This window comes from Lysobacter defluvii IMMIB APB-9 = DSM 18482 (assembly GCF_000423325.1).
GTDB classification, from domain to species: Bacteria; Pseudomonadota; Gammaproteobacteria; order Xanthomonadales; family Xanthomonadaceae; genus Novilysobacter; species Novilysobacter defluvii.
This window is the reverse complement of sequence record NZ_AUHT01000004.1, coordinates 1-57,671: the sequence shown is the minus strand read 5'-3', so window position 1 is coordinate 57,671 and position 57,671 is coordinate 1. Positions and strand designations below refer to the sequence as shown.

General features: G+C 71.1%; 47 protein-coding genes and 1 tRNA gene (1 of these 48 running past the window's edge). 23 read left to right on the top strand and 25 right to left on the bottom strand.

Annotated elements, in window-relative coordinates:
* On the bottom strand, positions 1-2,648 hold the 5' portion of the coding sequence (locus tag G545_RS0100330) for a methylmalonyl-CoA mutase family protein (protein WP_027068663.1). The gene continues 1,003 nt to the left of window position 1, outside the view; the window shows 2,648 of its 3,651 coding nt (coding positions 1-2,648); it begins with the start codon at positions 2,646-2,648; its stop codon lies beyond the left edge, outside the window.
* Between the two features lie 309 nt (positions 2,649-2,957).
* On the opposite strand from G545_RS0100330, the gene G545_RS0100320 reads away from it, so the two are divergent.
* From G545_RS0100320 to G545_RS0100305, 4 genes are all read left to right on the top strand, one after another.
* On the top strand, positions 2,958-3,194 hold the full coding sequence (locus G545_RS0100320; protein ID WP_027068662.1) for a hypothetical protein: 237 nt from the start codon (positions 2,958-2,960) through the stop codon (positions 3,192-3,194).
* Between the two features lie 17 nt (positions 3,195-3,211).
* Positions 3,212-3,715, top strand: coding sequence for a histidine phosphatase family protein (locus tag G545_RS14805; protein ID WP_052106792.1), 504 nt, complete (start codon positions 3,212-3,214; stop codon positions 3,713-3,715).
* 176 nt (positions 3,716-3,891) lie between these two features.
* Positions 3,892-4,995, top strand: coding sequence for a Glu/Leu/Phe/Val dehydrogenase dimerization domain-containing protein (locus tag G545_RS0100310; protein WP_027068661.1), 1,104 nt, complete (start codon positions 3,892-3,894; stop codon positions 4,993-4,995).
* Positions 4,996-5,060: 65 nt separating this feature from the next.
* Positions 5,061-6,215: an isovaleryl-CoA dehydrogenase gene (locus G545_RS0100305; RefSeq protein WP_027068660.1), complete on the top strand. Its 1,155-nt coding sequence runs from the start codon at positions 5,061-5,063 to the stop codon at positions 6,213-6,215.
* 182 nt (positions 6,216-6,397) lie between these two features.
* Here the strand turns inward: G545_RS0100305 and G545_RS12925 are convergent, their stop codons facing one another.
* On the bottom strand, positions 6,398-9,214 hold the full coding sequence (locus G545_RS12925) for a S8 family serine peptidase (protein WP_052106793.1): 2,817 nt from the start codon (positions 9,212-9,214) through the stop codon (positions 6,398-6,400).
* Positions 9,215-9,420: 206 nt separating this feature from the next.
* On the opposite strand from G545_RS12925, the gene G545_RS0100295 reads away from it, so the two are divergent.
* From G545_RS0100295 to G545_RS0100280, 4 genes are all read left to right on the top strand, one after another.
* Complete coding sequence (locus tag G545_RS0100295) at positions 9,421-10,596, top strand: thiolase family protein (protein ID WP_027068659.1); 1,176 nt, start codon at positions 9,421-9,423, stop codon at positions 10,594-10,596.
* 143 nt (positions 10,597-10,739) lie between these two features.
* Complete coding sequence (locus G545_RS0100290) at positions 10,740-11,117, top strand: hypothetical protein (RefSeq protein WP_027068658.1); 378 nt, start codon at positions 10,740-10,742, stop codon at positions 11,115-11,117.
* A gap of 340 nt (positions 11,118-11,457) precedes the next feature.
* Positions 11,458-11,835, top strand: coding sequence for a hypothetical protein (locus G545_RS14800; RefSeq protein ID WP_052347235.1), 378 nt, complete (start codon positions 11,458-11,460; stop codon positions 11,833-11,835).
* Positions 11,836-12,052: 217 nt separating this feature from the next.
* A complete protein-coding gene (locus G545_RS0100280) occupies positions 12,053-13,663 on the top strand; it encodes a carboxyl transferase domain-containing protein (protein ID WP_027068657.1) in 1,611 nt (536 codons plus the stop codon).
* Here the strand turns inward: G545_RS0100280 and G545_RS12915 are convergent.
* Positions 13,614-15,566, bottom strand: a complete 1,953-nt coding sequence (locus G545_RS12915; protein ID WP_043711189.1) for a cytochrome c/FTR1 family iron permease — start codon at positions 15,564-15,566, stop codon at positions 13,614-13,616. The two genes, G545_RS0100280 and G545_RS12915, sit on opposite strands and share 50 nt — an antisense overlap.
* Positions 15,567-15,666: 100 nt before the next feature.
* Here G545_RS12915 and G545_RS0100270 point away from each other — a divergent pair, with 100 nt between their 5' ends.
* Positions 15,667-16,449 (top strand): enoyl-CoA hydratase-related protein, encoded by a 783-nt coding sequence (locus tag G545_RS0100270; RefSeq protein ID WP_027068656.1) that lies wholly within the window; start codon positions 15,667-15,669, stop codon positions 16,447-16,449.
* A gap of 181 nt (positions 16,450-16,630) precedes the next feature.
* On the opposite strand, the gene G545_RS0100265 is transcribed toward G545_RS0100270, so the two are convergent.
* Positions 16,631-19,669: a TonB-dependent receptor gene (locus tag G545_RS0100265; RefSeq protein WP_027068655.1), complete on the bottom strand. Its 3,039-nt coding sequence runs from the start codon at positions 19,667-19,669 to the stop codon at positions 16,631-16,633.
* A 32-nt stretch (positions 19,670-19,701) separates the two neighbouring features.
* Positions 19,702-21,246, bottom strand: a complete 1,545-nt coding sequence (locus G545_RS12910) for a transglutaminase-like domain-containing protein (RefSeq protein ID WP_081677642.1) — start codon at positions 21,244-21,246, stop codon at positions 19,702-19,704.
* A gap of 168 nt (positions 21,247-21,414) precedes the next feature.
* Between G545_RS12910 and G545_RS0100255 the strand changes: the two genes are divergently transcribed.
* The 8 genes from G545_RS0100255 (at position 21,415) to yeiP (ending at position 31,388) form a co-directional block, all read left to right on the top strand.
* The gene (locus G545_RS0100255) at positions 21,415-22,809 is read left to right on the top strand and encodes a C40 family peptidase (protein WP_027068654.1); all 1,395 of its coding nucleotides are present in this window, start codon (positions 21,415-21,417) and stop codon (positions 22,807-22,809) included.
* A gap of 26 nt (positions 22,810-22,835) precedes the next feature.
* Entirely contained in the window at positions 22,836-23,939 is a 1,104-nt protein-coding gene (locus tag G545_RS0100250) for a dipeptide epimerase (protein ID WP_027068653.1), read from the top strand.
* A gap of 3 nt (positions 23,940-23,942) precedes the next feature.
* Positions 23,943-24,779 carry a MurR/RpiR family transcriptional regulator gene (locus G545_RS0100245; protein WP_027068652.1) on the top strand — a complete coding sequence of 279 codons (837 nt, stop codon included), beginning with the start codon at positions 23,943-23,945 and terminating at the stop codon, positions 24,777-24,779.
* Between the two features lie 68 nt (positions 24,780-24,847).
* On the top strand, positions 24,848-26,905 hold the full coding sequence (locus G545_RS0100240) for an ATP-binding protein (RefSeq protein WP_027068651.1): 2,058 nt from the start codon (positions 24,848-24,850) through the stop codon (positions 26,903-26,905).
* Positions 26,902-27,795: a hydroxymethylglutaryl-CoA lyase gene (locus G545_RS0100235; RefSeq protein ID WP_027068650.1), complete on the top strand. Its 894-nt coding sequence runs from the start codon at positions 26,902-26,904 to the stop codon at positions 27,793-27,795. The genes G545_RS0100240 and G545_RS0100235 overlap by 4 nt, the downstream gene beginning before the upstream one ends.
* Positions 27,792-30,008 (top strand): putative bifunctional diguanylate cyclase/phosphodiesterase, encoded by a 2,217-nt coding sequence (locus tag G545_RS12905; protein ID WP_052347233.1) that lies wholly within the window; start codon positions 27,792-27,794, stop codon positions 30,006-30,008. The genes G545_RS0100235 and G545_RS12905 overlap by 4 nt, the downstream gene beginning before the upstream one ends.
* 32 nt (positions 30,009-30,040) lie before the next feature.
* The gene (locus G545_RS0100225) at positions 30,041-30,811 is read left to right on the top strand and encodes an SDR family NAD(P)-dependent oxidoreductase (protein ID WP_027068649.1); all 771 of its coding nucleotides are present in this window, start codon (positions 30,041-30,043) and stop codon (positions 30,809-30,811) included.
* A 10-nt stretch (positions 30,812-30,821) separates the two neighbouring features.
* Positions 30,822-31,388 (top strand): elongation factor P-like protein YeiP, encoded by a 567-nt coding sequence (gene yeiP / locus G545_RS0100220; protein ID WP_027068648.1) that lies wholly within the window; start codon positions 30,822-30,824, stop codon positions 31,386-31,388.
* A gap of 36 nt (positions 31,389-31,424) precedes the next feature.
* Here the strand turns inward: yeiP and G545_RS12900 are convergent, their stop codons facing one another.
* From G545_RS12900 to G545_RS0100205, 3 genes are all read right to left on the bottom strand, one after another.
* Positions 31,425-32,021 carry an NUDIX hydrolase gene (locus G545_RS12900; protein ID WP_052106615.1) on the bottom strand — a complete coding sequence of 199 codons (597 nt, stop codon included), beginning with the start codon at positions 32,019-32,021 and terminating at the stop codon, positions 31,425-31,427.
* The gene (locus G545_RS0100210) at positions 32,018-33,841 is read right to left on the bottom strand and encodes a DUF7844 domain-containing protein (RefSeq protein WP_231553176.1); all 1,824 of its coding nucleotides are present in this window, start codon (positions 33,839-33,841) and stop codon (positions 32,018-32,020) included. The genes G545_RS12900 and G545_RS0100210 overlap by 4 nt, the downstream gene beginning before the upstream one ends.
* Before the next feature lie 109 nt (positions 33,842-33,950).
* Positions 33,951-34,289, bottom strand: a complete 339-nt coding sequence (locus G545_RS0100205) for a DUF2388 domain-containing protein (RefSeq protein WP_036136472.1) — start codon at positions 34,287-34,289, stop codon at positions 33,951-33,953.
* Positions 34,290-34,591: 302 nt separating this feature from the next.
* Between G545_RS0100205 and nhaC the strand changes: the two genes are divergently transcribed.
* The 6 genes from nhaC (at position 34,592) to mtnC (ending at position 39,752) form a co-directional block, all read left to right on the top strand.
* Positions 34,592-36,097, top strand: a complete 1,506-nt coding sequence (nhaC, locus tag G545_RS0100200; protein WP_027068645.1) for a Na+/H+ antiporter NhaC — start codon at positions 34,592-34,594, stop codon at positions 36,095-36,097.
* 32 nt (positions 36,098-36,129) lie between these two features.
* Positions 36,130-37,479, top strand: a complete 1,350-nt coding sequence (locus tag G545_RS0100195; RefSeq protein WP_027068644.1) for a sodium-dependent transporter — start codon at positions 36,130-36,132, stop codon at positions 37,477-37,479.
* 46 nt (positions 37,480-37,525) lie between these two features.
* On the top strand, positions 37,526-37,774 hold the full coding sequence (locus G545_RS15745; RefSeq protein WP_027068643.1) for a hypothetical protein: 249 nt from the start codon (positions 37,526-37,528) through the stop codon (positions 37,772-37,774).
* A 99-nt stretch (positions 37,775-37,873) separates the two neighbouring features.
* A complete protein-coding gene (locus G545_RS0100185) occupies positions 37,874-38,509 on the top strand; it encodes a methylthioribulose 1-phosphate dehydratase (RefSeq protein WP_027068642.1) in 636 nt (211 codons plus the stop codon).
* Positions 38,506-39,057, top strand: coding sequence for a 1,2-dihydroxy-3-keto-5-methylthiopentene dioxygenase (locus G545_RS0100180; RefSeq protein WP_027068641.1), 552 nt, complete (start codon positions 38,506-38,508; stop codon positions 39,055-39,057). Before G545_RS0100185 ends, G545_RS0100180 begins: the two co-directional genes overlap by 4 nt.
* Entirely contained in the window at positions 39,054-39,752 is a 699-nt protein-coding gene (gene mtnC, locus G545_RS0100175; RefSeq protein WP_027068640.1) for an acireductone synthase, read from the top strand. The genes G545_RS0100180 and mtnC overlap by 4 nt, the downstream gene beginning before the upstream one ends.
* Positions 39,753-39,793: 41 nt before the next feature.
* On the opposite strand, the gene G545_RS0100170 is transcribed toward mtnC, so the two are convergent.
* The 17 genes from G545_RS0100170 to argC form a co-directional block, all read right to left on the bottom strand.
* Positions 39,794-41,404, bottom strand: a complete 1,611-nt coding sequence (locus G545_RS0100170; protein WP_036136477.1) for a calcineurin-like phosphoesterase C-terminal domain-containing protein — start codon at positions 41,402-41,404, stop codon at positions 39,794-39,796.
* Between the two features lie 57 nt (positions 41,405-41,461).
* The gene (gene hisIE / locus G545_RS0100165; RefSeq protein ID WP_027068638.1) at positions 41,462-42,061 is read right to left on the bottom strand and encodes a bifunctional phosphoribosyl-AMP cyclohydrolase/phosphoribosyl-ATP diphosphatase HisIE; all 600 of its coding nucleotides are present in this window, start codon (positions 42,059-42,061) and stop codon (positions 41,462-41,464) included.
* Entirely contained in the window at positions 42,048-42,827 is a 780-nt protein-coding gene (gene hisF / locus G545_RS0100160) for an imidazole glycerol phosphate synthase subunit HisF (RefSeq protein ID WP_027068637.1), read from the bottom strand. The genes hisIE and hisF overlap by 14 nt, the downstream gene beginning before the upstream one ends.
* Positions 42,821-43,597, bottom strand: a complete 777-nt coding sequence (locus G545_RS0100155) for a 1-(5-phosphoribosyl)-5-[(5-phosphoribosylamino)methylideneamino]imidazole-4-carboxamide isomerase (RefSeq protein ID WP_052106617.1) — start codon at positions 43,595-43,597, stop codon at positions 42,821-42,823. Before G545_RS0100155 ends, hisF begins: the two co-directional genes overlap by 7 nt.
* Positions 43,594-44,211, bottom strand: coding sequence for an imidazole glycerol phosphate synthase subunit HisH (gene hisH, locus G545_RS0100150; RefSeq protein ID WP_231553177.1), 618 nt, complete (start codon positions 44,209-44,211; stop codon positions 43,594-43,596). The genes G545_RS0100155 and hisH overlap by 4 nt, the downstream gene beginning before the upstream one ends.
* On the bottom strand, positions 44,208-45,290 hold the full coding sequence (gene hisB / locus G545_RS0100145) for a bifunctional histidinol-phosphatase/imidazoleglycerol-phosphate dehydratase HisB (protein WP_027068634.1): 1,083 nt from the start codon (positions 45,288-45,290) through the stop codon (positions 44,208-44,210). The genes hisH and hisB overlap by 4 nt, the downstream gene beginning before the upstream one ends.
* The gene (hisC, locus tag G545_RS0100140) at positions 45,287-46,390 is read right to left on the bottom strand and encodes a histidinol-phosphate transaminase (protein ID WP_027068633.1); all 1,104 of its coding nucleotides are present in this window, start codon (positions 46,388-46,390) and stop codon (positions 45,287-45,289) included. The genes hisB and hisC overlap by 4 nt, the downstream gene beginning before the upstream one ends.
* A complete protein-coding gene (gene hisD, locus G545_RS0100135) occupies positions 46,387-47,685 on the bottom strand; it encodes a histidinol dehydrogenase (RefSeq protein WP_027068632.1) in 1,299 nt (432 codons plus the stop codon). The genes hisC and hisD overlap by 4 nt, the downstream gene beginning before the upstream one ends.
* Positions 47,682-48,593, bottom strand: coding sequence for an ATP phosphoribosyltransferase (gene hisG / locus G545_RS0100130; protein ID WP_027068631.1), 912 nt, complete (start codon positions 48,591-48,593; stop codon positions 47,682-47,684). The genes hisD and hisG overlap by 4 nt, the downstream gene beginning before the upstream one ends.
* 83 nt (positions 48,594-48,676) lie before the next feature.
* Positions 48,677-48,994, bottom strand: coding sequence for a YerC/YecD family TrpR-related protein (locus G545_RS0100125; RefSeq protein ID WP_027068630.1), 318 nt, complete (start codon positions 48,992-48,994; stop codon positions 48,677-48,679).
* A gap of 126 nt (positions 48,995-49,120) precedes the next feature.
* Positions 49,121-51,016: an HAL/PAL/TAL family ammonia-lyase gene (locus tag G545_RS0100120; RefSeq protein WP_027068629.1), complete on the bottom strand. Its 1,896-nt coding sequence runs from the start codon at positions 51,014-51,016 to the stop codon at positions 49,121-49,123.
* Positions 51,013-52,383 carry a histidine--tRNA ligase gene (gene hisS, locus G545_RS0100115; protein WP_027068628.1) on the bottom strand — a complete coding sequence of 457 codons (1,371 nt, stop codon included), beginning with the start codon at positions 52,381-52,383 and terminating at the stop codon, positions 51,013-51,015. Before hisS ends, G545_RS0100120 begins: the two co-directional genes overlap by 4 nt.
* A gap of 269 nt (positions 52,384-52,652) precedes the next feature.
* Positions 52,653-52,729, bottom strand: a tRNA-Pro gene (locus tag G545_RS0100110).
* A 109-nt stretch (positions 52,730-52,838) separates the two neighbouring features.
* A complete protein-coding gene (locus G545_RS0100105; RefSeq protein ID WP_027068627.1) occupies positions 52,839-54,119 on the bottom strand; it encodes a glutamate-5-semialdehyde dehydrogenase in 1,281 nt (426 codons plus the stop codon).
* On the bottom strand, positions 54,119-55,327 hold the full coding sequence (proB, locus tag G545_RS12895) for a glutamate 5-kinase (RefSeq protein WP_081677641.1): 1,209 nt from the start codon (positions 55,325-55,327) through the stop codon (positions 54,119-54,121). Before proB ends, G545_RS0100105 begins: the two co-directional genes overlap by 1 nt.
* Before the next feature lie 352 nt (positions 55,328-55,679).
* Complete coding sequence (gene argH, locus G545_RS0100095; RefSeq protein WP_027068626.1) at positions 55,680-56,960, bottom strand: argininosuccinate lyase; 1,281 nt, start codon at positions 56,958-56,960, stop codon at positions 55,680-55,682.
* Between the two features lie 56 nt (positions 56,961-57,016).
* A partial coding sequence (gene argC, locus G545_RS0100090) for an N-acetyl-gamma-glutamyl-phosphate reductase (protein WP_027068625.1) occupies positions 57,017-57,671 on the bottom strand: 655 nt, incomplete at its 5' end.

Genomic DNA, 57,671 nt, shown 5'->3' with positions numbered 1-57,671 from the left:
ATGTCGCCCATCATCCGCAGCGCGAACTCGGTGCTGAAGATGCAGGTGTTCTGGGCCTGGTCCTCCTTGAGGATGTCGGCCTGCACGGTGCCGCGGACGGTCTTGAGGGTCTCGGCCTTGATGCGGGCGTAGGTCTCCGCGTCCACCAGCTGGTCGCCGGTGACGCCCAGCAGCGCCAGGCCCAGGCCGTCGTTGCCCTCGGGCAGGCCGCCGCTGTACTCGGGGCGCTTCTTGCCTTCGAATAGCTTGTCGATCTTGGCCTGCGCGGCGGTCCAGCGGGACTCGTCCTCGCGCAGGTACTTCTCCACCTGCTGGTCGATGGCGGTGTTCATGAACATCGCCAGGATCATCGGCGCCGGGCCATTGATGGTCATCGACACGGACGTGGTCGGCGCGCACAGGTCGAAGCCGGAGTACAGCTTCTTCATGTCGTCCAGGGTCGCGATGTTGACCCCGGAGTTGCCGATCTTGCCGTAGATGTCCGGGCGCTCGGCCGGGTCCTCGCCGTACAGGGTCACGCTGTCGAACGCGGTCGACAGGCGCGCCGCCGGCTGGCCCAGGCTGAGGTAGTGGAAGCGCCGGTTGGTCCGCTCGGGCGTGCCCTCACCGGCGAACATCCGGATCGGGTCCTCCCCGGTGCGGCGGTACGGGTACACGCCCCCGGTGTAGGGGTAATGGCCGGGCAGGTTCTCCTTCTGCAGGAACACCAGCAGCTCGCCCCAGGACCGGTAGGTCGGCGCGGCGATCTTGGGGATCTGCAGGTGGGACAGGGATTCGCGGTAGTTCTCGACCCGGATCGTCTTTCCGCGGACCTGGTACTCGTTGACCTCGTCGGTGATGGACTTGAGGCGGTCCGGCCACTCGCGCAAAAGGCGGAGGGCGTCGGAGGAGAGGGACTGGATGGCGTCGTTGTAGCGCTGGCGGAGCGTCAGGAGGGTGCGATCCACCCCGTCATTCCCGCGAACGCGGGAATCCACCCCCTCTCCCGCTTGCGGGAGAGGGCTGGGGTGAGGGGCTTCTGCCTCTGCATTCGCATCAGGCGAAGAGCTGCCCTCATCCGCCCTTCGGGCACCTTCTCCCGCAGGCGGGAGAAGGGAAGACGACGGGTACAGCGCCAGCTGCTCCGGCAGCGCGGGGTCTTCGAGATCCCGCAGGCTCTGCCAATAACTCTGCGCCCGATCCGCCACCTCGGACTCGCTCTCGATCTTCTTGTTGATCGCCCTGCCCTGCTCGGCAATCTCCGCCAGGTAGCGCACGCGGCTCCCCGGGATCAGCACGGTCGCCCGCGGCTCCTTGAGCGAAGTATCAATTTCCGGCGCCCAATCACACCCCGGCGTCCCCCACGTTCCCTGTTCCCCGTTCCCCGTTCCCGCCTTTTCCCTCATCAAGCGACACAGGTTGGCAAACATCCAGCTGATGCCAGGATCGTTGAACTGACTGGCGATGGTCGGGTAGACCGGAACCTCTTCGTCCTTCATCTGGAACGCCACCCGATTCCGCTTCCACTGCTTGCGGATGTCGCGCAGTGCGTCCTCGGCGCCGCGCTTGTCGTACTTGTTCAGCACGACCAGCTCGGCGAAGTCGAGCATGTCGATCTTCTCCAGCTGGCTGGGGGCGCCGAAGTCGCTGGTCATGACGTACATCGGGAAGTCGACCAGGTCGACGATCTCCGAGTCGCTCTGGCCGATGCCGGCGGTCTCGACGATCACCAGGTCGAAGCCCAGGCCCTTAAGGAAGGCGATGGAGTCCTGCAGCACCACGTTGGTGGCCGAGTGCTGGCGGCGGGTGGCCATCGAGCGCATGTAGACGCGGTGGCTGCGCAGCGAGTTCATGCGGATGCGGTCGCCCAGCAGCGCGCCGCCGGTGCGGCGGCGGGTCGGGTCGACCGAGATCACCGCGATCCGCATCTCCGGGAAGCTGGCCAGGAAGCGGTTGAGCAGCTCGTCGGTGACCGAGGACTTGCCGGCGCCGCCGGTGCCGGTGATGCCGATGACTGGGGTGGAGCGGGAACGGGGAACAGGGAACGGGGAACGGGAGGACGCGGCGGCCCACTGCTTGCGGGCTTGCTCCAGCTCCGCCTCGGAGAACACGCCGTCCTCCAGCGCACTGAGCACGCGCCCGATCCCGATCTCATCGTCAAGCGACGGCACACCCGTCGTTCCCTGTTCCCTGTTCCCTGTTCCCGCCTTTCGGGCTTCCTCAGCCCTCGCCACCACATCCTCGATCATCTCCACCAGCCCCATCTTCATCCCGTCATTCGGGTGGTAGATGCGCTCGACGCCGTACTCCTGCAGCTCGGCGATCTCCTCCGGGGTGATGGTCCCGCCGCCGCCGGCGAAGATGCGGATATGGCTGGCGTCGTGCTCGCGCAGCATGTCGACCATGTACTTCATGTACTCGACGTGCCCGCCCTGGTAGGACGACAGCGCGATGGCGTCCGCATCCTCCTGCAGCGCCGCGCGCACCACGTCCTCCACCGAGCGGTTGTGCCCCAGGTGGATCACCTCCGCGCCCTGCGACTGGATCAGCCGGCGCATGATGTTGATGGCCGCGTCATGGCCGTCGAACAGGCTGGCGGCAGTGACGAAACGCAGCGGAGTGCGGGAGTCGGCCTGGGGCTCGGGGATCTGGGTCGCGGGGGTGCTCATGGGCGCACTCTTGATGCAGAAAACGGAATCGCCCGATTGTACCGCCCCCGCCTCGCCCTTCTCCCGTGCCGTTGTTCCCTTCTCCCGCCTGCGGGAGAAGGTGCCCGAAGGGCGGATGAGGGCCGCCTTTCGCTTCACCTGAACAGCGTTACCTCCGGCACGGGAACCCCTTCCACCCCAGGCGTAGAACTGACTCCAAACCCCAACCCGCCGAGGTGCCGCCATGATCTGCCTGCTCAAATCGCTGGTCAGGACAGTCCTCGCGGCGCCGCTCTACCTGGCGGCCTGGGTCCTGCAGGCGGTCTGCCCGTGACCGGGGCCACGGACCGCGCCGGCGCCCCCGCGAGGCACGCCTCCAGCACCCCCGGAACCGGCAACACGGTCACCTGGCTCGTCCTGACGACCACGGTCGGCTTCCTGCTCGTCATCGGCAGCCTGTCGGTGGACCCTTGGCAATTGCGCGTGGCGGTGGCGGGCATGGGCATGCTTTCGCTGCTGGCCGGCCTGCTGCTGGTGTTGGTGCGTACACCGCGGGGCCGGCTTTGAGGGCGGCACGGTGGGGCGTGGCCGTTGCTGCCACGTTGCTGGTGGCGTGGGCCCTGGCGGTCGGAATCCCCCCGGTCATGGCGGCGGATACCTCCGAGATGCGGACCACGGTCTGGCTCTTGCGTCATGCCGAGGCTGGCGAGGGTTCGGATCCCTCACTCTCCGGCGCTGGACGCGTCCGCGCCGGCGCCTGGCACCGGGAGCTTGGCGCACCGGCGCTGCGGCGGGTCTACGCGACCGACACCCGTCGATCCCGGGAGACCGCGGCCGCCATCGCTGCGGACGCCGGCGCCGAAGTGGAGCTGTACGACCCGGCTGAACCGGGCGCGTTGATCCGGCTGGTCGTGGAGCGGAACGAGCCCGCGGTGGTGGTCGCGCATTCCAACACCCTGAATCCGCTGGCCGAGGCGCTGGGGGCGGGTCCGGACCTGGAGGAGATCGGCCACGACGAGCATGGGCGGGTGTACCGGGTCGATCTCCCTTCTCCCGCTTGCGGGAGAAGGTGCCCGAAGGGCGGATGAGGGCCGCTTTTGGGCTGGTTTCTGAAGAGCAAAGGCAAAAGCTGCCCTCACCCCAACCCTCTCCCGCGAGCGGGAGAGGGGGCGCAGCATGGCGGGGAGAGGGGGTACAATCGCGGGTTCGTTAACCCCACAAAGCCGGCACAGGCCCTTGCGCCCCGGCGCCCGCGGAGCAGCTGATGATCTTCGAAACCCTGGATACCTTCGGCCACGAGCAGGTCGTGTTCTGCCACAACAAGGACGCGGGCCTGAAGGCCATCATCGCGATCCACAACACCGTGCTGGGCCCGGCGCTGGGCGGTACCCGCATGTGGCCGTACAAGAGCGAGCAGGAAGCGCTGAACGACGTGCTGCGCCTGTCGCGCGGCATGACCTACAAGAACGCGGTCGCCGGCCTCGACATCGGCGGCGGCAAGGCCGTGATCATCGGCAACCCGGCCACCGACAAGTCCGAGGCGCTGTTCCGCGCGTTCGGCAAGGCCGTGCAGTCGCTGGGCGGCCGCTACATCACCGCAGAGGACGTTGGCATCGACGTCAACGACATGGAGCACGTCTACAAGGAGACCGAGTTCGTCACCGGCGTGCACCAGGTCCACGGTGGTTCGGGCGACCCCTCGCCGTTCACCGCCTACGGCACCCTGCAGGGCCTGATGGCCGCGCTGAACGCCAAGTTCGGCGACGAGGAAGTCGGCAAGTACAGCCACGCCGTACAGGGCCTGGGCCACGTCGGCATGGAGTACGTGAAGCTGCTCAAGGAGCGCGGCGCGAAGATCTTCGTCACCGACATCAACCAGGCGCTGGTCGACAAGGCCGTCAACGAGTACGGCGCCGAGGCCGTGGGCCTGGACGAGATCTACGACGTCGACGCCGACGTGTACTCGCCGTGCGCGCTGGGCGGCACCGTCAACGAGGAGACCCTGCCCCGCCTGAAGGCCAAGGTCATCTGCGGCTCGGCCAACAACCAGCTGGCCACCAACGCCATCGGCGACGAGCTCGAGAAGCGCGGCATCCTCTACGCCCCGGACTACGCGGTCAACGCCGGCGGCGTGATGAACGTCGCGCTGGAGATGACCGGCTACAACCGCGAGCGCGCGATGCGCCAGATGCGCTCGATCTACCACAACGTGGCGCGCATCTTCGAGATCGCCCAGCGCGACGGCATCCCGACCTACAAGGCCGCCGACCGCATGGCCGAGGAGCGCATCGAGGTGATGGGCAAGCTCAAGCTGCCGCTGGGCCGCAGCGCCCCGCGCTTCGAGGGCCGCATCCGCGGCGGTGCCTGAGCCGTAGTGATGTAAACCGACGACGGGGCTTAGTGCCCCGTCGTTGTTTCTGACTGGAGAACGTGATGCGCCCCTTCCCGCTTGGTGAGGAAATCGATTCCCTGCGCGAAGCCGTCCGCCGCTTCGCCGAAGCCGAGATCGCCCCGCTGGCGGAGAAGGTGGACCACGAGAACGCCTTCCCGCAGGAGCTGTGGCCCAAGCTCGGCGAAATGGGCCTGCTCGGCCTGACCGTGCCGGGCGAGTACGGCGGCAGCGAAATGGGCTACCTGGCCCACGTGGTCGCGATGGAGGAGATCTCGCGCTGCTCCGGCTCGATCGGCCTGAGCTACGGCGCGCACTCCAACCTGTGCGTGAACAACGTCTACGCCAACGGCACCGAGGAGCAGCGGCGCAAGTTCCTGCCCGGCCTGTGCAGCGGCGAGCTCAAGGGCGCGCTGGCGATGAGCGAGCCCGGCGCCGGCTCCGACGTGGTCGGCTCGATGTCCTGCCGCGCCGAAAAGCGCGGCGACGTCTGGGTCGCGAACGGCAACAAGATGTGGATCACCAACGGCCCGGAGGCCGACGTCCTCATCGTCTACATGCGCACCGCGGGCAAGGACGCCGGCAGCCGCTGCATGACCGCCTTCCTCGTCGAGAAGGGCATGAAGGGCTTCTCCACCGCGCAGAAGCTCGACAAGCTCGGCATGCGCGGCTCCAACACCTGCGAGCTGGTGTTCGAGGACTGCGAGATCCCGGCCGAAAACGTGCTGGGCGAGGTCAACGAGGGCGTCCGCGTGCTGATGAGCGGCCTCAACACCGAGCGCCTGGTCCTGTCCGGCGGCCCGCTGGGCCTGATGCAGGCCGCGCTCGACATCGCCCTGCCCTACGTCCGCGAGCGCCGCCAGTTCGACCAGCCCATCGGCTGCTTCCAGCTGATGCAGGCCAAGATGGCCGAGATGTACACCGCGCTGCAGTCCAGCCGGGCCTTCGCCTACCAGGTCGCCCGCGACTACGACGCCGGCCACGACAGCCGCGTCGACGCCGCCAGCTGCCTGCTCCACGCCAGCCGCAACGCCGTGCAGGTCGCCCTGGAGGCGATCCAGGCCCTCGGCGGCAACGGCTACATCAACGAGTACCCGACCGGGCGGATCCTGCGGGATGCGAAGTTGTATGAGATTGGGGCGGGGACGAATGAGATTCGGCTGATGTTGGTGGGGCGGGAGTTGGTGGGAGTGAAGTAAGAGCGGGAACCGGGAACGAAAGGTCTGCCGGGGCTGGGAGGGCGTTGCCCTTCGGTGCCTTTCAAAGCACTCCGCTACGCCCGCCCGCTTACCAGGAGTGATCTCCAACGAAGGCCGGCGCACGACCCGCCGCGCCGACCTCCCGTTCCCGGTTCCCGGTTCCCGCTTCTACCCCTCCCCCCTCAGAACCCGACGACCCAACTGGCGCTCGCCCCCGCCCACGTCTCCCCAAACTCCCGCCTCGCATCCACGTCGAAGCCGAGCCGGCCGAGCGGCAGCGCCATGCCCACGCCGAAGCCCAGCACGCCGACCTCGTCATCCAGGCCGGCGCCGGCGATCGGCGACCAGGCGTCCAGGCCGGTGAAGCGGGCGGCGACGGCCTGGCCCGACTGGGACAGGGTGTGTTGCCACTCGATGCGGCCGGTCAGTTCGACGCGGGTGTCGCCCCACCACAGGCCGCGGTCCAGGCGGACGCCCGCCAGGGCCTGGTCGGCGCTGTAGCTCGAGCCGGTGGTGCTGAGGCCGAAGCCGGCGGCGCCGGACTCGCTGAAGCCGTCGCGGTCCAGCTCCAGGCTCTGCGCGCCCACGTACGGGGTCACGGTGCCGCCGCCGATGCGGAAGCGGTGGCCGGCCTGCAGGCCCAGGGTGGTGTGGGTGGTGGCGTAGTCGGCGCGGACGCCGAAGCGCTCGCCGCCCAGCAGCACGTCGCGGTGCACGTCGCGGTCCATGCGGCCGTGCGCCAGGCTGCCCATCAGGTAGGTGCCACCCAGGCTGTCCCAGGAGGCGTAGACCCGGGTGTCGAGCTGGCGGTTGCGCTCGCGGTCGCGGCGCAGTTCGTGGCGGCCGGAGCCGTCCACCTGGCCTACCGCGGCGCCGACGGTCAGGCCCGGCGCCAGCCGGAGGTCGTGGCCCATCATCCAGCCACGCGAGTCCAGCAGGCCGGCGTTGGACCACAGGCCGCGCTCGCCGTCCAGGCGCTCGGCCCAGGAGCCGGCGAAACCGCCCTGCCCCAGCCGGTCAAGACGGCTCTCCAGCGCATGGCGGCCGCCCTCGACGGCCATCATGGTGAAGGCGGTTTCCGCACCGTGCATTTCGCCCGACAGGCTCGACAGCGAGGTCTCCGCGGCCGCGGCGGTGGCACTGCGCTGCAGCGCGCCGGCTGCCTCGAGGAAGCCCGCCGTGCCCGGTCCGTCGCCCATGCCGGGCAGCGCGCCGCGGTCGATCATGCGGAACGCCTGCTCCACGCGCTCGGCGGCGGAGAGGGCCGCGGTCGGCATGCCCAGCGACTGCGCCGTGGCGCTGACGTCCAGGCGCTCGATGTCCAGCCACACGGTGGTGTCGCCGTATCCAAGGCTGGCATCCAGGAACACGCCATCGGCGGCGTACAGGCCGTCGAAGCGGCCCTCCACGCCCTCGGTGGCGTGCAGGAAGGTCTCGCGGCTGGAGTGGACGTAGCCTTCGGTCAGGCCGGTCACCAGCGCATCGCCGTCGAGCGTGGCGGTGCCGATCACGTCCAGGCGCTCGCCGATGTCGAAGGCCAGGGTGCCGCCGTCGGCCTGGGTGTAGTTGCCGCCGATGACGTGGTCGGTGCCTTCCGGGTTGGTGCCGATCAGGGCGAGCGTGCCGCTGTTGCTCACCGCGCCGCCTACGCCGATGTCGTCCAGCAGCACCAGGCCGTTGCTGCCGATGCGCAGCTCGCCGGGGATGTCGTGCAGCGAGGACAGCACGCCGCCGTTGACGATGGTCGGGCCGTCGTAGCTGTTCTCGCCGGTCAGGTCAAGGTGGCCGCTGCCGGTCTTGGTGATGCCGCCGGCGCCGGTCAGGTCGTTGCCCCAGGTCGACATGCCGCCGTTGAAGTCCGCGCGCGCCTGACCCCAGTCGAGCCGGCCCGGGCCCTTCACCGCCGCGCCGACGTCCAGCAGGCCGTGGCCGAAGGTGCGGTCCACGCCCACCTCGCCCAGGTCGAGCGCGGTGCCCAGGATCGACTGGCGCACCATGTCGGCGTCGAAGTACGGGAAGGCCTCCCACACCAGCGCCGCGGCACCGGACACCTGCGGGGCGGCGAAGGATGTGCCCCGGTAGATCCAGTAGCTCGGGTCGCCGGCGGGGTCGTCGACGTCGCTGACGATCACCCCGCCCGGCGCGACCAGGCAGTAGGCGGCGGCCTTGCCGCAGGCGTTGGAGTAGTCGGCCAGCTCGTTGACGTCGTGGCTCTTGACCGCGGCCACCGCCAGCCAGCCCTTCTCCAGCACCTCCGCGCCGGCGCCCATGCTGGGCAGCGCGGCGGTGTCGGAGGGCTCGTCCAGCCCGTCGTTGCCCGCCGCGAACACCACCAGCCCGCCCCACTCCACGTACGGGCGCATGCCCTCGATGAAGGTGCGGGTGACGGAATCTCCGCCGGTCCAGTACAGGCCGCCCCAGGAGTTGTTGGAGATCCGGGCCCCGCTGCGCATCAGGTCCTCGTGCGGGATCGCGAGCCAGGAGCCGTCGGTGACCTCGTTGCCGCGCCCGGAGCCGTCGTCGTCCGGCGGGGCGTCGGAGATGATGCGCGCCGAGACGAAGTCGGCGCCCTGCGCGATGCCACCGGGCAGCTCGCCGAACGGGTTGCCGCCGGCGATCTGCGCGACGGCGGTGCCGTGGCCGAGCACGTCGTCGGTGCCGAGGTCGTTGCGGGCCGGGTCCAGGTAGGTGTAGCTGCCGGTGACCCGGCCCTGCATCATCGGGTGGTCGCGACGGATGCCGCTGTCGAGGAAGCCGATGGTCACGCCCTCCCCGGTGAACCCGGCGTCCTGCGCCTCGTAGGCGTTGGTCAGCGCCAGGTGCACGTCGACCGCCGGCTGCGGGTCGTTGCTGGTCGGCGGCGGGTCCGGCGGCGGAGGGGGTTCGACGCGGACGTTGGAGCCGCCACCGCCTCCACCACAGGCGCTCAATGCCACCAGCGCGGCGACGGCAAGGGCCAGGCGCCCGCGGCGCAGGCGGACCGGTTGCTGCAGATTCATTGCTTCCCCTCCGTGAGGCACGACTGCCCGACCCCCGAGACTGCCGCGCCCCCACCGGGTGCGCAATAGGCGCTGCCCCGGATGGACGGGCCGCCGTTCCCGTTTTGCCAACCGCTTCAGGTTTGCCCCGTTTCCGGCCCCCGCCGATAATCGCGGGCCACGAGCCGCATTTCCGCGCCGTACTTCCGCAACCCCCCGGAGTCCCCATGAGCGACGTCGTCATCGTCGGTGCCAAGCGCACCGCCATCGGTTCCTTCCTCGGCCAGTTCACCGGCGTCCCCACCCCCGAGCTGGGCACCGCCGCGATCAAGGGCGCGCTGGAGCAGGCCGGGCTGGCCGCCGATCAGGTCGACGAGGTCATCCTCGGCTGCGTGCTGCCGGCCGGCCTCGGCCAGGCCCCGGCACGCCAGGCCGCGCTGGGTGCCGGTCTGCCGCCGTCCGCCGGCTGCACCACCATCAACAAGGTCTGCGGCTCGGGCATGAAGGCGGTGATGTTCGGCCACGACCTGATCAAGGCCGGCTCGGCGAAGGTCGTGGTCGCCGGCGGCATGGAGTCGATGACCAACGCCCCGCACCTGCTCAACGGCTCGCGCACCGGCATCCGCTACGGCAGCAGCGAGTTCCTCGACCACATGGCGCACGACGGCCTGACCAACCCGTACGACGGCAAGGCGATGGGCGTGTTCGGCGACATGGCCTGCGGCAAGTACGAGTTCGACCGCGAGGCGCTGGACGCGTTCTCCACCGAGAGCGTGCACCGCGCGCAGAAGGCCCAGGCCGACGGCCTGTTCAAGGACGAGATCGTCCCGGTCACCGTCAAGACCCGCAAGGGCGAGGTGGTGGTCGACACCGACGAGGAGCCCGGGAAGATCAAGGTCGAGAAGATCGCGGGCCTGCGCCCGGCCTTCGGCAAGGAGGGCGTGCTGACCGCGGCGTCCTCCTCGAAGATCTCCGACGGCGCCGCCGCGGCGGTGCTGATGTCGGCCGACGACGCCGCCGAGCGCGGTCTGAAGCCGCTGGCGCGCATCGTCGCGCACTCCACCCACTCGCAGGAGCCGGAGTGGTTCACCACCGCACCGGTGGGCGCGCTGCGGCAGGTGCTGGAGAAGGCGGGCTGGAGCGTGGACGACGTGGACCTGTTCGAGGTCAACGAGGCGTTCTCCTGCGTCGCCATGGCGCCGATGAAGGACCTGGGCATCCCGCACGAGAAGCTCAACGTGCACGGCGGCGCGGTCGCGCTGGGCCACCCGATCGGTGCAAGTGGCGCGCGTTTGCTGGTCACGCTGGTCAATGCGCTTCGCCAGCGTGGCGGCAAGCGCGGCGTCGCTTCGCTGTGCATCGGTGGCGGCGAGGCAACGGCGGTGGCAATCGAGCTGTACTGAGGCCCACCGTCGCCCGGCGCGTTTAACAGGGACGTAACAAAGCCTGTTCAGAACTGCTTGACAGCGTTTGTCGGGTCGTCATCATGTTGCCGGCGCGCGGCTTGCGCGTAGCCGACATTTTTTCCACTGACGAGGAAACACACATGACCTTCAACAAGGCGCTGCTCGCCCTGGCCATGGGCTTTGCCCTGGCTGCGTGCTCCAACCAGCAGCAGGCCGAGGACTCGGCCGCCGAGGCCGCCGAGGCCGCGAACGAGGCCCAGCAGGCTGCCGCCAACGCCGCCGCCACCGGCGACGCGATGGCTTCCGACGCTGCCCAGGCTGCCGCTGACACGGCCGCTGCCGCTGCCGACGCCGCCGCCACCTCGGCCGACGCCGCTGCCGGTGCGACCGACATGACCGCCGCCGACGACGCCGCCGACGCTGCCGAGAACGCAGCCGACTCGGCCGAGCAGGCCCAGGACGCGGCCGAAGAGGCTGCCGCCAGCGCGGACGCCGAGAACAACACCGACGGCCAGTAATCCCGCCGCTCGTGTAGTTCAAGAAGCCGCCGGGGAAACCCGGCGGCTTTTTTCGTGCCCGCAACTCCGCCCCCCGCCGCCGGCGTTCCCCAAGCCCCCGCGCCCTCCCGTTCCCTGTTCCCGGTTCCCTGTTCCCGCTCTTCCCTCCAGCCCCCGCACCCCCTCCCCACTTCGCCACCTTGCCTGGAGGGACCCCTCGTTCCCGGTTCCCTGTTCCCGGTTCCCGCCTTTAGCTCCCCCTCCTTCACGTTCCTTTACAGGCCCCCCATGAAACCATTCCCGCCGCCGGCAGCAACCGGCCGACACACCGATCCATCTGCCGACGAAACAGGAGCTACCGATGAACCACAAGCTTTCGATCCTGATGGCCGCCAGCGTTCTTGCCCTGGCAGCCTGCAATTCCCCGACCGCCGACCAGGAGGCCAGCGAGGCCCGCATGGAGGCCGAGCGCGCCGGTGACCAGGCTGCTTCTGCCGCCGACGCGGCCGGCGACGCCGCCGCCGCCAGCGCCGAGGCAGCCGCGGCGGGCACCGCTGCGGCCGTGGGCTCCGCCGCCGCCGCGGTCGACGAGGCCACCGACCCGATGCAGCAGGCCTACGAGGAAGGCAAGGCCAACGCCGCCGAGACCATCGCCGACGGCGCCGAGAACGTCTCCGCCGAGATGCGCGAGGAGCAGGCCGAGGCCGAGCGCGAGGCCGTGCGGGAAGGCCAGGACTGACCTCACCGCACTGACGCAGCAATGGAAGGCCCGCCTCGCGCGGGCCTTCTTCTTTTCGAGTCACGTCATCCCCGCGCACGCCCACCCATCATCCCCGCGCACGCGGGGATCCACCCTGCGCCGCGTGGGTTCCCGCGTACGCGGGAACGACGGCGTGCGGGAACGACGGCCGGGCGACCGGCTATCCTGTTGCCCCCCTTCGCCACAGGCCCAAGGCATGCCCGTACTGAGCTCCGCCCTCGACCCGCGCTCCCCCGAGTTCCAGGCCAACGCCGACTACCACCGGGAGCTGGTCGCGGAGTTGCGCGCGCGACTGGCGCGCGCGGCGGAAGGTGGCGGCGAGAAGGCGCGCGCCCGCCACGAGGGCCGCGGCAAGCTGCTGGCCCGCGACCGCATCACCACCCTGCTTGACCCGGGCTCGCCGTTCCTGGAGATCGCCCCGCTGGCGGCCGAGGACATGTACGACGGCGCCGCGCCGGCGGCGGGCATCGTCTGCGGCATCGGCCGCGTGATGGGCCAGGAGGTGGTGGTCGTCGCCAACGACGCGACGGTCAAGGGCGGCACCTACTTCCCGATGACGGTCAAGAAACACCTGCGCGCGCAGGAAGTCGCGCGCGAGAACCACCTGCCCTGCATCTACCTGGTCGACTCCGGCGGCGCCTTCCTGCCGCTGCAGGACGAGGTCTTTCCCGACAAGGAGCATTTCGGCCGGATCTTCTACAACCAGGCCCGGATGAGCGCGGAGAACATCCCGCAGGTCGCCGTGGTCATGGGCAGCTGCACCGCCGGCGGCGCCTACGTGCCGGCGATGTGCGACGAGAGCGTCATCGTCCGCGAGCAGGGCACCATCTTCCTCGGCGGCCCGCCGCTGGTGAAGGCCGCCACCGGCGAGGTCGTGGACGCCGAGACCCTCGGCGGTGCCGACGTGCACACCTCGGTGTCCGGCGTGGCCGACCACTTCGCCGAGGACGACCGCCACGCGCTGCAGATCGCACGCGACATCGCCGGCCACTTCAACCGCAGCAAGAAGCTCCCCGTCGCCGCGATGCCGGTGCGCGAGCCGCTCTACCCCGCCGAGGAGCTCTACGGCATCGTGCCGAAGGACGCCCGCCGTCCCTTCGACATCCGCGAGGTGATCGCCCGCATCGTCGACGGCAGCGAATTCCAGGAGTTCAAGGCGCGCTACGGCAAGACCCTGGTGTGCGGCTTCGCGCACCTCCACGGCTACCCGGTCGGCATCGTCGCCAACAACGGCATCCTCTTTTCCGAGTCCGCGCTCAAGGGCGCGCACTTCATCGAGCTGTGCAACCAGCGCGGCATTCCGCTGGTGTTCCTGCAGAACATCACCGGCTTCATGGTCGGCAAGAAGTACGAGCAGGCCGGCATCGCCAAGGACGGGGCGAAGATGGTCACCGCCGTGGCCTGCTCGCACGTGCCCAAGTTCACCGTGGTGATCGGCGGCAGCTTCGGCGCCGGCAACTACGCCATGAACGGCCGCGCGTACGGCGGCCGCTTCCTGTGGATGTGGCCCAACGCGCGCATCAGCGTGATGGGCGGCGAGCAGGCCGCCAGCGTCCTGGCCACCGTCCGCCGCGACGCCATCGAGGCCAAGGGCGGCGAATGGAGCGCCGAGGACGAGGAAGCCTTCAAGGCCCCCATCCGCCAGCAGTACGAGGACCAGGGCAACCCGTACTACGCCACGGCGCGGCTGTGGGACGACGGGATCATCGATCCCGCCGACACCCGCCGGGTGCTGGGGCTGGCGATCTCGGCCAGCCTCAATGCGCCGATCGAGGACCGGACCCGTTTCGGCGTCTTCCGGATGTAGTGGCGCGGTTGGCGACGAACCCGATCGCAAGCACCACGACCACCAGCGCCTGCGCACCGAGCGTCTCCAGCGTCGGCGAGAGGCCGAGCAGGTCGACGCGCGGGAACGGCACCGGCGTCAGCGGCAGCCAGCCGGCCTCCTGCAGGGCGGCCACGCCCTTCCCCGCCAGCACCACCGCGATCGCCGCCAGCAGGAACGCACTGATCGAGAAGAAGGTGCCGAACGGCAGGCGGCGGGACCAGCGCAGCATCGCCCAGGCGACCACCGCCAGCACCGCCACGGCGGCGGCGGCGCCGGCGAGGACGGCCGCGTGTGCGCCCTGGGCCCACAGCGCGGCATAGAACAGCACGGTTTCGAAGGCTTCGCGGTAGACCACCACGAAGGCCAGCAGGAACAGGAACCACATCGAGCCCTTCGACAGGGCGTGCGAGAGCCGGTCCTCGATGTACCGCTGCCAGGCGCCCGCCTGGCTCTTGCCGTGCATCCAGATGCCCACCCAGACCAGCACGACGGCGGCGAACAGCGCGGCGAAGCCTTCAGTGAGCTCGCGGCTGGCGCCACTGATGCCGATCAGCCAGGTGGCCGCCGCCCAGGTCGCCCCGCCGGCGACGAGTGCTCCGGCCCAGCCAGCGTGCACGTAGGGCATGGCTTCGGTGCGCCCGGCCTTGCGCAGGAAGGCGAGCATCGCGATCACGATCAGCAGCGCCTCCAGCCCTTCGCGCAGCAGGATGGTGAAGGCGCCGGCGAAGGCGGCGGTGGCGTCGGATTCGCCGGGCGCCAGTACCTGCTCGGCTTCGGTGAGCAGCGCGTCGATCGCCTCGGCGCGGCCCGCCACCTCGTCGGCACCGGCATCGCTGCCGATGGCGGTCCGCAGCTCGATCATCGCCGCCTCGATCCGCAGCATCAGCTCGCGGTCGCGGGCGGCGAGGGCCGGCTCGATCGGCTCGAAGCCGTCCAGGTAGGCTGACAGCGCCAGGTCCCGGGCCGCCCTCCCCTCGCCCGCGCGGTAGGCCGCGACCGCCTCGCCCACCAGCAGGCGCGCCTGCGCCAGCGCGCCCTCGGGCGCCGGCGCGGCGGCCACGGCGTCCGGGTGGCGGCGCAGGAAGGCCGTCAGGGCGCCTGCGTCCGCTCCGCCCATTTCCGCCGCGAGCGCCGCCGGCGTCACCTGGGTCAACGCGGCGAGGTCCGGGAACCGCGCGCGCAGCACCGGGTCGGCTTCCCACAGCGCCTGCCCGCGCTCGACCTCCGCCTCGGGAAATGCGTACTGGCCGACGTGGAAGGACAGCGCCCAGCGGTCGTCCTCCGGCAGGCCGGCATAGCTGGCCATGGAGGTGCCTTCCAGGCCCTGCTCGATGACCTGGTAGAGCGCGAACACGCTGCGCTCGCGGGCACGCCCGGCGTCGGTGAAATCGATCGCCGGCGGATCCAGCCCGACCGACGCCGGGCCGTCGCCGCCACCGGTCGCGCCATGGCAGCTCGCACACAGTTGCTGGTACAGGTGCGCACCCCGCTCCAGGTCCGGCGTGGACGCGGGCGCCAGCGGCATCGGGTACGCGGCCAGCAGCGCGGCCGCCGCCTGCCGTGCCAGGGCGCCAACCCGCGCGGGGTCCTGCCGTGCCTCGATCGCGGCCCGCAGCCCAAGCACCTGCTCCAGCACGCCCTCGCGTGCGGGCGTCGGCTCGAGTTCGCCGATGAGTTCGCCGGCCGAGGTGGAGAACTCGAGCATCTCGGCGTACTCGAACTCGTTCACCACCTCGCCGTTCGACACCGCCTCGGGGTAGTCGACGGCGATGTAGTCCAGCAGGCGCCAGGCGGTCTGGGAGGCGCCGGGAGCGGCGTGGGCGGCAAGGCAGAGGGTGGCCAGGACGAGCGCGGACAGGCAGCGCAACAGCTTCGAAGTCATCGGGATGCCGGCGTAAAGACGCGAAGTCTACACCCGCAGATGAGAATCAGTCTCGTTGCCATGGCGATATCATCGTGGGCAGTCCCAGGAGTCCTGCCCCATGTCCCACCCCTTGCTCAGCCTTCGCGAAGGCGCGGTCGCCCGCCTGCGCCTCAACCGCCCGGAGATCCACAACGCCTTCGACGCCACCCTGATCGCCGCGCTCACCGGCGCCCTGGACGCGATCGCGGGCGATCCCGACATCCGGGTGGTGGTGCTGGAGGGGGAAGGCGCCTCGTTCTCCGCCGGCGCCGACCTCAACTGGATGCGCGGCATGGCCGCCGCCACCGCGGAGGAGAACCGGCAGGACTCGCTCGCCCTCGCCCGGCTGATGCGGCGGTTGGACGAGCTGCCGAAGCCGACCATCGCCCGCGTGCACGGCGCGGCCTTCGGCGGCGGCGTGGGGCTGGTGGCCTGCTGCGACATCGCCATCGGCGCCCGCGGGGCGAAGTTCGGGCTGACCGAGAGCCGGCTGGGACTGCTGCCGGCGGTGATCTCGCCCTACGTGGTCGAGGCGATCGGCGCCCGCCAGGCGCGGCGCTGGTTCGCCACGGCGGAGATCTTCGACGCCGACCAGGCCGCGCGCATGGGCCTGCTGCACGAAGCCGTAGAACCCGACGCGCTGGACGACGCCGTGCAGCGCCAGGTCGCCCTGCTGCTCAAGGCCGGTCCCCACGCTGCCGCCAGCGCCAAGGCGCTGGTGTGCCAGGTCGCCTCGCACGCCGACCGCGACCGCCACGACACCGACAACGCCGCCCTCATCGCCCGCCTGCGTGTCTCCGACGAAGGCCAGGAAGGCCTCACCGCCTTCCTCGACAAGCGCCCGCCCGCCTGGACCGCCTGATCCGCCCGTAGCATCGCACCTGCGGCGCCGCCGTAGCCCCGCCGCGGCCGCGGCCCCCAACCCGCCGCCGAAAACGAAAATGCCCGCTCGCGCGGGCATTTCCGTAAACCAACCGCCAGGGGTCAGGGCGAACAAGGGCGCACTATCGTTCCCTGTTCCCGGTTCCCCGTTCCCGCTCCACCTAGAAGTTCCACGTCACCACCAGCTGCGCATACCGCGGCGACTGCCAGCGCGTCCCCGTGCCATGCAGGCCGCGCACGACGCCCGGGCCCATCTCGTAGCGCTGGCGGACGTTGATGACCTCCTGGTCGTTGAGCAGGTTGAACACCGACAGGCGCGCCGACAGGTCGATGTGGTCGACCGGCAGCTTCCAGGTGACGTTGGCGCCCACGTTGTAGGTCCACGGCAGGCGGCCGCCCGAGCCACGGCCGGCCCACTCGTACACGCGCTCGCCGACCGGGCCGTCGCAGGCCGCGACGCAGTGCCAGAAGGTACCGCCGCCGGAGCCCTCGGTGACGAAGCTGCCACCACCGACGGTGTCGTTCGGCCAGGTCACGCCCAGCTCGTTGATCGGGCCGCCGGACATCGCGGTGACCAGCGCGCCGATGGTCCACTGGTCGTTGATCGCGTAGCTGCCACGCAGCTTGATCTGGTGGCGGCGGTCATTGAACAGCGGGCCGTAGGCCTCGTTGTTGGCCGGGTGGTCCCAGTGCTGGACCATGCCGGTGTCACCGTAGTTGGTGTCGGAGTTGACCGGGCCCTCGAAGTTGCCGTCGGACTTGGACCAGATGTAAGAGGCGTTGAACGCCCACTTCTCGTCCCACGCGCGGTCGAGCTGGAACTCCACCGACTTGTAGGTGCGCTTGGGCTCGGAGTAACCCACCACCTCGCCGCTGCCACCCTTGATGTAGCCGTCCTTCGAGGTGTCGATGGTGATCCAGCCTTCGGTCTCGCAGCCGATGCTCTCGTCGCCCCAGATGGTCAGCGGCTTGCCCGGATTGGCGATCGGCCACAGGTTGAAGCCCACCGGCCCGCACGGGGTGTGGTTGATGCGCACGTCGTCCAGCGCGTTCTTCATGCGGCGGTAGGTCGCGTTGACGCCCCACGACCACGCGGTGTTGATCATCTGCTGGAAGCCGAGGATCGCCTCGTCCTGGTAGATCGCGTCCAGGTCGGCGTCCACGCTCTGGCGCAGGTCGCCGGCCGAGATGTTGTAGCTGGTGTCCACCGGCCCGATCTGCGCACCCAGGATCGGGTCCATGTAGCTGCCGCCGGTGACCGGGTTGGTCTCCTCGCGCCAGCCCTCGAGCACGTAGAAGGTGCGCTCGTCGGTCAGGCCGCCGGCGAAGGTGTAGTTGATGTTGTTGGTGATCGGCAGGTAGTAGCGGCCCAGGTTGCCGAACAGCTTGGTCGCGCCGTCGCCGCGAACGTCCCAGGAGAAGCCCAGGCGCGGCGAGACGAGGTCGTCCATCTCGATGAACGCGTCGCCGGCCGCGGTCTTGTTCTCGAAGCTGTCGACGCGCAGGCCCAGGTTCAGCAGCAGGGTGTCGGTGACGCTCCAGTTGTCCTCGATGTAGTAGGCGCTGGCCACGGTCTCGAAGACGCCGCCGTCGATGCGCTCGCGGCCCATCACGATCGCGTCCACGCCGTCGGGGACGATCGCCCCATTGTCGAGCTCGCTGCCGGGCGAGGTGCCGAAGGCGGTGTAGCGCATGCGGGCCGGGCCGGGATAGAAGCTGGTCCGGTCGGTGGTCATCGTCTCGTGGTCGATGCCGAAGCGCAGCTGGTGGTCGCCCAGGGTCCACTCGAAATCAAGCCGCCCGACCTCGCGCTCGTCCTCGTGGGACACGATCGCCCCACCGGTCGGGTGGCAACCCACCGGCGGCTGGCCCATTGCCTCGTACACGGCGTTGTAGGACGAGTCGATGAACACGCCCGAGCACTGCGCGTCGGCCGGCGAGCGGGTGAAGGCCTGGCTCTGGTTGACGCCCCACATGGCCTTGGCCACGAAGTTGTCGCCGAAGAAGCCGGTGTAGGTGACCGAACCGCTGTCACCACCGGTCGTAGTGGTGCTGGCGCCCACGGCCTCGCCGATCTCGTTGGTGTCCCAGTCGTAGCCGTGGGTCACCACGTCGACCTCGGTCTCGTCGGAGAACGCGAGGAACTCCAGCAGGTGGTCGTCGGTGACGCGCCAGTCCATCTTGGCGCCCCAGAAGCCGTCGTTGGACTCGTCCCGGAACCAGCTGGCGCCACTGGCGTTGCTGTACTTGGCATCGCTGTCGCGGGCCTCGTACATGGCGAACAGGAACAGGCGGTCCTGGATGATCGGGCCCGAGCCCCAGATGTTCGCCTTGGCGAAGCTGCTCCGGTCGCGGCTGGCGCGGCGGGTGTAGGTCGAGGTGGTGCCGTCGGAGTTTTCCGCCTCGAAGTAGTGGTCCTCCGCGCTGGCCTTCCATGCGGCCGGCTCGAACGTGAACTGGACGCCGCCCTCGAACTCGTTGCCGCCCGAGCGGGTCACCGCGTTGATGACGCCGCCGGTGGCGCGTCCGAACTCCACCGAGTAGCCGCCGGTCTTGACCTGGTACTCGCTGAAGAACGCGAACGGGGCGGTGGAGTAGCTCTGGCGGCGGTAGAAGTCGGTGACGTTCAGGCCGTTGATGAAGACCGAGTTCTCCGCGACGGACGAGCCGCCGAAGGAGATGCCGCCGAAGGACGAGTTGCCGCCGACCACGCCCGGTGCCAGCAGCGCGACCGAGCTCAGGCTCTGCTCGACCGGAAGGCGCGCCCACTCCTCGCGGCTGATGTTGGTGGCGGTCTCGGTGGAGTACACGTCCACGCGGTTGACGATGCGGTTGCCGACGACCTGCACCGCGCCGAGGTTGGCGATACCGCCCTCGCTGCCGAGGTTGACGGTGGTGGTGCCGCCTAGGGAAACGCTGATCCGGATGGGCTCGCCGACCGGCTGGCCATTGCGGATGGTCTGCAGGGTGTAGTCGCCGACCGGGAGCTGGCCCAGGCGGTAGCTGCCATCGGCATCCACCGTGACGGACCGGGTCAGGCCGGTGCTGGCGCGGGTGACGGTGATCTGGTCGCCGCTGGTGGCCCGGCCCGCGATCGCGCCGGTAGCGCTCTGGGCATGGACCACGGGAACCATGGTCGCGAGGCACAGGCCGGTGGCCAGTGCCAGGACGCTCTTGCGGAATCGTTTGTGCTGCTGCATTGCCCCTCTCCCGAAAACTTCGTCGATGACGATCAAGACTCCGCCGCTGGTTCCCGCGGCGAAAGGATTTCCCACTTGAAGCCGTACTTCCACTGGTCGAAGTACAGGTTCCCTCCGTCCCACTCCACTTCGCCGCGCTGCAGGTCGACGGTCTCCGAGCGGGGATGCCGCTTGGCCGGCACGAACTCGCGCGAATAGTCGTCGTTGAACGCGATGCGCAATGCGTCCAGGCCGCCGAGGTAGAAGTCCTGCAGCTCCGGGCGCGCATCGTGCAGGCGGCCGAACGTGACGTCCATCGGCACCCAGCCGTAGGGGGCCAGGTACAGCCAGCCCCAGTCGTGCATGTTGTTGTAGCTGCCTTCGGAGAAGATCCAGCCCGACTGCCAGCGGGCGGGGATGCCGTTGAGGCGCAGCAGGGTGATCAGCAGCAGGGTCTGCTGGCCGCAGTCGGCATGGCCCTGCTCCAGTGCGTGCTGGCTGATGTTGGTGATGGTCGAGTACTCGCGCGCACCGGCCCAGGGCAGGCTATCGACGTACTCGAAGAGCTTCTTCGCCACGAAGTAGGGGTTCGTCTCGTCGCCGACGATGGCGGCCGAGCGCAGGCGCATGGCGTCGGTGAACACCACGTGCGGTGCGCGCTCCTCGACGAAGGGCGCCAGCTCGGGGGTGATCTCCGCGGGCACCACGCGCGTCGGGTCGATGTCGTTGTACTGCGCGTGGATGGTCAGCTCGTAGCTGACCGAAAACTCGGTCGGCTCCCCCGCCCGGGCGGGCGCCTCCATGTACACGGTGCGCTGCAGGGCCGACTCCGGCGCCAGCTGGTGGACGGCCGGCACGGTGCCCAGCAGCTCGATCTCCTCCTGCTGTCCTTCGATCGCACGCGGGAACGGCAGCCAGGCACGCAGGGTCTCGCCGGCGGGCACCTGGTCCGGCTTGACCGTCAGCGACTGGGTGACCCGCACCCGGCGCGGCGCGACCGAGCGCTCGCCGGTGGCGAGGGCCGCGTCGCGCACTTCCGCGTGGTGCGGATGGGCGAACTCGAGCGGGCTGTCATAGAAGTTCAGCGGGGTGGCCTTGCGCTCGCGCGCCTCGGCGCTGAGCCGGAACAGGTTCGAGGGGCCGCGGTTGAACCAGCGGCGCTCGCCGTCGATCACCCGTGCCTCGATCAGTCCGGCCTGGTCCCAGCGCGCGAACTCCTCGTCGGTCAGGTCCGGGATGTCGCGGCGGAGTCGCTCCTTGGCCGCGGCCTCGTCGAGGCCGAAGTCCATCCGGATGCGGCGCATGCGTTCGCGCTGGAACTCCAGCGCCACGCGTCCGTCGGCATCCAGGCCGGGGTCGGCCAGCGCCGCGGCGATGGCCGCTTCCGCGCCGGCGAAGTCGCCCGCGTCCACCAGCGCCACGATGTCGGCGGGCGCGGCGAGCCGCGCGCTGATGTCCGCGGTACCGGGCGCCGGATCCTGCGCGGCCGCGGGCAGCGCGAGCACCCCCGTCGCGAGCGTCGCGGCAAGCGCCACGGCCACGAGGTGGCGGGCACCGGTCCGGTACGGACCCGTGTGTCCCCCTTGCCGGTCACTCATGCGAGCAGACGCCATCGACAACCCCCACCTCGATCCCCCCGGATACGGCTTATGGCTGTGTAACATGGCGTTCATCGGCGGGTCAATAATTTATTCTTTTCAATTGCAATCGCCGCATCATGTATTCCATGATGGCCCGCGGCACCGACCGCGCCCGGGGAAAACAGAATGCGATTGAAGTGTTTGGCACTCGGCCTGTTGCTGGCCCTTCCGGCGGCCACCGCCCTCGCCTCCTCGGCCGCTTCCCCGCCGCCGCTTGCAGTTCCCGGGCTGGCCGAATCGCACCTCTCGCCACGGTTCTGGCTCGAGTCGCTCGCCCACCCCGACCGGGTGGTACTGGACCGTGCCGCGATCGAGGCGCAGAACGCCCGCATGGTCGGCGAGGACCCCTCGATCCACGACCTCGCCGCGCTCCCGGACCGCATCGGCGGGACGCAGGTGCGCGAGTGGATCGAGGGACTGTCCACCTTGCCGACGGTGACCATGTACGACGAGGACGGGCAGGCAATCGACCCCGGCGTGCTCGCCACGATTGGGGCCAACACCAACCTCGACCGGGTGCCCGCCGACCAGCCGGCCCGTTACGGCATGGTGCTGCGCCGGGCCGACCTGCGTGCCTTCCCGACCGCGCTCCGGGTGTTCCGTTCCGCCGACAACAGCGACATCGACCGCTTCCAGGAGAGCGCGCTGTTCCCGGGCGACCCGGTCGTGGTGCTGCATGAAAGCGCGGACGGCGACTGGCTGTTCGTGCTCAGCCAGCGCTACGCGGCGTGGATTCCGAAGGAGCACGTGGCGGAGGGTGACCGCGCGCAGGTACTCGGCTGGGGCGGGGACCAGCCCTACCTGGTGGTGACCGGCGCCACCGCCCGCACCGTGCATACCCCGGAAGCACCCGGGGTCTCGGACGTGCAGCTGGAGATGGGCGTGCGCGTGCCGCGGCTCGTGGACTGGCCCGCCGACCGCCCGGTCAACGGCCAGGTACCCGCGGCCGGGTACGTGGTCGAGCTGCCGGTGCGTGGCGAAGACGGGCGCCTGGCCTTCGCCCCTGCCCTGCTGCCGCGCTCGGCGGATGTCAGCGACGACTACCTGCCACTCACCGAGGCCAACCTGGTCCGCCAGTCCTTCAAGTTCCTCGGCGAGCGCTACGGCTGGGGGCACTCCTACAACGCGCGCGACTGCAGCGGCTTCGTGTCCGAGGTCTACCGTAGCTTCGGCGTGCTGATCCCGCGCAACACCAGCGCGCAGTCGGTCAGCCCGGCGCTCAACCGCCTGGAGCTGGGTCCGGACATGGACCACGAGGCCCGGGTGCAGGCGCTGCGCGAAGCGCGCCCCGGCGACCTGGTCTACATCCCCGGCCACGTGATGATGGTGCTGGGCCATGTCGACGGCGACCCGGTCGCCATCCACGACACCAGCGGCATGTCCTGGCTGCCCGACGGCGCCAGCGAGCTGCAGCGACTCCATCTCAACGGCGTGGTGGTGACCCCCATCCTGCCGATGATGGCCGGCCGCGACACGCCGACCGTCGACCGCATCACCGCCATCCAGCGCATCCGCCCCTGAGCGGCCGCCCGAGACACGAATCCACGATGAAGATCACCGACATCCGGCTCGCCATGCTGCGGGTCCCGCTGACCACTCCGTTCAAGACCGCGCTGCGTACCGTCGACACCGTCGAGGACGTGGTGGTCATGATCCACACCGACGACGGCCGCATCGGCTACGGCGAGGCGGCGCCCACGGCGGTGATCACCGGCGATACCCACGGCTCGATCATCGAGGCGGTGTCGAAGGTGATCGGCCCGCGCCTGATCGGCCGCGACGTCGCCGACCTCAACCGCAACGTGGCGCTGGTGCAGTCCTCCATGGAGCGCAACAGCAGTGCCAAGGCGGCGGTGGAGATCGCGCTGTACGACCTGTGGGGCCAGCTCTACGAGGCCCCGCTGTACCGCATGCTCGGTGGTGGCGGCGACCCGGTGGTGACCACCGACCTGACCATCAGCGTCGACTACATCGACAAGATGGTGGCCGACTCGCTGGCGGCGGTGGACCGCGGCTTCCAGTCGCTGAAGATCAAGGTCGGCAAGGATATCGGCCTGGACATCGAGCGGGTCAAGGCGATCCACGCGGCGGTCGATGGCCGGGCGCTGCTGCGCCTGGACGCCAACCAGGGCTGGACGCCGAAGCAGGCGGTGTTCGCGATCCACGCGCTGGAGGACGCCGGCGTGCACCTGGAACTGCTCGAGCAGCCCGTGCCCGCGCGCGACCTGGAGGGCCTGAAGTACGTCACCGAGCGCGTGCATACGCCAGTGATGGCCGACGAGAGCGTGTTCGGCCCCACCGAAGTGGTCGACCTGATCCAGCGCCGCGCCGCCGACATCATCAACATCAAGCTGATGAAGACCGGCGGCATCTCCAACGCGGTGCGCATCGCCGACATCGCCGCCGTGCACGGCGTCGACTGCATGATCGGCTGCATGATCGAGTCGGCGATCAGCGTCGCCGCCGCGGTGCACCTGGCGGTGGCCAAGGCCGGCATCATCACCAAGGTCGACCTGGACGGCCCGTCGCTGTGCACCTTCGACCCGGTGGACGGCGGCGTGGAGTTCAACGAGGCGGAGATCGCCATCACCGAGGCGCCGGGCCTGGGGATCCGCTCGGTGCGCGGCCTGGAGCCGCTGCAGGTGTCCTGACCCATGGCGCCGCTGGCCAGGATCCGCGGCGAGCGCGACCGGATGTCCGCCATCGAGCGACGGATCGCGGACTTCGTGCTCGACAACGCGCACCTGCTGCGTGACTACTCCTCGCAGCAGCTGGCCAACGCATTGGGGATCAGCCAGTCCAGCGTGGTGAAGTTCAGCCAGAAGCTGGGCTTCAAGGGCTATCCCGACCTCAAGTATTCGATCGGCGAGTCACTGGCGCGGCGCGAGTCGGTCATCACCCGCGACCCCGCCCAGGCGAACCGGGGCGACGACGCGCCGGGCCTGCTGCTGGCCGAGTCGCTGTGGCAGGCCAAGGCCGAGGCGGTGCACACCACCAGCGTGCTCAACCCGCACGCGGACGTCGTCGCCGTCGCCGAAGCGATCCGGCAGGCAGGCAAGGTGTTCTCCATCGGCATCGGCTACGACGGCCTGCACTCGCGCACCATCGCCATCAAGCTGGCGCTGATCGGGCGCACCGCGATCCACCTGTTCGACCCGGCGCTGATGGCGGTGGGGACCTCGTCCGCCGGTCCGGGCGACGTGCTGCTGGTGGTGTGCGAGCACGGCCAGGAGCCGGCGCTGTGCCACACCGCGCGGCTGTTCCGGAAGCGCGGCGGCAAGGTGGTCTCGATCACCCGCCACACCGCCAACGCGCTGCGCGCCCACGCCGACATCGCCCTGCTGGTCAGCGCCCACGACCCGCGCCCGCAGATGGAGCTGCTGCTCTACCAGGCCGCCCTGCAGCACCTGCTCGACCTGGTGTTCCTGATGCTGTGCGAGGACGAGGCGCACCTGCGCATGCTGGAGGAGAACGGCGCGCCGATCGAGTGAGCGCGCCCCCGCGCGCGACGCCCCACGTATCCTTGCGGCTGCCGTTCCGTGTCCAGCGTGGCCAGAAGATGCCTTTCGACAAGATCCTGATCGCCAACCGCGGTGAAATCGCTTGCCGCGTCATCCGTACCTGCCGCGAGCTCGGCATCCGCACCGTCGCGGTGTACTCCGATGCCGACGCCGGCGCGCAGCACGTGCGCCAGGCCGACGAGGCGTACCGGATCGGCGGGCCGCAGCCGGCCGACAGCTACCTGCGCGGCGACGTGATCCTGCAAGTGGCGCGTGACGCGGGGGCGCAGGCGATCCACCCCGGCTACGGCTTCCTGTCCGAGAACGCGGACTTCGCCGAGGCGGCGGAGGCCGCCGGTCTCGCCTTCATCGGCCCGAAGGCGGCCTCGATGCGGAAGATGGGGTCGAAGGCCGGCGCGAAGGAACTGATGGCCGCCGCCGGCGTCCCGGTCGTGCCCGGCTATACCGGCGAGGACCAGGATCCGGCCCACCTGCATGCCGAGGCCGACCGCATCGGCTACCCGCTGATGATCAAGGCCGCGCACGGCGGCGGGGGCAAGGGCATGCGCATCGTGCGCGGGTCCGGCGACTTCCTGGCCGCGCTGGAGTCCTGCCAGCGCGAGGCCCGCAACGCCTTCGGCCGCGACCGGGTGCTGCTGGAGCGTTACATCGAGCAGCCCCGGCATATCGAGATCCAGGTCTTCGGCGACGCCCACGGCAACGTCATCCACCTGGGAGAGCGCGAGTGCTCGGCGCAGCGCCGCTACCAGAAGGTGCTGGAGGAATCGCCCTCCCCCTTCGTGACCCCGGAACTGCGCGAGCGCATGGGCGAGGCCGCGGTGCTGGCCGCCCGCGCCATCGACTACGTCAACGCCGGCACGGTGGAGTTCATCGTCGCGCCCGACGGCAGCTTCTTCTTCATGGAGATCAATACCCGGCTGCAGGTCGAGCACCCGGTGACCGAGTGCGTCACCGGGCAGGACCTGGTCGCCTGGCAGCTCCGGGTCGCCGCCGGCCAGCCGCTGCCGCTGGCCCAGGACGAGGTGCGCCACGAGGGCCACGCGATCGAGGTGCGCCTGTACGCCGAGGACCCGGAGGCCGGCTTCCTCCCCGGCTCCGGCCGCCTGCAGCGCCTGCGCCTCCCCACTTCACGTCATTCCCGCGAACCCACCCGTCATTCCCGCGGAAGCGGGAATCCAGGAACCATCCGCATCGACTCCGGCGTAGTCGAAGGCGACGAAGTCACCATCTTCTACGACCCGATGATCGCCAAGCTGATCGTCCACGACGCCGACCGCCCGCGCGCCCTCGCGCTGCTGCGCGACGCGCTGGCGCAGTGCGCGATCACCGGGCCCAAGTCCAACATCGCCTTCCTGGAGCGGCTGGCCCGGCATCCCGCGGTGACCGGCGCCACGATCGACACCGGTTACCTGGACCGGCACCTAGAGGAGTTCCTCCCCGAGCCCGGCGCGCCGGAACCACGCCTGCTCGCGGCCGCGGTGGTGGCCCAGCTGCTCGCGGGCGATGCGTCCGCCAACGCCTGCGACGCCGCCTCCGGCGATCCGAGTTCGCCCTGGGCCGCCTCCGATGGCTGGCGCCTGGGCGCACCCGCCACGCGCACCCTCCCCTTCGAGCACGAGGGAACCCGCCTGGAGCTCGGCGTGAGCGGCGGGGCCGGTGCCTACACCGTCACCATCGAAGGCCAGGCCCACCGCGTCGAGGGCGCACGCCTGGCCGACGGCGTGCTCAGCGCCCGTGTCGATGGCAAGGGCATCCGCCTGCGGGTCCTTGACGCCGGCTCCCGCCTGCTGGTGCACGATGGCGACACGCGCCTGCAGCTGCTGCCGCGTCCGCTACACCAGGCCGGCGACGCGGCGGCCGCCGGGGGCGCCGACAAGGTCACCGCGCCCATGCCGGGCCGGGTGGTGGTGGCGCGGGTGGCGGCTGGCGACGAGGTCGAAGAGGGCCAGGAGCTGATGGTGGTCGAGGCGATGAAGATGGAGCTGAGCCTGAAGGCACCGCGCGACGGCATCGTCGCCGAGGTTCGCGCGGCGGCGGGCGATTTCGTCGACGGCGACGCGGTGCTGGTCGCGCTGGAGCCGCGGGAGGACGCATGAAGTCCCGGGTGCGCATCGTCGAGGTCGGCCCGCGAGACGGGCTGCAGAACGAAAAGGTGACGGTCGCCACCGCCGACAAGATCGAGCTGGTTGACCGCCTCTCGGCCACCGGCCTGCAGAGCATCGAGGCCACCAGCTTCGTCAGCCCCAAGTGGGTGCCGCAACTCGCCGACGCCGCCGAGGTCTACGCCGGCATCCAGCGCCGCCCGGGCGTGCACTACCCGGTGCTGGTGCCCAACGAGCGCGGCTACGAGCGCGCCCGAGAGGTGGGCGTGGAGGAGATCGCGGTGTTCACCGCCGCCTCCGAGGAATTCAACCGCCGCAACATCAACGCCTCGATCGAGGAATCGCTGCAGCGTTTCGAGCCGGTGCTCCGGCGTGCCCGCGCCGACGGGGTCCGCGTGCGCGGCTACGTGTCCACCGTGCTCGGCTGCCCCTACCAGGGCGCGGTGCCGCTGGCCGACGTGGTCCGCGTTGCCCGTGAACTCCACCAGATGGGCTGCTACGAGGTCTCGCTTGGGGACACCATCGGGGTGGGCACGCCCGGCAAGGCCCGGGACATGCTGCGCGCCGTTGCCGCGGAGGTCCCGATGACCGCGCTGGCGGTGCATTTCCACGACACTTGGGGCCAGGCGCTGGCCAACATCCTCGGCTGCCTGGAGGAAGGCGTGGCGGTGGTCGACGCCGCGGTCGCGGGCACCGGCGGCTGTCCCTACGCGCGCGGCGCCAGCGGCAACGTCGCCACCGAGGACGTGGTCTACATGCTCCACGGGCTGGGGGTGGAGACCGGCGTCGACCTGGAGGCCCTGGCCGCGACCGGCCGCTGGCTGTCCGGGCTGCTCGGGCGCGAGACCGGCAGCAAGGCCGGGCGGGCGCTCACGGCGGCATGAACCGGCCGCCGCCAGCGGATGCGCCACCCGCGGGCGGGAACCCCCGCGACGGTGCCCTGCTGGCGGAGCTGGAACAGGCCGCGGCCGACCCGGCCCGCACCGCCGACCAGCGCACCCTGCTTTCGCGCGCCGCCAGCGCGGTGCGCGGTGCGCGCGACGAGGCGCTGGTGGAGCTTCGCTTCCGCGAGGTGGTGGAGAACGTGCAGCAGGGCATCGTGGTCCGCGACCACGCCGGCCTCGTGGTGTACGTCAACAGCGAGGCGCTGCGCATGTTCGACCAGCGGCCGGTCGCCAACGCCCCGTTTCCCGGCGGCGGGCCGGAGCTGATGTTTGTCGACGAGCGCGGGCACGAGGTCCCGCCGGAGCGGCTGCCGTCCGCCCTGGCCCTGGCCGGCAACTGCCCGGCCGGCCCCCAGGTCCTGGGCATGTTCGACCGCGAGGCGCGCACCCTGTCCTGGGTCAGCGTCACCGCCGTGCCGCACGGCGACACGGGCAACGGCCGGCCACGCTTCGTGATGACCTTCTACACCGACGTGACCGGGCTCAAGCGCGACAGCGCGCTGTTCGCCCGCGCCCAGGCGCTGGCCAGCATCGGCGGCTGGGAATGGGACACCGGGCGCGACCGCCTCTACCTGACCCGCGAGGCACGGCGGATCCTGGGCCGCGACCCCGCCCCGTCGGATCTGGAGGGCCTGCTGGAGTGCCTGCTCGAGCCCGACCGCAGGCGGCTGCGGCAGGCGTTCGACGCGGCCGTGCAGCGTGGCTGGGGCTTCGGGCTGGAGCTGCAGGGCAACCGCGGCGGACGGCCGTTCTGGATGCGGATCATGGCCGAGGTCGGCGCCCATGGCCCGCTCAGTGCCCGCATCACCGGCACTATCCAGGACGTGACCCGGCAGAAGCAGGACGAGGAGACGCTGCGGGTGCAGGCGCGCACCGACCCGCTCACCGGCCTGCTCAACCGCGACGCGATCCGGGCCGAGCTGGCCGAGCGCCTGGCCGACCCGGTGCAACGGGCGCTGGCGGTCCTGTACGTCGACCTGGACCGGTTCAAGACCGTCAACGACGTGCTCGGCCACGCGGCCGGGGACCGGCTGCTGGTGGCCGCGGCAAACCGCATCCGCGCGGTGGTGGGCTGCGAGGGCCTGCTGGCCCGGCTGGGCGGCGACGAGTTCCTGCTGGTGTGCTCGCTGGCCGACGACCCGGACCGGGCGCTGCGGCTGGCGGAGCGGATCCTGGACTCGTTCCGCGCCAGCTTCCGGGTGCACGACGAGGAGTTCGCGGTGACCGCGAGCATCGGCCTGGCGATCGCCCCGGAGGGCGGTACCGAGGCCCAGCTGATGATCCAGAACGCCGACGCGGCGATGTACTCGAGCAAGCGCCGCGGCCGCAACGGCTGGCAGGTGTTCACCCCGGAGCTCGCCGCCCAGCAGCAGCGCCGGCTGCAGGTCGAGACCCAGCTGCGCAACGCCGTCGGCAACGGCGAGCTGACCCTCTACTACCAGCCGCAGGTGGACCTGGCGAGCGGCCGCACCGTGGCCGCCGAGGCGCTGGTGCGGTGGAACAACCCGGCGCTGGGCGCGATCCTGCCGGGCGAGTTCATCGACCTGGCCGAGAACACCGGCGATGTCGTCGCCATCGGCGACTGGGTGCTGCGCGAGGCCTGCCGGCAGCTGGGCCGCTGGCGCGGTCGCGGGATGGCGCTGGAGCGCATCGCGGTGAACGTGTCGTACCGGCAGTTCCTGACCGGCGACCTCCCGGTGCGGGTTGCGGAGGCGCTGGAGGAGTTCGGCCTGTCGGGCGACATGCTGGAGCTGGAGCTGACCGAGCGGCTGCTGGTGGAGGACGTGCCCGAGACCGCGGAGGCCTTCGCCGCGCTGCAGGCGCTCGGGGTGCGGCTGAGCATCGACGACTTCGGCGAGGGCTACAGCGCGCTCAACTACCTGCGGCGGCTGCCGATCCATGGCCTCAAGCTGAGCCAGCTGTTCGTGCAGGGCGTGCCGGGCAACGAATCGGACGTGGCGGTGTGCGAGGCGGTGATCGGCATCGCCCGCAGCCTGCGCCTGGGACTGCTGGCCGAAGGGGTCGAGACCGGTGCCCAGCGCGACTTCCTGGTCCAGCGCGGGGTGACCCTCGGCCAGGGGTTCCTGTATGCGCCCGGCCTGCCGGCGGACGAGTTCGAGGCGCGGTTCGGCAGAAGCGCGCCGGTGACCTAGAATCAGCGGCTGTCCCCGTTCCAGGATCCACCATGCAGCTCAACGGTTCGCGCGCCCTCGTCACCGGCGGCGTGTCCGGCCTCGGCCTGGCCGTCGCCCGCCATCTCACCCGCCACGGCGCACGCGTCGCGCTGTTCGACGTCAACCAGGACAAGGGCACCGAAGCGGTCGCCGCGCTGGGCGACGACAAGGCCCGGTTCTTCGCCACCGACGTTTCCGACGAGGCGCAGGTGCAGGCCAACGTCGAGGCCGCGCGCGAATTCCTCGGCAGGCTCGACATCGCGATCAACTGCGCCGGCATCCTCGGCGCCGGCCGCGTGCTGGGCAAGGAGGGGCCGATGCCGCTGGCGAAGTTCCAGTCCACGGTGATGGTGAACCTGGTCGGCAGCTTCAACGTCGCCAAGGCCGCCGCCGCGGTGATGCAGCACAACGAGGCCGGCGCGGACGGCGAGCGCGGGGTGATCATCAACACCGCCTCGGTGGCCGCCTACGAGGGCCAGATCGGCCAGGCCGCCTACTCCGCCTCCAAGGCCGGCGTGGTCGGCATGACCCTGCCGATGGCCCGCGAGCTGTCGCGCTTCGGCATCCGCGTGATGACCATCGCACCGGGCGTGTTCTGGACCCCGATGGTCGACGGCATGCCCGACCAGGTGCGCGAGTCGCTCGAGGCCACCATCCCGTTCCCGGCGCGGCTCGGCAAACCGGAGGAGTACGCCGACCTGGTCGCCTACATCGTCGGCAACCCCTACCTCAACGGCGAAACCATCCGCCTCGACGGCGCCACGCGCCTCGCGCCCAAGTAAAGGACCCGGAATGAAGGCTGCAGACGTAAAGAAGGGCAACGTCGTCGAGTACAACGGCGGCACGTACCAGGTGCGCGACATCGAGCGCAGCTCGCCGCAGGGCCGCGGCGGCAACGTGCGCTTCCGCTTCGTGATGTATTCCGTGCCCGGCGGCACCAAGGCCGACGCCAGCTTCGACGCCGACGACACCCTCAACGAGGTCGCCCTCTCCCGCCGCCAGGCCACCTACTCCTACCGCGACGGCGAGGCGTTCGTGTTCCTGGATGACGAGGACTACACCCCGTACATGCTCGACGCCGACGTGGTCGGCGACGACGCCGGCTACATCGTCGACGACCTGTCCGGCTGCCACATCCAGATCATCGACGACATGCCCGTCGGCCTGCAGCTGCCGCAGACCGTCGCGATGGAGGTCATCGAGACGCCGCCCGAACTCAAGGGCGGCACCGCCACCAAGCGCCCCAAGCCCGCCAAGCTCTCCACCGGCCTGGAGATCATGGTCCCCGAGTACATCGCCAGCGGCGAAAAGGTCCTGGTCAACACCACCACCGGCGAGTTCAGCGGCCGCGCCGACTAGCCCAGGCATCCCTTCTCCCGCCCTTCCCTTCTCCCGCTAGCGGGAGAAGGTGCCCGAAGGGCGGATGAGGGCTCCCGAACCACCCGCGAGCCCCCACTTCCCCGCCATCCGCCGCAACGAAGCATCAGCATCGGCGTCGTTCGCGATCCCGCCAATATCCCGCCAAGCCAGATCCAGCGACTCCGCACTGACAACAAACCGCTCGTCCACCCCCGCCCGCACCACAAACCGAGCGTCATAGTGCCAATGCCCCGGCACCTCCCCCCGCTCCGGAATCCAGTGCCGGTCCAGATCGAACAGCCCAGGCTCCACCACCAGCCCCGGCAGCCCCGACTCCTCCCGCGCCTCCGTCAGCGCCACCCGCGCAAGATCCTCGTCCCCATCCGCATGCCCACCCAGCTGTAGCCACCGCCCCAGCTTCCGATGGTGGGTCAGCAGCACCCGCGTGCCGGTCCGGTCCACCAGCCACGCCGACGCGGTGAAGTGGCCTTCCAGGCGTTCGCGCACATACGCGTTGGCGCCAGGGCCGTGCCCGGCCAGGAGCCCGCGGAACAGCTCCACGGTCGCGGCTTCTTCCGGCCACCGGCGCAGGTAATCGTCGAGCTGCGCTCCAAGGCCTTCCCCGACGCTCATGGCAGCACCAGCGCCCCCTCGGCGCGCTGCTGTTCCCGAAGGCGCGCCCCGAGCGCGGCGATGTTGTCGTCGATGGCGGCCAAGCCGGCCGCCAGCGCCGGGTCGAGCAACGGAACCACCTGCGCTTCCAGCTCCGTGGCGAGCGCATCGAGGCGCTGCCGGTGCGCCGCCGCACGCTCGGTCGCTACCCGGCGCTCGGCCTCCTGTGGCAACCCGTAGCCCGGCTCCCCGGCCAGCAGCAGCGCCGGCCGGGTGGCCAGGCCGCTGCCTTCCAGCAGGCCTTCCAGCGTCGCCGCCACCGACTCGAGCACCGCCGGATCCACCGCGCCGCCTTCCAGGTACCGGCGCTTGAGCCAGTCACGCGAAGCGGCCAGCTGCCGGCGGCGCGCCGCATGCTCCAGCAACAGCAACGCGGCGCCGGCGCGGGGCGTGGCCTGCTCCATCCAGGCACGGCGGGCCAAGGGCTCCAGTTCGAACCATTCCGCCGGAGTGGCCACCTCCAACGCCTGCCGCTCGCTCGTGGCGACCCCGCCCTGCCCCTGCACCGCTGGTATGGAGAACTCCGCCCTGGCGACGTCCAGCATCTGCTGGAACCGCGCCTCCAGCGAGTCGAAGCGGTAGCCCAGCCGCAGCGCCTCGTCGCGGTCCTCCAGCACGGCGGCATCGGCGACTCCGCGGCGCTCCAGCTTCGACAGCAGGCCGGTCGGGGTGATCGCGGCCAGCCGCTCGCCGGCCAGGCGCGGCACGCCGTCGTGCAACAGCTTGAATGTCTCCACGGCGCAGTTGTTGCCGATGAAGCGGTAGCGTCCGGCGTAGCTCCAGTGCAGCCGCCCGGTCCGCTCCAGCAGCATCGCGATCTCGGCCGGCTGCAGGTGCAGCGGGATCGAGCGCAGGCCGCGCAGCTGGACCGCGGTGTACTCTTCGACCACCTGCTCCAGCGGCAGGACGAACAGCCGCGACGGGTAGCCCCCGGTGAGTCCGGCCCAGCTGGACAGCTGCACGTCGTCGACGAAGGCGCGGAACGACAGCACCAGGTGGTGCGACAGGTCCAGGCGGCACTCCGGCCCGGGCTCGCGGCCGGGCGCGCAGACCACCAGGCGCAGCATCGAGTGGCCCCAGCGGCTCATCAGCTCGTGGTTGCCCTCGGCCAGCAGGTAGTGGACCTCGTACACGCGCGCGGGGTCGAGCAGCGCAAGCGCCGGGTCGCCCTCGTCCGCGGCGGCATCGAGGTACGGGATCCCGGGAGTGCACCCGGCGGATCCGGATTCCCACTCGAAGTGGGCCGCGAAGTACCGGTACAGGGCCGGCCGGCGGCAGGCGTACTCCGGGTCGAGCAGGAAGTGCTCGAGGTTGACGGCGACGAACTCGGCCGGGCTGGCGAGCTCGTAGCGATCGGGGCTGCGGTCACTGAACGGGTTGTCGCCCTCGCGGCCGGGCTTGCGGGCGCGCTCCTGCCATCCGGCCAGGTCGAGCAGGCGCGGGTCGCGCGACAGGCCGGCGCGGCGGTCGTGGAAATGCCCCAGTTCGTGGATCACGGTGGCTAGCAGGCGCTCGCGGGCCTCCTGCCCGGAGACGTCGCCGGGCACGGCATCGAGCGCCGTGCGCATCGTCTCGTTGAGCAGGAGGGTTCCCCGCGTCGCACGACCGGCCACGTCCGGCGGCAGCCGGTCGCTCCAGCGCACTGCGACCGGAGCAAGCGTTTGCATGGCCGGCGGCAGCTTCGCCTCGGCCTCCTCCAGCAGCGCGCGTGTCGCCGCGGCGACCTCGGCATCCATGTCCCGCGCGGTGTCGAACCGCAGCACCGAGGCCGTGGCGGGCACCGCCGCCGCACAAGCCAGGCAGGCCGCGGCAAGCAGGGCGCGCCACCATGCCTGCCCGCGGCATGCGCCAGGCCGGCCGGCACTCATTGCGCAGGCACCCCCACGGAAACTAGGGCGTCAGGATCGCCCGCGCCAGCTCCAGGTCGCTGGCCTCGCGGGCCGCCGGCAGCCGCTCGCGCACATGCCGGAGCGCCGCCTCGAGACGCGCTCCCCGCACTTGCCCGTCGGTGGCCACGAAGCTGGCCGCGTCGTCGCGCGCGGCCAGCACCACCTTGTCGTCGCTGAAGCTGCCGCTGGTCGCCGAGATGCCGTTGCTGGTGCCGCCGACCGAGCCGGAAAGCGCGTCCGAGGTGGTGTAGAAGCTGGACGCCGCGACCGGGGCGCAGAGGCCAAGCAGGACGGCGCAGGCAAGGGTCCTGGCACGGGCTACGGGACGGGTGCGGATCATGGGTCTGGCCTGTGTACGGCGCCGGCGGGACGCGGCGGCGGGCGACAGCGTAGCGCGCCGCGCGCCGGTCCGCATGACTGCGGCGGGGCATTCGACCATGCCTTTGGCCACGGTTGCCGCTGCTTCCCGCGCTGGGGTAACGTCGCGTGCTTCGTCACGTTGCGCTCACCGCAACGGGCAAGGCGCATCCAGACGCGTCGTCGACCACCGGGGGAGCAGATGTCGAACCAGCCGATCCTGACCGGCGCCCAGCCGAGCCGATCCGGCGTGGCCCGTCCCGGCGCTGCGATGGACCCGGCGGCATGACCGCCCGCGAGGCACGCGAACCGTCCCTGCTGCAGGCGCTCACCCCGCTGGCGTTCCTGGTCGTGCTGCTGGCCCTGGCGGTCTACCTGTTCGGCGAGGACGCCTCCTACGGACCGAACCAGGTCTCGCTGATGCTGTGCGCGGGCGTGGCGGCGATCATCGGCGTGCGCAACGGACTGGACTGGGGCGACCTGCAGCGCGTGCTGGTCGACGGCATCTCGCTGGCGGTGGTGCCGATCTTCATCCTGCTGGCGGTCGGCGGGCTGATCGGGACCTGGATCCTCAGCGGCACCGTCCCGACCCTGATCGTGTACGGGCTGGAACTGCTGCACCCCTCGTACTTCTACCCGGCCGCCTGCCTGATCTGCGCCATCGTGGCCATGTCGATCGGCAGCTCCTGGACGGTCGCGGGCACGCTGGGCGTGGCGCTGATCGGGGTCGCGCAGGGCCTGGAGATGTCGCCCGCGATCACCGCCGGCGCGGTGATCTCCGGCGCCTACTTCGGCGACAAGATCTCACCCCTCTCGGACACGACCAACATCGCCCCGGCGGCGGCCGGGAGCGAGCTGTTCGCCCACATCCGGCACATGACCTGGACCACGGTGCCCAGCCTGCTGATCGCGCTGGTGCTGTTCACCGCCATCGGCCTGGGCAGCGGCGCGCCGCCCGGCGAAGCCGAGGCGTTCGGCGACCTGCCCGCCGTCCTCGGGGAGCACTTCGACCTGGGCTGGCACCTGCTGATCCCGATGGTGGTGGTGTTCGTGCTGGCGGTGATCGGCTTCCCGGCCTACCCCAGCATCCTGGTCGGCGCACTGCTGGGGGCGGTGTTCGCGGTGGTCTTCCAGCCGGACATCGTCGTCGCCCTGGCCGACCAGCCCGCGCTGTCACGCCCCATGGCCCTGCTGGCCGGGTCCTGGAGCGCGCTGTCGGATGGCTACCGCGCCAGCACCGGCAACCCCGCGGTCGACGACCTGCTCACCCGCGGCGGCATGGTCAGCATGCTCAACACCGTGTGGCTGATCGTGTGTGCGATGGGCTTCGGCGCGATGATGGAGGCGACCGGGCTGCTGGAGCGCATGATCCGCAGCGTGCTGAAGGCGGCGAAGTCGACCGGCTCGCTGATCGCGGCCACCATCGGCACGGCGGCCGCGTCCAACGTCGTCGCCGCCGACCAGTACATGTCGATCGTCCTGACCGGGCGGCTGTACAAACCCGAGTACGAGCGCCGCGGCCTGGCCCCGGTGAACCTGTCGCGTGCACTCGAGGACGGCGGGACCATCACTTCGCCCCTGGTGCCGTGGAACACCTGCGGCGCCTACATGGCGGCCACCCTGGGCGTGGCGACCTTCGACTACCTGCCCTTCGCCTTCTTCAACCTGGTGAACCCGCTGCTGGCCGTGGTCCTGGGCTACGCCGGCTTCAAGGTCCTGCGCGAGCCCGGCGCCCGCGTGGTGCCGGGCACCCCACCCGCCGAGGCCGGCCCCGGGCACCGCACCGGCTGACGACCTCCCGAACCGAACGGAAGACGCAGTACATGGAAAAGACCTCCCTCCACGGCATGTGGTCCTCCCGCCTGGCCTTCATCCTGGCGGCCACCGGCTCCGCGGTCGGCCTGGGCAACATCTGGCGCTTTCCCTACCTGGCTTCGGACAACGGCGGCGGCGCCTTCGTGCTGGTCTACCTGGCCTGCATCTTCATCGTCGGACTGCCGGTGCTGATCGCCGAGATCCTGATCGGCCGCCACGGCCGCCGCAGCCCGATCACCACCCTGGGCGCGATCACCCGGGAGACCGGCGCATCGAAGGGCTGGACCAGCATCGGCTGGATCGGCATCGTCGCCGGCGTCCTGATCCTCAGCTTCTACAGCGTGGTCGGCGGCTGGACGCTGCGCTATGCCTGGCTGTACCTGGCGCAGCTGTTCGGCGGCGCCCACATCACCGACCCGGCGGCGGTCTTCGGCTCGCTGCTGGAGAGTCCCACCGAGCTGCTGTTGTGGCACGCGCTGTTCATGGGCGCGACCGTCGGCGTGGTCGCCCTGGGCGTGGAGAAGGGCCTGGAGCGCGCGGTGCGCTTCCTGATGCCGGCGCTGTTCCTGACCCTGCTGCTGCTGGTCGCCTACGGGGCCACCACCGGGCACCTGGGCCAGGCCGCGGGGTGGCTGTTCCGCCCGGACTGGTCGAAGGTCGACGCCGGCGTGTTCGTCGCCGCCATGGGCCAGGCGTTCTTTACGCTGAGCCTGGGCATGTGCGCGATGATGACCTACGGCGCCTACCTGCCGCGCGACGTCTCGATCCCGCGCACCGTGGCGATCGTCGCGGTTTGCGACACCACCGTGGCCCTGATGGCCGGCCTGGCGATCTTCCCGATCGTGATCGCCTTCGGCATCAGCCCCGAGGGCGGCGGTCCCGGCCTGATCTTCACCTCGCTGCCGCTCGCCTTCGAGGTGATGACCGGCGGCATCGCGTACGGGCTGGCGTTCTTCGCCCTGCTGTTCGTCGCCGCCTGGACCTCCTCGATCTCGCTGCTGGAGCCGGCGACCGCCTACATGGTCGAACGCGGCCGCAGCCGCAAGGGCGCCGCGATCCTGGTGGCGCTGGTGTGCTGGGCGCTCGGCCTGCTGACCGTGTTCTCGTTCAACCTGCTGTCGCACGTGCGCCTGCTCGACCGAGACCTGATGGGGCTGATCGAGCTGGTCGCCAACGACATCATGCTGCCGGTCGGCGGCCTGCTGATCGCGCTGTTCGCTGGCTGGGTGCTCAAGGACGGCATCCTGCGCGAGCAGCTGGCGGGCATGCCGGCCTGGGGCTTCACGCTGTGGCGCTGGCTGCTGCGGATCCTGTGCCCGCTGCTGGTCGCGGCGGTATTGATCAACGCCCTGTTCTGACCTGATCCCACGCAATCGACGCAGCGCGCCCACCGGAACCACTCCAATGCTCCATCAACTCCTGGCGCGCAAGCCGATCGAGCCGGCAGGCCACGTCGATGCCGGCGAGCCGGTCGAAGGCAGCCTTGAAGGCGAAGCCGCCGTGCTGGCCTGCCTGTACCTGTTCTGGCAGCCGTTCGTGGAGCACTGGCGGATCTTCGTCGGCTGGACGCTGTTCGGGCTGGTGGTGTACTTCGGCTACGGCTATCGCCACAGCCGCCTGCGCGCCGGCCTGAAGGACCGTAGGGCGCAATAGCCGAAGGCGTATCGCGCCGTACTTTGACGCACCCGCCGTGACCATCCGGCGCAGTACGCGGCCAGGGCCGCTATTGCGCCCTACGGTAGAATCCGGGCGATGAGTGCAGACCCTTACAACGCCCACGCCTTCGACCGCTGCGCCGCCGAACTCGTCGCCAACGTCCGCGAGCTCGCCGCGCGCGGCTGGACGCCGGCGACCAGCAGCAACTTCTCGATGCGGATGGACGAGCGGCACGTCGCCATCACCGCGTCGGGCGGCGACAAGGGCCGGCTGGACGCGTCCGGGCTCATGGTGGTCGACCTGGACGGCGCGCCGGTGGGCACGGACCGCCGGCCTTCGGCCGAGACCCTGCTGCACACCCGGCTGTACCGGCGCTTCCCGGAGGTCGGCTGCGTGCTGCACACCCACTCGCACAACCAGACGGTGGCCTCGAGGCTGTTCGCCGGCGCCGGGCACGTGCGCCTGGAAGGCTACGAGCTGCTGAAGGCCTTTGCCGGCACCGGCACCCACGAGACCGCGCTGGACCTTCCGGTGCTGCCGAACAGCCAGGACATGGTCGCACTGTCCGCACTGGCCGATGCCGGGCTCGACCGCGGTCCGGCCTGGGGGTACCTGATCGACGGCCACGGCCTGTACGCGTGGGGCCGCGACATGGCCGAGGCCCGCCGCCACCTGGAGGCATTCGAGTTCCTGCTCGGCTGCGAACTGGACCTGAGGAGACTGCAGCAATGAGCCGACTGCGCATCTTTGCCAACGACGACCCGCGGACGCCGCAGCTGGAGACTTCGGACCCGGACCGCATCGCCGCCGAGCTGGCGCCGATCGGGGTCGACTTCCAGCGCTGGGAGGCCAGCGCCCCCGTTGCCGCCGGCGACACGCCGGAGAAGATCATGGAGGCCTACCGGTCGGACATCGACCGGCTGGTGCGCGAGCGCGGCTTCCAGAGCGTCGACGTGGTCTCGATCGCCCCGGACAACCCGCAGCGCGAGCAGATGCGCAGGAAGTTCCTCGACGAGCACTTCCACAAGGAGGACGAGGTCCGCTTCTTCGTCGACGGCTCCGGGCTCTTCACCCTGCACGTGGACGGCAAGGTCTACGAGGTGCTGTGCAAAAAGGGCGACCTGATCTCGGTGCCCGACGGGACCACCCACTGGTTCGACATGGGGCCGGAGCCGCGCTTCGTCGCGATCCGCTTCTTCACCGACCCGGAGGGCTGGGTCGGGCACTTCACCGGCAGCGACATCGCCGCGCGCTTCCCCCGTTTCGAGCCGGGCGCATGAAGGCGATCCTGACCGACATCGAGGGCACCACCAGCAGCATCTCCTTCGTCAAGGACGTGCTGTTCCCGTACGCCCGCCGCGCCCTGCCCGGCTTCGTCGAGGCCCGCGGCCAGGAGCCGGAGGTGCGCCGATGGCTGGACCAGGTCGCCGCGGAACTGGGCGGCGCGTGCCAGGACGCCATGGTGGTGGAAGTGCTGCAGGGCTGGATCGACGAGGACCGCAAGCACACCGCGCTCAAGGCCCTGCAGGGGATGATCTGGGCCGACGGCTACCGCAGCGGCGAGTTCCACTCGCACTTCTACCCCGACGCGGTGGAGGCGATGCAGCGCTGGCACGACGCGGGCATCGGCATCCACGTGTATTCCTCCGGCAGCGTGCCGGCGCAGCGCATGCTGTTCGGCCACAGCAGCCATGGGGACCTGACCGGGCTGGTATCGGGCTGGTATGACACCACCAGCGGTCCCAAGCGCGAGGCGGAGAGCTATCGCAGGATCGCCGCGGAGATCGGCCTGCCCGCCAGGGAGATCCTGTTCCTGTCCGACGTGGTCGCCGAGCTGGACGCCGCCCGCGACGCCGGCCTGGCGACCACCCTGCTCGACCGCCGCGAGGACTACCCGGTCGCACGGACTGAGGCCGAGTGGAACGGCCATCCGCGCGTGGAATCCTTCGCCGAAATCGCCCTCCCGCTACCGTAGGGCGCAATAGGCGCTGTCGCGCCGTATTGCGCTGTTGCGCCCTACGGATTTGCGGATTGCAGGCGGTAGGTTGTGCGGGCGCGTTGTTCCCCCAGCCAGGGGTCGAAGGCGCGTACTTCGATGGTGTGCTCGCCTTCGGCGAGGTCCGTCGGCAGCGCGCCGCGCCACAGGTGGGTGCTCGGCTCGGCCTCCGGTGAGCGGTCGTAGCCACGCAGCTGCGCGGCCTCGTCGTCGCGCACGTTCTCGGCCAGCAGCCGCGGGTCCGGACGCTCGACGCGGCGCATGGGCTGCCATTCGCCCTCCCCGACCCGGTACTCGACGCGCGTGCCGGGCGTCCCCATGAAGACGTTCGCGTACACGCCCCAGGCGGGATACGCCCCCTGCCGCAGCACCCTGGGTGCATGCAGCGCCATGGCTTGCGTCAAGGCGGGATCGTCCTGCCCCAGCCGCGCCGGGTGCCAGGCCAGGCGGTAGTCGCCGCCTTCGATGTGGAGGGTCGCGTAGCCGTTGGGCGTGCCGTCGGCCATGGTCGCGTCCGGGATGCCGGCCTCGTCCTTCACCCCGGACCAGAACGCGCCGCAGGCCGCACCCAGGTTGTACTCGTGCAGTGGCGAGGCGCCCTCCCAGCCGCTGGCGGCCTCGTGGAAGACGTGCCGCTGGACGTGGCCGTGGCCGCTCAGCAGCAGCACGCGGTCGAAGCGATCAAGCAGGGCAAACAGGCGCTCGCGGTCCGCGCTGCGGAAGGTCTCCACCGCCGGGTCGGGATGGGTGTCGAAGAACGGGATGTGCGCCCCGACCACCACCACCTGCCCGTCCGGCAGCGTAGCCAGGTAGGACTCCAGGAAGGCGAACTGGTCCTCGCGCAGCCCGCCCGTGTACGCCGGGCGCTGCCCGGGCAGGTAGATGACGTTGTCGAGCAGCACGAAGGACGCGCCGGCCTCCTCCCTGGCGAAGGTGTCCGGGCCGAAGGTGTGCCGGTAGGTCAGCAGCGAATGCGCGTCGTCGGCGGCATCGAAGTCCAGGTCGTGGTTTCCGGGCACGTGCAGCCACGGGATCCCGAGCGAGGCGGTGTGCGCATTGAGGGCCGGGTACAGCGAGAGGTCGTCGTCGACGATGTCGCCCAGGCTGATGCCGAAGGCCGCCGGCGGGCGCGCCGCGATGTCGGCGATGATGTCGCGCGCGTAGTAGTCCACGTCGGCCGTGTTCTTGACCTGCGGGTCGGCCAGGACCAGCACCTCCAGCGGGCCGCCGGCCTCCTCGACAGGCTGCAGGGCCACGTCGAACCGCTCCACGCCGCCGGCGGGGATCCCGCCGTAGCGCAGCTCCGGCGAGCCGTCGGGAAAGTGGTGTTGCCAGAACTCGGGCAGGCCATTCTCGCCTGGGCGCACCGCGTATCCCGGTGGCTTGATCGCGAAGACGGTGTCGCCCTCGCGCAGCTCCAGTGCGAAGTGGCCATCGGGGCCGCTCAGGACGACCTCGCGGCCGTTGGAGACCTTGATCCCCTCCGCCGCTTGTTCCCCGGGACCGCGGCGGCCATCGCCGTCCAGGTCGACGAACGCCTCCCCCTCGAGCAGCGTGCCCGCCTGCACCGGCAGCAGCATCGCGCCGAGCACCAGGGAAGCCAGCCAACGTACCGGTCGCGGATCCGACATCGCACCCCTCCTGCAGGAGCGGCGAAGACTAGCAGCCCGCCGCTACGCGAGGCACCGTCAGCCGCGATGACGCTCGCGCAGCACCGCCTCCACATCGGCCAACGACAGCCCGCGCGCGTGCAGCAGCACCAGCAGGTGGTAGAGCAGGTCCGCGCCCTCGCCCGCCAGCGCCTGTCCGTCCTGTGCCACCGCCGCGAGCGCGGTCTCGACGCCTTCCTCGCCCACCTTCTGCGCGATGCGGCGGGTACCGGACTCGAACAGCGACGTGGTGTAGCTGCCGGGTGGCCGCTCGCGCTCGCGCCGGGCGACCAGCCGGTCCAGGCCGGCGAGGAAGTCGGCCGGCGCGTCGGGGAAGCAGCTCGGGCGTCCCAGGTGGCAGGTGGGCCCGCGTGGCCGCGCCTGCACCAGCAGCGTGTCGCCATCGCAGTCCACGTCGAGGGAGACCAGCTCCAGCACGTTCCCGGACGATTCGCCCTTCGTCCACAGGCGTTGCCGGCTGCGGCTGAAGAACGTGACCCGGCCGGTCTCGCGCGTGGTCCGGAGCGCGTCGCGGTCCATGTAGCCCAGCATCAGCACCTGCAGCGTGTCGGCGTCCTGCACGATCGCGGGCAGCAGGCCCTGTTGCTTGTCCCAGTCCAGCTGTTCAAGCCACTGCATCGCGCACCTCCACGCCCCGGGACCGAAGTTCGCGCTTGAGCTCGGGGATGGCGAGCGTGCCGGAATGGAACACGCTCGCGGCCAGCGCGCCGTCGACATCGGCCTGCTGGAACACCTCGGCGAAGTGGCGCGCATTGCCCGCGCCGCCGGAGGCGACCAGCGGCACCCTGCACACCGCCCTGGCCGCGCGCAGCTGCTCCACGTCGTAGCCGTCGCGCACGCCATCGCTCCCCATGCAGTTGAGCACGATCTCGCCGGCGCCCCGCTGCTGCACCTCTTCGATCCAGTCCAGCGTCCGTCGCCCGTCGGCGCGGGTGCGCGAGGGATCGCCGGTGAAGGCGCGCACCCGCCACTGTCCATCGTCATCGCGCAGGCTGTCGACGCCGACCACCACGCACTGGCAGCCGAACTCCGCGGCAAGCTCTCCGACCAGCGCGGGGCGCTCCAGCGCCGGGGTGTTGATCGAGACCTTGTCGGCGCCGGCATGCAGCACCGCCCGCGCCGCGGCGACGCCGTCGATGCCACCGGCCACGCAGAACGGGATGTCCAGCTCGCGCGCCACCCGCCGGACCCAGTCCGGATCCACGCAGCGCCCCTCGGGGCTGGCGGTGATGTCGTAGAACACCAGTTCGTCGGCACCCTGGTCGCGGGAGCGCAACGCCAGTTCGACCACATCGCCCACGTCGACGTGGTCGCGGAAGCGCACGCCCTTGACCACCCGGCCGTCGCGCACGTCGAGGCAGGGGATGATGCGCCGCCTCAGCATGGCCGCCGCTCCGCCGCAGCGTCCGCCGGTCCGAAGCGGCCCTCCAGCAGCGCGCGGCCCAGGATCGCCGCGGCGCAGCCCGCCTCGCGGGCGGCCACGATGTCGGCGATGTCCCGGATGCCGCCGGAGGCCTGGACCTGCAACCCCGGCGCGCGCCGGACGATCCACTGGTACAGCCCGAGGTTGGGACCGGCGAGCATGCCGTCGCGTTCGATGTCGGTGCACAGCAGGTGCGCCAGCCCGGCCTGCACATAGTGCTGCAGCAATGCGCCGAGGGTGGCGCCGCCGTCGCGGGTCCAGCCGGCAACCGGCAATCGCCACTCGCCATCCGGACCCTGCCGGGCGTCCAGCGCAACCGTGACCGCCCCCTGTCCGAAGTCCCGCAGCCAACCGGCGACGGTCTCCGGCTCGCGCACCGCCATGGAGCCGACCACCACGCGCGCGGCGCCGGCCTCGAGCAGCCGCTCCACGTCGGAGGCGCTGCGCACGCCGCCCCCGGTCTGCACCCGCAGGCCGGAACCGCCGAGCTCCCGCAGCAATGCGTGCAGGGTGTAGCCGCCGTCCCGCGCGGCTTCCAGGTCGACCAGGTGCAGCCATCGCGCGCCGGCGTCGGCGTACCGGCGCGCGATGGCCGCCGGATCATCGCCATAGACCGTCTCGCGCCCGTAATCGCCCTGCTCCAGGCGCACCACGCGGCCGCCGCGCAGGTCCAGCGCCGGGATCGGCTCGAAAGGCCGGGTGTTGCCAGCGGGTAGGGGCGTCGTGCTCATGCGGGCACTCCGGTGAGGAAGTTCTGGAGGATCCGCGCGCCGGTCGCCGCCGAGCGCTCGGGATGGAACTGCACGCCCCAGCAGTCGCCCTGCCGCACGACGGCACTGAACTGCCCGCCGTGACCGGTGGCGGCCAGGGTGAAGTCGCCGACGGGCGCGGCGTAGGAATGCACGAAGTAGGCGGTGTCGCCGTCGCCCACGCCGGAAAGCAACGAATCGGCGCGCACCACACACAGGCCGTTCCAGCCCATGTGCGGCACCCGCAGTCCGGGTCCGCCCGCAAGGCGGCGCACCCGTCCCGGCAGCAGCCCCAGGCACTCGACATCGCCCTCGTCGGAGGACTCGAACAGCAGTTGCATGCCCAGGCAGATGCCCAGCACCGGCCCGCGCCGGGCGCGCAGCGCCTCGACCAGGCCAAGCTCCCGCAGTCGGGCCATCGCGGTGCCTGCCGCCCCCACGCCCGGCAACACCAGCCGCGCCGCCGACCGCACCTCGCCGGGCTCGCGCCCGATCCGCACCCGTGCACCCAGCCGCTCGAAGGCGTAGCGCACCGAGCCCAGGTTGGCCCCGCCGGCATCGACCAGCAGCACCTCCACCGCGTCAGCGCCGCTCACAACAGGCCCTTGGTGCTGGGCAGCTCGTTGCCCTCGCGCGCCAGCGCCTGCCGCAAGGCACGCGCCACGACCTTGAAGCAGGCCTCGACCTTGTGGTGGTCGTCCTCGCCCCGGACCCGCAGGTGCAGGTTCAGCCCCGCGGCCTCGCACAGCGAGCGGAAGAAGTGCGGCACCAGCGCCGTCGGCAGCGCCCCGACCCGATCGGCGCGGAACATGCCGTCGAACACCAGGTACGGCCGCCCGGAGAAGTCCAGCACCGCGCTCGCCAGGGCGTCGTCCATCGGCAGGCTGAAGCCGTAGCGCGCCAGCCCGCGCTTGTCGCCGACCGCCTCGCGCAGCGCCGCGCCGAGCGCCAGCGCGCAGTCCTCCACGGTGTGGTGCTCGTCGACGTGCAGGTCGCCGTCGCACTCCAGTTGCAGCGCGAAGCCGCCGTGCTTGCCGAGCTGCTCGAGCATGTGGTCGAAGAAGCCCAGGCCGGTGCGTACCCGCGCCTCGGCCACGCGGTCCAGGTCGACCTGGACGCGGATCCGGGTTTCGCGCGTGCTGCGCTCCACTTCGCCGCGGCGCGGAAGCACGACCAGCTCGTGGGCGATCGACGGCCAGTCCCACTCGCCACCGAACTCCTCCGTGCGCAGCTGGAAGGCACGCACCCCCAGGTTCCGGGCGAAGGCGACGTCGGTCTCGCGGTCGCCGATCACCGCCGAGCGCGACCAGTCGACACTGCGGTCGCGCAGGTACGGCAACACCAGCCCGATGCCCGGTTTGCGGGTAGGCGCGCCCTCTTCGGGCAGGCTCGGGTCGATCAGTACGTCCTCGAAGACGACGCCCTGGCTTTCCAGCAGCTGCATCAGCAGGCGGTGCGGCGCCTCGAAGTCCGCGTGCGGGAACGCCGGGGTGCCCAGGCCGTCCTGGTTGCTGACCATCACCAGCCGGTAGCCGGCGTCGCGCAGCCGCAGCAGCGCCGGCAGCATGCCGGGCACGAAGCGCAGCTTGTCGAGGCGGTCGACCTGGAAGTCGGCCGGCTCCTCGATCAGGGTGCCGTCGCGGTCGACGAAGAGGATCGGACGAGGCGCGCTCATGCGGCCGCCTCCGCGCCGGCCAGCGCATCGAGCACGCGCCGGTTCTGCTCCGGGGTGCCGACGGTGATGCGCAGCGCATCCTCCAACCCCGGGACATGCCGCTGGTCGCGCACGACCACGCACGCCCCGAGCAGCCGGTCGAACGCCTCCGCCGCGTCGGTGAAGCGGACCAGCAGGAAGTTGCCGGAGGACGGATACACCGTCCGGATCCCCGGCAGGCGCCCGAGGGCGGCGCGCAGTGCCTCGCGGCCGGCGACGGTCTCCTCGACCCGCGCCCGGGTGGCTTCCAGCACGTCGTGCTCCAGCGCCTGCAACGCCTGCTCCACGCTCGGGGCCGGCAACGGGTACGGCGCCTGGCAGCGCGCGAGGACCCGCACCAGCGCGGGGTCGGCGATCACGCTCCCAAGCCGCAGTCCGGCCAGCGCGTGGGCCTTCGACAGCGTCCGCAGCACCGCCAGGTTGCGCCGCCGCGGCAGCAGCGTCGTGGCCGAGGGCGCCTCCGCGAACTCGATGTAGGCCTCGTCCACCACCAGCATGGCCCGGTCCTGCAGCCGCCACGCCAGGGCGTCGATCGCCTCCAGCGGGACCAGGTGGCCGGTCGGGTTGCCCGGCGAGCACAGCATCACCAGCCGCGCCCGGGAGGCTTCCGCCAGGGTCGCGACCTCGTCCAGCGCGCAGGCGAATCCGCCCGGACCTTCGACCAGCGGCAGCTCGAGGACGCGGCTTCCATGCAGGCGCGCACAGACGGCGTACATGCCGAAGGTAGGCGGGCAGACGACCACGGCATCGCCCCCGGGCCGGCACAGCGCACGGACCAGCAGGTCGATGGCCTCGTCGCTCCCGCGCGTGAGCAGCAACTGTCCGGCGTCGCACCCGTAGAGCGCGGCCAGCCGCTCGCGCAGGGCCTGCGGCTGCGGGTCCGGGTAGCGGCGCAAGCGGGCATCCGGATCCACCGGGTTGGGCCAGGCGGCTTCATTGGCGTTGAGCCATTCGCGGCCGGCCCCGCCGGCGACGCGTGCCGACCGGTAGCCCTCGAAGCCGAGCAGGTCCGGCCGCACCAGGTTCAGCGGGTCCCCGCTGCGGTCCACGGCCATGTTCATGCCGCCGCCCCCAGGCGCAGCGCCACCGCCCGCAGGTGCGCCTCCAGGCCTTCGGCGCGGGCCAGCTCGATCGCGCACGGTCCTATCGCACCGAGCCCGGACCGGTCGACCTCCTGCACCGTGATCGACACCTGGAACGCGGACACGTCCAGGCCGCTGGCATGCCGCGCGGCGCCGCTGGTGGGCAGCACGTGGTTGGTGCCGCTGCAGTAGTCGCCCAGCGCCTCCGGTGCCCAGTCGCCCAGGAACACCGAGCCCGCCGCGGTCACACGGGGGAGCCACTTCCGCGGCTCGCGCAGGGCCAGGATCAGGTGCTCGGGCGCATAGGCGTTGCTGACCTCCAGGGCTTCGCCGGGCGAGCCGACCAGAATGATCGAGGAGGATTCCAGCGCCGCGCGTGCGGTGCCGGCGCGTGGCAGGCGCGCGAGCTGGCGCTCGAGCTCGTCCGCGACGGCCTCCGCCAGCGCGGGTGCGTCGGTGACCAGCAGCACCTGCGAATCCGGGCCGTGCTCGGCCTGGGACAGCAGGTCCGCGGCGACGAACACCGGATTGGCCCCGGCGTCGGCGACCACCAGCACCTCCGAAGGGCCGGCCGGCAGGTCGATCGCCGGACCGCCCTCCATCGCGGCCACCTGGCGCTTGGCTTCGGTGACCCAGGCGTTGCCGGGCCCGAACAGCTTGTCGCAGGCGGGGACGGGTCCAGTCCCGAACGCCATGGCGGCGATCGCCTGCACCCCGCCCAGCTTGAACACCCGGTCCACGCCGGCGCGGGCGGCGGCAACCAGCACCGCCGGGTCGGCCGTGCCGTCCGCGCGTGGCGGCGTGCACAGCACCACCTCGGGGCAGCCGGCCAGGCGTGCGGGGATGGCGAGCATCAGCGCGGTGGAAGGCAGGGGCGCGGAACCGGCGGGCACGTACAGCCCGACGCGCCGGATCGGGCGCAGCACGCGCTCGCAGCGCACACCCGGCGCGGTCTCCACCGCCACGTCTTCGCGCATGCCGGCGCGGTGGAAGCGCTCGATCCGCGTCGCGGCCTCGTCGATCGCGAGGCGCAGCGCGCGCGGCGTGGCCGCTTCCGCGGCGGCGAATTCCTCCGGGGACACTTCCAGCTGCCCGGGATCGGCACCATCGAAACGCCGGCTCAGGGAGCGCAGCGCCTCCTCGCCGCCGGAGCGGACCTCGCGCAGCAGCGCCTCGACCGCCCGGGCCGTCGTGGCGGCCTCCACCTGCGCAGGACGCCGCAGGGCCGCGGCACGCGCCTTCGCGTCCAGCTGGTTCCAGACCAGGGTCCTCATGCCAGCATCCCCTCGACGGGGAGCACCATCAGGCCGCTGGCGCCGGCACGCTTGAGCGCCTCCAGCTGCTGCCAGGTCACCGCGCTCCCGCACAGGGCCTGCAGCGCGAGCCGGTCGCCGCCCTCCACCGGCATCACCGTGGGTGTCTGCGAGGTGGGCAGCAGCGGCAGCAGGTCGGGCAACGCATCCCGGCTGGCCTGGAACATCAACAGCCGGGTGTTCCTCACCTGCAGCGCGCCATCCAGGCGCCGCAGCAACAGCCCGGCCAGCTCGCCGCGCACCCCTTCCAGCGGTTCCACCGGGCCGGCCAGCACGGCCTCGCTTTCCAGCACCGTCGCCACCGGCTTGAGCTGGTTGGCGGCCAGCGTCGCGCCGCTCGACACCAGGTCGCAGACGGCATCGGCCTGCCCCAGCCGCGGCGCGATCTCCACCGAGCCGGACAGCCGCACCACGTCCGCATCGACGCCCTCGCGGGCCAGCCACTCGCGCAGCAGCACCGGGTAGCTGGTGGCGATGCGGCGGCCCGCCAGCTGGCCCGGCCCGGTCCACTGCCAACCGTCGGGTACCGCCAGCGCCAGCCGGCAGGCGCCGAAGCCGAGCGCCCGCCACTCCCGGAACGCGGACGGCTGCCCGGAAGCCCGCCGCTCGCCGTCCTGCTCGGCCAGCACGTTGCGGCCCACGAAGCCGAGATCGCACACCTGGTCGGCGATCAGCCCGGGGATGTCGTCGTCGCGCACCAGCAGCAGGTCCACGGGCAGCGACTCGCCATGGCAGAACAGCCGGTCGCCCTGCACGCGCCAGTCGAGGCCGCAGGCGGAAAGCAGCGTGCGGGCAGGCTCGGCCAGCCTCCCGCTCTTCTGGATGGCAATGCGCAGGCGTTCGCGCTCGGCGCGGCCGTTGGTGGGCATGGGGGATCTCCTGGGAGGGGTCCGGCGCAGGGGCCGGTGGTGCGGAAAGGGGCGAAGGCCCCGGCAACGACGAAGCTTCGGGATCAGGCCCGATGTCGATGCAGTCGATGCATGGCGGTGGCGTAGCCACCCGCGCCGTACTCGATGGTGCGGGCCACGCGGCCCACCGTGGTCACGCTGACCCCGGTGCGCTCGTGGATCTCGCGGTACGGAATGCGCTCGAGCAGCAGCGGCACGACCTTCCAGCGGTCGGTCATCGCCTCCAGCTCGGCGGGCGTGCACAGGTCGAGCAGGAAGGCCCGGACCTCGCCGGCATCGCGCAGCGACGCCAGCGCCGACGCAAGCTCATCGAGCTCGTCGTGCTGGTACTGCTCCGCGGTGCTGGCGTCCCGACGCTTCATGCCGTCCCAATGTAATAACGCGTTAGCACGTTAATGTGCTACGCGCCGCCGGTCAACCCCGGGAACGAAAAATGCCGCCGCGGAAGACCGCGGCGGCATCCGAAACCCCGGCAGTGGCGGCGGACGTCAGCCAGCCCGGGCCGCCGCCAGCACCACCCCATCCGCCACCAGCCGTACCGCCGCGGCGACGTCCCCGTCCATCGCCCGGTCCCGCGGCATGTAGGGAATGCGCTCGCGGATCGCGGCGTGCGCGGCCGCCACCGCCCGGCCCGGCCGGAACTCCGGCGCGGAGGCCAGCTCGGCGCGCAGCCCCTCCACCTCGCTGCCAAATGTGTCCTGCAGCGCGCCGTCGCGGTCACGCGGCCCACCATGGACCTTCCCGGCCAGCGCCGCCGCGTCTCCGCCCCGGGCCAGCGCCCGCGCGGCGTTGATCATGTCCAGCCGCAGGTCCAGCGCCTGCGCGGCGGTGTAGAGCTCCAGCCCCAGCACCTTGCCCAGGTCCTCGACCATCGCCAGCACATGGCGGGCCTCGTTGGCGCCCATCGAGACATGGTCCTCGGCATTGGCGCTGGTCGGGATCGAGTACACCGAGGCCGGCATCGCCCGGCTGGCCAGGTCGTTGACGATGGCCGCGGCGGTGTACTGCACGATCATGAAGCCCGACTCGGTCGCGTCCTCGTTGCCGATCAGGAAGGCCGGCAGGCCGTCGTTGGTGGCCGGGTCGACCAGCTTGTTGAGCCGGCGCTCGGAGATGCTGGCCAGGGTCGGGATCGCCGCCTTGACGTAGCTCATCGCCAGCGCCAGCGGCATGCCGTGGAAGTGCCCGGCCGAGACCACCTGCTCCTCGACGTGCTCGCGGTCGGCGTCCGGGAACACGATCGGGTTGTCGGTGAGCGAGTTCAGCTCGATCTCCAGCACTCGCGCGGCCTGCGCGACGGCATCACGGACGGCGCCGTGGACCTGCGGCACGCAGCGCAGCGAGTAGCTGTCCTGCGGCTGGTGCTTCTTGCCGCCGCGGAACGGGCGGAAGCGCTGGTAGAACTTCTCGCGGCCATGGCGCTGGTCGGCCGGCACCCAGTCCCAGGCGAGGTCGAAGCCCGGCGCATCGGCGTCGTCCTGGTCCCAGGCCTGCGGGGTCCACGGGCGGAAGCGAGGCACCAGGTGGTACGGGATGTCGGCCAGCGTGGAGCCGTCCAGCAGCTTGCGCAGGTGGGCGGCCACCTCGACCTGGCCCGGATGCGGGCGCAGGGCGTGGACCTCCTCGGCGAACGCCCCGGTGCGGCCGGCGAAGGCATCGACCGTCATCGCCGCGGCGAGGTCGGCGGTGTCGAGCAGTTCCTCCAGCTTCGACAGGGCCAGCACGCCGCAGGCGAGCATCTGCGCGGTGCCGTTGTTCAGCGCCAGCCCTTCCTTGTAGGACAGCGTGACCGGCTCCAGCCCGGCGCGCGAGAGCGCCTCGCCACCCGGGAGCCGCTCGCCCTGGTAGAAGGCCTCGCCACCGCCCAGCAGCACGATCGCCAGGTGCGACAGCGGCGCCAGGTCGCCCGAGGCACCCACCGAGCCCAGCTGCGGCACCACCGGCACGATGCCGGCGTTGAGCATCGCCACCAGCGCCTGCAGGGTCTCGACACGGATGCCCGAGTGGCCGCGCAGCAGGGTGTTGATGCGGATGCACAGCATCGCCCGCACCACCTCCGGCGCGAACGGCTCGCCCACGCACACCGCGTGGGTGACGATCAGGTTGTGCTGCAGCTCGGCGTGCAGGGATTCGTGCGGGTTGATCGCGTCGGGGCCGGCACCGCTGCGGACGCGGCGGCCACCGAGCAGGCGGTCGGCGTTGCTGCCGAAACCGGTGGAGACGCCGTAGATCGGCTCCTCGCGTGCCACCTGCGCGGCCAGGAACTCGGCGGCCCTGGCCACCGCCGGCAGGCGCGATTCGTCCAGTTCGACGGACGCGCCATGGGCCACCGCCACCAGTTGCGCCCGCGTCAGCGAACGGCCATCCAGCCTTACCGGCGTCATCGCGCCTCCCCCTGGGCCATGCGTGCCTGCACCGCGGCCACCATCCCGGCGCGCGGCGCCTCGAACTGGTCGCCGTCGCGCAGGTCCTTGATCGTCACCACCCCGCGCGCCGCCTCGTCCTCGCCTAGCACCGCGACGAAGCGGATGCCTGCACGGTCGGCGTACTTGAACTGCTTGCCCAGCTTGGACGCCTCCATGACCACCTCGGTGTCGATCCCGCCGGCGCGCAGCTCGGAGGCCAGCGCCAGCGACTGCGGCAGCGCGTCGGCATCCATCTGGGTGACCAGCACGTCGACCGTGCTCTCGCCCGTGCCCACCAGCCCGGCCTCGCGCAGCTGCCAGAACAGCCGGGTCAGGCCGATGGAGATGCCCACGCCGGGCAGCTTCGACTTGGTGTAGTGGCTGGCCAGGTTCTCGTAGCGGCCGCCGGAGCAGATCGAACCGATCTGCGGGTAGTCGTCCAGCGTGGTCTCGTAGACGGTGCCGGTGTAGTAGTCCAGGCCCCGGGCGATGGAGAAGTTGAGCGCGTAGTCGGCCTCCGGCAGCCCCATCGCGCGCACGAGTTCCAGCACCTCGCGCAGCTCGGCCACGCCCTCGCGCAGCGCCTCGTTGCCGTCGCCGAGCGCATCGAGGTGGGCGATCGCCTCGGCGTGGGACGTGGAGCGCACCTGGACGAAGGCCATGATCGCGTCCACCGCGTCGGCCGCCAGCCCGAAGCCCTCGCCGGTCAGCGTTTCGCGCACGTAGTCGGCGCCGCGCTTGTCGAGCTTGTCGACCTCGCGCAGCACCCGTGCCTGCAGGTCCGGATCGGCGACGCCGCGGTCCTCGAAGAAGCCGCGCATCAGCTTGCGGTTGTTGAGCTGGATGGTGAACTTGCCGATCGCCAGCTCGGAGAACACCGCGTGGATCACCGCCGGGATCTCGGCGTCGTAACGCACGCTCAGGCTGTCCTTGCCGATCACGTCGATGTCGCACTGGTAGAACTCGCGGAAGCGCCCGCGCTGGGCGCGCTCGCCGCGGTACACCCGCTGCATCTGGTAGCGCCGGAACGGGAACGCCAGGTCGTGCTCGTGCTCGGCCACGTAGCGGGCCAGCGGCACGGTCAGGTCGAAGCGCAGCGCCAGCTCCGGCATGCCCTCGCCCGCCTTCTCCAGCGCCCCGGTGGACTGGACGAAGTACACCTGCCGCTCGGTCTCCCCGCCCGACTTGGTCAGCAGCACCTCCGACAACTCCATCACCGGCGTCTCCACCGGCAGGAAGCCGAAGCGCTCGTAGTTGCGGCGGATGGTGTCCAGCATCCGCTGGAAGGCGATCTGGTCACGGGGCAGCAGCTCCATGACCCCGGGGGGCGTGCGTGGCTTGATCAAGTCCGGCTCCGGGCTCGGGCGTTCAGGGGGAGCCGACAAGTCTACCGGGCCGCTCCGCTCTTGCCCCCTCTCCCGCCCGCAACATTGCCCCCTCTCCCGCTTGCGGGAGAGGGTCGGGGTGAGGGCCTGCTTTTTGCTTCTGGAAGAGCAAGAGCGCCCTCATCCGCCCTTCGGGCACCTTCTCCCGCAAGCGGGAGAAGGGAAGCAGAAGCGGGAGAAGGGAAAAACGAGGAAGGCCGCCCCAAAAGGGCGGCCTTCCTCGCGATTCTTGGTCGGGGAGACAGGATTTGAACCTGCGACTTCTACGTCCCGAACGTAGCGCTCTACCAGGCTGAGCTACACCCCGACGGGAGCAGCGCATTGTAACGGCCGTTCCGGGGGCCGGCAAGGGGAAAAACCGGATCGGGAAGCGCCCGGCCGGGTCTGGCCGGCCGGGCCCCGGGTGCGCCCTGTACTCAGGCGGCCTCCGCCACCTTCGGCACGTCGCCGTGCCGCGCCTGCCCTTCCCCGCGGACCACGTAGCGCTCGATGGTCAGCGCCTCCAGGCCCATCGGGCCGTAGGAGTGCAGCCGGGTGGTGGAGATGCCGATCTCCGCGCCCAGGCCCAGCGCGCCGCCGTCGTTGAAGCGCGAGGAGGCGTTGACCATGACCGCGGAGCTGCGGATCGAGCGCACGAAGCGGTCGGCCGTGTCCTGGTCGCCCGTGGCGATGACCTCGGTGTGGTCGGAGGTATGGCGCTGGATGTGCGCGACCGCCTCGTCGAAGCCGTCGACCACCTTCACCGTCAACACCGGGGCCAGGTACTCGGTGTCGTAGTCCTCTTCCGTGGCCGGCTTCGCCGCCGGGAACAGCTCGCGGGTCCGCTCGTCGCCGCGGATCTCCGCACCCCGGGCCTGCAGCTCGGCCAACGCGCCTGGCAGCCAGCCGCCGGCGATGTCGGCGTGCACCAGCATCGTCTCAAGGGCATTGCACACGCCGGGCCTTGAGAGCTTTCCGTCGATGGCCAGCTTCAGCGCCAGCGCCGGGTCGGCGGCGCGGTCCACGTACAGGTGGCACACGCCCTTGTAGTGCTTGATCACCGGCACCCGGGCGTTCTCGGCCACGAAGCGGATCAGGCGCTCGCCGCCCCGCGGGATCGCCAGGTCGACCAGGTCCGACAGCTGCAGCAGCTCGAGCACGTGCTCGCGCGCGGTGTCCTCCAGCAGGGCCACCGCCTCGCGCGGCAGGCCGTGTTGCTCCAGCGCCGAGTGCAGACAGCGGGCTATGGCGATGTTGCTGTCGCGCGCCTCGGAGCCGCCACGCAGCAACACCGCGTTGCCGGCCCGCAGGCACAGCGCGGCGGCGTCGGCGGTCACGTTCGGACGGGCCTCGTAGATCATCGCGATCAGGCCCAGCGGGATGCGGACGCGGTCGACCCGGAGGCCGTTGTCCAGCGTCTCGGTCCGCGTCACCTGCCCCACAGGGTCGGGCAGCGCGGCAACCTCGCGGATCGCCTGCACGATCCCGTCGATGCGGCCCGGGTCCAGTTCCAGGCGGTCCAGCATCGCGCCGGTGGTGCCGTTGGCGCGGGCGCGCTCCATGTCGCGCGCGTTCGCCTCCAGGATGGTGTCGCGGCCGGCGTCGACGGCATCGGCCATCGACTGCAGCAGCGCCGCGCGCGCCGCGCCGTCGAGCGTGGCCAGGCGGGTGGCGGCCTCGCGGGCCTTCAGGGCGAGGTTCCGTACGTATCCGGTCATCAGCATGCCTCCAGAATGGGTGCGGGGGTGGCGGCCGGCGCGCGCGCCGCGGGCGTCGGCGCCGCGGGCTCGCACGTGGCCGAGGGGTCCAGCAGCACCAGATCGTCGCGGTGGATCACCGAGCCCCCGTTGTCGAAGCCGAGCACCTCGCAGATCTCGCGGGTGTGGCAGCCTGCGATGCGCTCCAGCTCCTCCGACGCGTACTGCACCAGGCCGCGCGCGAGCCGCTTGCGCCCGCGGGCGGGCAGCACGTCGACCATCGCCGAGCGGCTGAAGTCGCCCTCGACCGCCACCACGCCGCCGGGCAGCAGCGAGGCGCCGCGGCGGGTCAGCGCCTCGGCGGCGCCCTCGTCGATGCGGATCACGCCGCCGCTGGGCGGGGTGTGGCGCAGCCAGAGCTTGCGGGCGACCAGGCGCTGGCCGTGCGGCGGGATCCAGGTCCCGCGCAGGCGGCCCTCGGCCAGGCCGGCGATGGTGGCTTCGTCGCGGCCGTTGAACAGCGCCGTGCCGATGCCCGCCGCCGCGGCCTTGCTGGCCGCCTCTAGCTTGGTGAGCATGCCGCCGGTGCCGAGCTCGCCGGCGCCGCCGCGGGCCATGTCCATGACGTCCGGGGTGATCGCGCCCACGGTCGACAGCGGCCGCGCATCCGGGTCCTGGACGGGATGGCCGGTGTACAGGCCGGGGATGTCGGTGGCGATCAGCAGCACGTCGGCGTCCACGAGCGAGGCCACCACGGCGGCCAGGTTGTCGTTGTCGCCGACCTTGAGTTCGTCGACGGCGACGGTGTCGTTCTCGTTGACGATCGGCAGCGCACCGGCGCGCAGCAGCTCCTTGAGCGTGGCGCGCGCGTTGAGATAGCGGCGGCGGTTGCGCAGGTCGTCGTGGCTCAGCAGCACCTGGGCGACCGGCTGCTCGACCAGGCCCTGCCACAACCCCAGCATCGGGGTCTGCCCGATGGCCGCCAGCGCCTGGCGCTGGGTGAGGTCGGCATCGCGGCCGGCGAACAGCCCGCGCCCGGCCGCCACCGCGCCCGAGGACACCAGCAGGACCTCGCGTCCTTGGTCGTGGAAGCGGGCGATCATCCGCGCCAGCGCGGCCGCATTGCGCTTGCCGAGCCCGCCCTTGCCGTCGGACAGCAGGCTGCTGCCCACCTTCAGCACCGCGCGCTTCCAGCGCGGCATGGGTTGTTCGGGGAATTCCTGGGTCATCGTGCTGTCAGTCCTCCTGGTCGTGCCTGCTTGGGGCCTGTGCACGCCGCACGAACAACGCCGCGCGACGCGGCGGGAGAACAGCCGATTCCGGCATGGACGAAGCGGTAGGCCCGCTCCACGCCCAAGGTCGAACCTGGGGATTGCAAACTGTCCTGCGGGAGCGACGCACCGGCGGTGTTCGCGATTGACGCGTGCATCCTTCCCATTGCGACCGACGCGGCCAGCGGATGCACGAGCAGGACAGCGGCGTTACGTACACCAACGCCGGAAGCTGTACTCGAAAGCGGGGTAGCCTAACATACGCTGGCGTCCGGACCAACCCGCGGGCTGGTCCGGCGCCAGCGCGGCGTCACCCCAGGCGGGCGCGCAAGGCGTCCAGCCGCAGGTCCGCGCCCGCTCCCGGGGACACCCGCGCCTGCAGGCTCGCACCCGGATCGCCCTGCGCCCAGCGCGCGGGATCCGCCGCCTGCACGTAGGCGTCCCGGAACGGCATGCCCTCCCGGGCAAGATCGACCGCCAGGTCGGTGGCGTACATCGACGGCTCCAGCGCCGCCCGAATCGCGTCGGCCTTCCACTCCAGGTTCCGCAGCAGGTCCGGCAGCAGCTCCAGCGCACCCAGCCCGCGGCCGAAGGCATGGAAGATCGCGCCCTTGGAGAACTGCAGGTCGCGGTGGTAGCCCGAGGGCAGCGAGAGCAGCTGCTCGATCTCGGCCCGCCCCGCCGCCACGCTGGCGTAGCTGGCGCGCATTAATTCGATGACGTCGGGGTTGCGCTTGTTCGGCATGATCGAGCTGCCGGTGGTGTACTGCGCGGGCAGCGCGACGAAGCCGAACTCGGCGCTGGTGAACAGGCTCAGGTCCCAGGCCAGGCGGCGCAGGTCGAGCACGGCGCTGGCGAGCGCCTCGATGGCGGCCATCTCGAACTTGCCGCGCGAGAGCTGTGCGTAGGTCGCGGCCACCTGCATCCGGCCGAAGCCCAGCGCGCGGGTGGTGTGGTCGCGGTCCAGCGGCAGGTTCACGCCATAGCCGGCGGCGCTGCCCAGCGGGTTGGCGTCGACCCAGTCCAGGGTGTCGGCGGCGCGCGCCGCGTTGTCGATGAAGGCCTCCGCCCAGGCCGCCCACCACATGCCCAGCGAGGACACCACCGCCCGCTGCAGGTGGGTGTAGCCGGGGAGCGGCACGTCCCGCTCGGCTTCCGCACGATCCAGCGCGACCTCGGCCACTTCGCGGCACAGCGACTGCAACCGGCCAAGCCGGTCCTTCAGCCAGAGCCTGGTCGCCACCAGCACCTGGTCGTTGCGGCTGCGCCCGGTGTGGATCCGGCGGCCGGTGTCGACCAGCCGCTCCACCAGCCGCGCCTCGATCGCCGAGTGCCCGTCCTCGTAGCGGCCGTCGAGCACGAACGCGCCCGAGCGGAAGTCCTCGGCCAGCGCGTCCAGTTCGCGGCCGATCGCGGCGAGCTCTTCCGCCGAGAGGATGCCGATCCGCTGCAGCCCTTCCGCGTGCGCGCGGCTGGCCTGGATGTCGAACAGGAAGAACTCGCGGTCGAGGATGACGTCGTCACCGGCACAGAACTGCTGGATGCGCTCGTCGACGCGGACGCCGGGCTTCTGCCAGAGGAGGTCGGTCATGTTGTGTCCTGGAAATGGCAGGTTCGCGGCCCGGGCCGCTCCTGCAGGAACGTGGGTCAGGGCGTGATGGCGGTCAGCTCGGGGTAGCCGAAGGCGAGGTTGAGATTCTGCAGCGCCTGCGTGGCCGCGCCCTTGAGCAGGTTGTCCTCGGTCGCCACGACCACCAGCCGCCTGCCGTCTTCCGAAAGGGTGAAGCCGCCGATCTCGACATGGTGGCGCCCGGCGATCGCACTCACCCACGGAGCGTCCTCGACGATCCGGACGAGCGGCTCGCCGGCATAGCGGCCGCGGTAACGGTCGACGACCTCGTCCGCCCGCAGCGGCTCCGCCAGGTGCATGTTCACCGTCATCGTGATGCCGCGGAAGTGCGGCGCGACGTGCGGCATGAATTCGATGGCGTGGCCGAGCTGGCTGCCGACCTCGCGCTCGTGCACGTGCCCGGCCAGCGCATACGGCATCAGGTTGTCGCGCAGCTTCCCGGGATCGTTGCGGTCCGACGGCGTGGTGCCCGCCCCCGAGTACCCCGACACGCCGAAGCACTGCACGGGACCGTCCAGCAGCCCGAGCATGGGCGCGATCGCCAGTTGCATGGCGGTGGCGTAGCAGCCGGGATTGCTGATCCGCCGCTGGCCCGCATACCGTCCGCGCGTCAGCTCCGGCAGGCCGTAGTACCAGGCCGGGTCGAAGCGGTAGTCCGCGGACAGGTCGATG

Bases quoted from the DNA above. Each gene is read 5' to 3' on its own strand.
- G545_RS0100310 (WP_027068661.1), top strand. From the start codon at position 3,892: ATGATCTTCGAAACCCTGGATACCTTCGGCCACGAGCAGGTCGTGTTC.
- G545_RS0100305 (WP_027068660.1), top strand. From the start codon at position 5,061: ATGCGCCCCTTCCCGCTTGGTGAGGAAATCGATTCCCTGCGCGAAGCC.
- G545_RS12925 (WP_052106793.1), bottom strand. From the start codon at position 9,214: ATGAATCTGCAGCAACCGGTCCGCCTGCGCCGCGGGCGCCTGGCCCTT.
- G545_RS0100295 (WP_027068659.1), top strand. From the start codon at position 9,421: ATGAGCGACGTCGTCATCGTCGGTGCCAAGCGCACCGCCATCGGTTCC.
- G545_RS0100290 (WP_027068658.1), top strand. From the start codon at position 10,740: ATGACCTTCAACAAGGCGCTGCTCGCCCTGGCCATGGGCTTTGCCCTG.
- G545_RS14800 (WP_052347235.1), top strand. From the start codon at position 11,458: ATGAACCACAAGCTTTCGATCCTGATGGCCGCCAGCGTTCTTGCCCTG.
- G545_RS0100280 (WP_027068657.1), top strand. From the start codon at position 12,053: ATGCCCGTACTGAGCTCCGCCCTCGACCCGCGCTCCCCCGAGTTCCAG.
- G545_RS12915 (WP_043711189.1), bottom strand. From the start codon at position 15,566: ATGACTTCGAAGCTGTTGCGCTGCCTGTCCGCGCTCGTCCTGGCCACC.
- G545_RS0100270 (WP_027068656.1), top strand. From the start codon at position 15,667: ATGTCCCACCCCTTGCTCAGCCTTCGCGAAGGCGCGGTCGCCCGCCTG.
- G545_RS0100265 (WP_027068655.1), bottom strand. From the start codon at position 19,669: ATGCAGCAGCACAAACGATTCCGCAAGAGCGTCCTGGCACTGGCCACC.
- G545_RS12910 (WP_081677642.1), bottom strand. From the start codon at position 21,246: ATGAGTGACCGGCAAGGGGGACACACGGGTCCGTACCGGACCGGTGCC.
- G545_RS0100255 (WP_027068654.1), top strand. From the start codon at position 21,415: ATGCGATTGAAGTGTTTGGCACTCGGCCTGTTGCTGGCCCTTCCGGCG.
- G545_RS0100250 (WP_027068653.1), top strand. From the start codon at position 22,836: ATGAAGATCACCGACATCCGGCTCGCCATGCTGCGGGTCCCGCTGACC.
- G545_RS0100245 (WP_027068652.1), top strand. From the start codon at position 23,943: ATGGCGCCGCTGGCCAGGATCCGCGGCGAGCGCGACCGGATGTCCGCC.
- G545_RS0100240 (WP_027068651.1), top strand. From the start codon at position 24,848: ATGCCTTTCGACAAGATCCTGATCGCCAACCGCGGTGAAATCGCTTGC.
- G545_RS0100235 (WP_027068650.1), top strand. From the start codon at position 26,902: ATGAAGTCCCGGGTGCGCATCGTCGAGGTCGGCCCGCGAGACGGGCTG.
- G545_RS12905 (WP_052347233.1), top strand. From the start codon at position 27,792: ATGAACCGGCCGCCGCCAGCGGATGCGCCACCCGCGGGCGGGAACCCC.
- G545_RS0100225 (WP_027068649.1), top strand. From the start codon at position 30,041: ATGCAGCTCAACGGTTCGCGCGCCCTCGTCACCGGCGGCGTGTCCGGC.
- yeiP (WP_027068648.1), top strand. From the start codon at position 30,822: ATGAAGGCTGCAGACGTAAAGAAGGGCAACGTCGTCGAGTACAACGGC.
- G545_RS12900 (WP_052106615.1), bottom strand. From the start codon at position 32,021: ATGAGCGTCGGGGAAGGCCTTGGAGCGCAGCTCGACGATTACCTGCGC.
- G545_RS0100205 (WP_036136472.1), bottom strand. From the start codon at position 34,289: ATGATCCGCACCCGTCCCGTAGCCCGTGCCAGGACCCTTGCCTGCGCC.
- nhaC (WP_027068645.1), top strand. From the start codon at position 34,592: ATGACCGCCCGCGAGGCACGCGAACCGTCCCTGCTGCAGGCGCTCACC.
- G545_RS0100195 (WP_027068644.1), top strand. From the start codon at position 36,130: ATGGAAAAGACCTCCCTCCACGGCATGTGGTCCTCCCGCCTGGCCTTC.
- G545_RS15745 (WP_027068643.1), top strand. From the start codon at position 37,526: ATGCTCCATCAACTCCTGGCGCGCAAGCCGATCGAGCCGGCAGGCCAC.
- G545_RS0100185 (WP_027068642.1), top strand. From the start codon at position 37,874: ATGAGTGCAGACCCTTACAACGCCCACGCCTTCGACCGCTGCGCCGCC.
- G545_RS0100180 (WP_027068641.1), top strand. From the start codon at position 38,506: ATGAGCCGACTGCGCATCTTTGCCAACGACGACCCGCGGACGCCGCAG.
- mtnC (WP_027068640.1), top strand. From the start codon at position 39,054: ATGAAGGCGATCCTGACCGACATCGAGGGCACCACCAGCAGCATCTCC.
- G545_RS0100170 (WP_036136477.1), bottom strand. From the start codon at position 41,404: ATGTCGGATCCGCGACCGGTACGTTGGCTGGCTTCCCTGGTGCTCGGC.
- hisIE (WP_027068638.1), bottom strand. From the start codon at position 42,061: ATGCAGTGGCTTGAACAGCTGGACTGGGACAAGCAACAGGGCCTGCTG.
- hisF (WP_027068637.1), bottom strand. From the start codon at position 42,827: ATGCTGAGGCGGCGCATCATCCCCTGCCTCGACGTGCGCGACGGCCGG.
- G545_RS0100155 (WP_052106617.1), bottom strand. From the start codon at position 43,597: ATGAGCACGACGCCCCTACCCGCTGGCAACACCCGGCCTTTCGAGCCG.
- hisB (WP_027068634.1), bottom strand. From the start codon at position 45,290: ATGAGCGCGCCTCGTCCGATCCTCTTCGTCGACCGCGACGGCACCCTG.
- hisC (WP_027068633.1), bottom strand. From the start codon at position 46,390: ATGAACATGGCCGTGGACCGCAGCGGGGACCCGCTGAACCTGGTGCGG.
- hisD (WP_027068632.1), bottom strand. From the start codon at position 47,685: ATGAGGACCCTGGTCTGGAACCAGCTGGACGCGAAGGCGCGTGCCGCG.
- hisG (WP_027068631.1), bottom strand. From the start codon at position 48,593: ATGCCCACCAACGGCCGCGCCGAGCGCGAACGCCTGCGCATTGCCATC.
- G545_RS0100125 (WP_027068630.1), bottom strand. From the start codon at position 48,994: ATGAAGCGTCGGGACGCCAGCACCGCGGAGCAGTACCAGCACGACGAG.
- G545_RS0100120 (WP_027068629.1), bottom strand. From the start codon at position 51,016: ATGACGCCGGTAAGGCTGGATGGCCGTTCGCTGACGCGGGCGCAACTG.
- G545_RS0100105 (WP_027068627.1), bottom strand. From the start codon at position 54,119: ATGACCGGATACGTACGGAACCTCGCCCTGAAGGCCCGCGAGGCCGCC.
- proB (WP_081677641.1), bottom strand. From the start codon at position 55,327: ATGACCCAGGAATTCCCCGAACAACCCATGCCGCGCTGGAAGCGCGCG.
- argH (WP_027068626.1), bottom strand. From the start codon at position 56,960: ATGACCGACCTCCTCTGGCAGAAGCCCGGCGTCCGCGTCGACGAGCGC.